The organism is Limosilactobacillus secaliphilus (genome assembly GCF_001437055.1).
Lineage (GTDB): Bacteria > Bacillota > Bacilli > Lactobacillales > Lactobacillaceae > Limosilactobacillus > Limosilactobacillus secaliphilus.
Map to the genome: position 1 here is coordinate 197,472 of NZ_JQBW01000010.1, position 57,671 is coordinate 255,142.

At 51.1% G+C, this 57,671-nt stretch carries 52 protein-coding genes, 4 tRNA genes, 1 pseudogene and 2 riboswitches (1 of these 59 only partly in view); of the genes and pseudogenes, 14 read left to right on the plus strand and 43 right to left on the minus strand.

What is annotated here, in order from left to right; all coding sequences use genetic code 11:
• Positions 1-12: 12 nt before the first annotated feature.
• From IV45_RS05820 to IV45_RS05845, 6 genes are all read right to left on the minus strand, one after another.
• Positions 13-84: transfer RNA gene (locus IV45_RS05820), tRNA-Gly, on the minus strand.
• Positions 85-165: 81 nt separating this feature from the next.
• Positions 166-247, minus strand: a tRNA-Leu gene (locus tag IV45_RS05825).
• Between the two features lie 10 nt (positions 248-257).
• Positions 258-330 (minus strand) — tRNA-Val (locus IV45_RS05830).
• A gap of 51 nt (positions 331-381) precedes the next feature.
• Positions 382-1,023 (minus strand): deoxynucleoside kinase, encoded by a 642-nt coding sequence (locus IV45_RS05835; protein ID WP_057741508.1) that lies wholly within the window; start codon positions 1,021-1,023, stop codon positions 382-384.
• A gap of 77 nt (positions 1,024-1,100) precedes the next feature.
• On the minus strand, positions 1,101-2,600 hold the full coding sequence (locus tag IV45_RS05840) for an amino acid permease (RefSeq protein WP_057741509.1): 1,500 nt from the start codon (positions 2,598-2,600) through the stop codon (positions 1,101-1,103).
• A 64-nt stretch (positions 2,601-2,664) separates the two neighbouring features.
• A riboswitch (Lysine riboswitch) is annotated at positions 2,665-2,839 on the minus strand.
• A gap of 54 nt (positions 2,840-2,893) precedes the next feature.
• Positions 2,894-3,334, minus strand: a complete 441-nt coding sequence (locus IV45_RS05845; protein WP_057741511.1) for a GNAT family N-acetyltransferase — start codon at positions 3,332-3,334, stop codon at positions 2,894-2,896.
• Between the two features lie 35 nt (positions 3,335-3,369).
• Here IV45_RS05845 and IV45_RS05850 point away from each other — a divergent pair, with 35 nt between their 5' ends.
• The gene (locus tag IV45_RS05850; RefSeq protein ID WP_057741512.1) at positions 3,370-4,176 is read left to right on the plus strand and encodes a lp_1002 family arylesterase; all 807 of its coding nucleotides are present in this window, start codon (positions 3,370-3,372) and stop codon (positions 4,174-4,176) included.
• A gap of 35 nt (positions 4,177-4,211) precedes the next feature.
• Here IV45_RS05850 and IV45_RS05855 read toward each other — a convergent pair whose 3' ends face one another.
• From IV45_RS05855 to IV45_RS05870, 4 genes are all read right to left on the minus strand, one after another.
• The gene (locus IV45_RS05855; RefSeq protein WP_057741514.1) at positions 4,212-4,883 is read right to left on the minus strand and encodes a phosphatase PAP2 family protein; all 672 of its coding nucleotides are present in this window, start codon (positions 4,881-4,883) and stop codon (positions 4,212-4,214) included.
• A 59-nt stretch (positions 4,884-4,942) separates the two neighbouring features.
• Positions 4,943-5,401 carry a threonine/serine exporter family protein gene (locus tag IV45_RS05860; protein ID WP_057741515.1) on the minus strand — a complete coding sequence of 153 codons (459 nt, stop codon included), beginning with the start codon at positions 5,399-5,401 and terminating at the stop codon, positions 4,943-4,945.
• A gap of 10 nt (positions 5,402-5,411) precedes the next feature.
• Positions 5,412-6,164 carry a threonine/serine exporter family protein gene (locus IV45_RS05865; protein ID WP_083487283.1) on the minus strand — a complete coding sequence of 251 codons (753 nt, stop codon included), beginning with the start codon at positions 6,162-6,164 and terminating at the stop codon, positions 5,412-5,414.
• Positions 6,165-6,312: 148 nt separating this feature from the next.
• Complete coding sequence (locus IV45_RS05870) at positions 6,313-6,966, minus strand: metal-dependent transcriptional regulator (protein WP_057741517.1); 654 nt, start codon at positions 6,964-6,966, stop codon at positions 6,313-6,315.
• Between the two features lie 125 nt (positions 6,967-7,091).
• Between IV45_RS05870 and IV45_RS05875 the strand changes: the two genes are divergently transcribed.
• Positions 7,092-7,997 carry a cation diffusion facilitator family transporter gene (locus IV45_RS05875; protein ID WP_057741518.1) on the plus strand — a complete coding sequence of 302 codons (906 nt, stop codon included), beginning with the start codon at positions 7,092-7,094 and terminating at the stop codon, positions 7,995-7,997.
• Positions 7,998-8,060: 63 nt separating this feature from the next.
• Here IV45_RS05875 and IV45_RS05880 read toward each other — a convergent pair whose 3' ends face one another.
• The 7 genes from IV45_RS05880 to IV45_RS05910 all read right to left on the minus strand — a co-directional run bounded on the left by IV45_RS05880 (position 8,061) and on the right by IV45_RS05910 (position 14,661).
• Positions 8,061-9,983 (minus strand): FtsX-like permease family protein, encoded by a 1,923-nt coding sequence (locus IV45_RS05880; RefSeq protein WP_057741520.1) that lies wholly within the window; start codon positions 9,981-9,983, stop codon positions 8,061-8,063.
• A gap of 2 nt (positions 9,984-9,985) precedes the next feature.
• Entirely contained in the window at positions 9,986-10,741 is a 756-nt protein-coding gene (locus IV45_RS05885; RefSeq protein WP_057741521.1) for an ABC transporter ATP-binding protein, read from the minus strand.
• 109 nt (positions 10,742-10,850) lie between these two features.
• Positions 10,851-11,825, minus strand: a complete 975-nt coding sequence (locus tag IV45_RS05890) for a sensor histidine kinase (protein WP_057741523.1) — start codon at positions 11,823-11,825, stop codon at positions 10,851-10,853.
• Complete coding sequence (locus IV45_RS05895; RefSeq protein WP_057741524.1) at positions 11,815-12,492, minus strand: response regulator transcription factor; 678 nt, start codon at positions 12,490-12,492, stop codon at positions 11,815-11,817. The genes IV45_RS05890 and IV45_RS05895 overlap by 11 nt, the downstream gene beginning before the upstream one ends.
• Before the next feature lie 120 nt (positions 12,493-12,612).
• Complete coding sequence (locus IV45_RS05900) at positions 12,613-13,305, minus strand: VIT1/CCC1 transporter family protein (RefSeq protein WP_057741526.1); 693 nt, start codon at positions 13,303-13,305, stop codon at positions 12,613-12,615.
• Positions 13,306-13,320: 15 nt separating this feature from the next.
• The gene (locus tag IV45_RS05905) at positions 13,321-14,004 is read right to left on the minus strand and encodes a VIT1/CCC1 transporter family protein (protein WP_057741528.1); all 684 of its coding nucleotides are present in this window, start codon (positions 14,002-14,004) and stop codon (positions 13,321-13,323) included.
• A 183-nt stretch (positions 14,005-14,187) separates the two neighbouring features.
• Entirely contained in the window at positions 14,188-14,661 is a 474-nt protein-coding gene (locus tag IV45_RS05910) for a universal stress protein (protein ID WP_057741529.1), read from the minus strand.
• A gap of 222 nt (positions 14,662-14,883) precedes the next feature.
• Between IV45_RS05910 and IV45_RS05915 the strand changes: the two genes are divergently transcribed.
• Positions 14,884-16,419 carry a multicopper oxidase family protein gene (locus tag IV45_RS05915; RefSeq protein ID WP_157051219.1) on the plus strand — a complete coding sequence of 512 codons (1,536 nt, stop codon included), beginning with the start codon at positions 14,884-14,886 and terminating at the stop codon, positions 16,417-16,419.
• Between the two features lie 22 nt (positions 16,420-16,441).
• The gene (locus tag IV45_RS05920) at positions 16,442-16,879 is read left to right on the plus strand and encodes a GNAT family N-acetyltransferase (protein ID WP_057741533.1); all 438 of its coding nucleotides are present in this window, start codon (positions 16,442-16,444) and stop codon (positions 16,877-16,879) included.
• Between the two features lie 61 nt (positions 16,880-16,940).
• On the opposite strand, the gene IV45_RS05925 is transcribed toward IV45_RS05920, so the two are convergent.
• A complete protein-coding gene (locus tag IV45_RS05925; RefSeq protein WP_057741534.1) occupies positions 16,941-18,167 on the minus strand; it encodes a CPBP family intramembrane glutamic endopeptidase in 1,227 nt (408 codons plus the stop codon).
• A 132-nt stretch (positions 18,168-18,299) separates the two neighbouring features.
• Between IV45_RS05925 and IV45_RS05930 the strand changes: the two genes are divergently transcribed.
• A complete protein-coding gene (locus IV45_RS05930; protein WP_057741536.1) occupies positions 18,300-19,049 on the plus strand; it encodes a sulfite exporter TauE/SafE family protein in 750 nt (249 codons plus the stop codon).
• A 72-nt stretch (positions 19,050-19,121) separates the two neighbouring features.
• Here IV45_RS05930 and rnjA read toward each other — a convergent pair whose 3' ends face one another.
• The 4 genes from rnjA to IV45_RS05950 all read right to left on the minus strand — a co-directional run bounded on the left by rnjA (position 19,122) and on the right by IV45_RS05950 (position 23,345).
• Complete coding sequence (gene rnjA, locus IV45_RS05935; protein ID WP_057741538.1) at positions 19,122-20,996, minus strand: ribonuclease J1; 1,875 nt, start codon at positions 20,994-20,996, stop codon at positions 19,122-19,124.
• A gap of 248 nt (positions 20,997-21,244) precedes the next feature.
• Positions 21,245-22,420: an MFS transporter gene (locus tag IV45_RS05940; protein WP_057741540.1), complete on the minus strand. Its 1,176-nt coding sequence runs from the start codon at positions 22,418-22,420 to the stop codon at positions 21,245-21,247.
• Between the two features lie 72 nt (positions 22,421-22,492).
• Positions 22,493-22,837 carry a hypothetical protein gene (locus IV45_RS05945; protein ID WP_057741541.1) on the minus strand — a complete coding sequence of 115 codons (345 nt, stop codon included), beginning with the start codon at positions 22,835-22,837 and terminating at the stop codon, positions 22,493-22,495.
• Between the two features lie 67 nt (positions 22,838-22,904).
• On the minus strand, positions 22,905-23,345 hold the full coding sequence (locus IV45_RS05950) for a MerR family transcriptional regulator (protein ID WP_057741544.1): 441 nt from the start codon (positions 23,343-23,345) through the stop codon (positions 22,905-22,907).
• A 174-nt stretch (positions 23,346-23,519) separates the two neighbouring features.
• Here IV45_RS05950 and IV45_RS05955 point away from each other — a divergent pair, with 174 nt between their 5' ends.
• The 3 genes from IV45_RS05955 (at position 23,520) to abc-f (ending at position 27,337) form a co-directional block, all read left to right on the plus strand.
• Positions 23,520-24,962 (plus strand): MDR family MFS transporter, encoded by a 1,443-nt coding sequence (locus IV45_RS05955; RefSeq protein ID WP_057742401.1) that lies wholly within the window; start codon positions 23,520-23,522, stop codon positions 24,960-24,962.
• Positions 24,959-25,603, plus strand: a complete 645-nt coding sequence (locus IV45_RS05960) for a DUF4811 domain-containing protein (RefSeq protein WP_057741545.1) — start codon at positions 24,959-24,961, stop codon at positions 25,601-25,603. Before IV45_RS05955 ends, IV45_RS05960 begins: the two co-directional genes overlap by 4 nt.
• Before the next feature lie 252 nt (positions 25,604-25,855).
• Entirely contained in the window at positions 25,856-27,337 is a 1,482-nt protein-coding gene (gene abc-f, locus IV45_RS05965) for a ribosomal protection-like ABC-F family protein (protein ID WP_057741547.1), read from the plus strand.
• 35 nt (positions 27,338-27,372) lie between these two features.
• Here the strand turns inward: abc-f and IV45_RS05970 are convergent, their stop codons facing one another.
• Together IV45_RS05970 and IV45_RS05975 are read right to left on the minus strand one after the other, a co-directional pair.
• Positions 27,373-28,257, minus strand: a complete 885-nt coding sequence (locus IV45_RS05970; RefSeq protein ID WP_057741549.1) for an RluA family pseudouridine synthase — start codon at positions 28,255-28,257, stop codon at positions 27,373-27,375.
• A 55-nt stretch (positions 28,258-28,312) separates the two neighbouring features.
• Positions 28,313-28,387: transfer RNA gene (locus IV45_RS05975), tRNA-Asp, on the minus strand.
• Between the two features lie 165 nt (positions 28,388-28,552).
• Here IV45_RS05975 and mprF point away from each other — a divergent pair.
• Positions 28,553-31,141 carry a bifunctional lysylphosphatidylglycerol flippase/synthetase MprF gene (mprF, locus tag IV45_RS05980; protein WP_057741551.1) on the plus strand — a complete coding sequence of 863 codons (2,589 nt, stop codon included), beginning with the start codon at positions 28,553-28,555 and terminating at the stop codon, positions 31,139-31,141.
• 62 nt (positions 31,142-31,203) lie between these two features.
• Here mprF and IV45_RS05985 read toward each other — a convergent pair whose 3' ends face one another.
• From IV45_RS05985 to IV45_RS06020, 8 genes are all read right to left on the minus strand, one after another.
• Entirely contained in the window at positions 31,204-31,776 is a 573-nt protein-coding gene (locus tag IV45_RS05985; protein WP_057741553.1) for a DJ-1 family glyoxalase III, read from the minus strand.
• A gap of 27 nt (positions 31,777-31,803) precedes the next feature.
• The gene (locus tag IV45_RS05990) at positions 31,804-32,787 is read right to left on the minus strand and encodes an alpha/beta hydrolase fold domain-containing protein (protein ID WP_057741554.1); all 984 of its coding nucleotides are present in this window, start codon (positions 32,785-32,787) and stop codon (positions 31,804-31,806) included.
• Between the two features lie 7 nt (positions 32,788-32,794).
• Positions 32,795-34,264, minus strand: coding sequence for an MFS transporter (locus IV45_RS05995; protein WP_057741556.1), 1,470 nt, complete (start codon positions 34,262-34,264; stop codon positions 32,795-32,797).
• 2 nt (positions 34,265-34,266) lie between these two features.
• Positions 34,267-34,926, minus strand: a complete 660-nt coding sequence (locus IV45_RS06000; protein ID WP_057741559.1) for a uracil-DNA glycosylase — start codon at positions 34,924-34,926, stop codon at positions 34,267-34,269.
• Positions 34,927-34,936: 10 nt separating this feature from the next.
• Positions 34,937-36,280, minus strand: coding sequence for a threonine/serine exporter family protein (locus IV45_RS06005; protein ID WP_057741561.1), 1,344 nt, complete (start codon positions 36,278-36,280; stop codon positions 34,937-34,939).
• A 149-nt stretch (positions 36,281-36,429) separates the two neighbouring features.
• Positions 36,430-37,020, minus strand: coding sequence for a peptidylprolyl isomerase (locus tag IV45_RS06010; RefSeq protein ID WP_057741563.1), 591 nt, complete (start codon positions 37,018-37,020; stop codon positions 36,430-36,432).
• A 124-nt stretch (positions 37,021-37,144) separates the two neighbouring features.
• Positions 37,145-39,091, minus strand: coding sequence for a sucrose-specific PTS transporter subunit IIBC (locus IV45_RS06015; RefSeq protein WP_057741565.1), 1,947 nt, complete (start codon positions 39,089-39,091; stop codon positions 37,145-37,147).
• Positions 39,092-39,217: 126 nt separating this feature from the next.
• Positions 39,218-40,252, minus strand: a complete 1,035-nt coding sequence (locus IV45_RS06020) for a zinc-dependent alcohol dehydrogenase family protein (RefSeq protein WP_057741567.1) — start codon at positions 40,250-40,252, stop codon at positions 39,218-39,220.
• 158 nt (positions 40,253-40,410) lie between these two features.
• Here IV45_RS06020 and IV45_RS06025 point away from each other — a divergent pair, with 158 nt between their 5' ends.
• On the plus strand, positions 40,411-41,886 hold the full coding sequence (locus IV45_RS06025; protein WP_057741569.1) for a sucrose-6-phosphate hydrolase: 1,476 nt from the start codon (positions 40,411-40,413) through the stop codon (positions 41,884-41,886).
• A gap of 23 nt (positions 41,887-41,909) precedes the next feature.
• On the plus strand, positions 41,910-42,524 hold the full coding sequence (locus tag IV45_RS06030; protein WP_057741571.1) for a hypothetical protein: 615 nt from the start codon (positions 41,910-41,912) through the stop codon (positions 42,522-42,524).
• 42 nt (positions 42,525-42,566) lie between these two features.
• Here IV45_RS06030 and IV45_RS07960 read toward each other — a convergent pair whose 3' ends face one another.
• The 6 genes and pseudogenes from IV45_RS07960 to IV45_RS06055 all read right to left on the minus strand — a co-directional run bounded on the left by IV45_RS07960 (position 42,567) and on the right by IV45_RS06055 (position 48,310).
• Positions 42,567-42,728, minus strand: a complete 162-nt coding sequence (locus tag IV45_RS07960) for a hypothetical protein (RefSeq protein WP_169790375.1) — start codon at positions 42,726-42,728, stop codon at positions 42,567-42,569.
• 25 nt (positions 42,729-42,753) lie between these two features.
• Positions 42,754-44,240: pseudogene (gene yjeM / locus IV45_RS06035) on the minus strand (glutamate/gamma-aminobutyrate family transporter YjeM).
• Between the two features lie 170 nt (positions 44,241-44,410).
• Complete coding sequence (locus IV45_RS06040; RefSeq protein ID WP_057741572.1) at positions 44,411-45,394, minus strand: D-alanyl-D-alanine carboxypeptidase family protein; 984 nt, start codon at positions 45,392-45,394, stop codon at positions 44,411-44,413.
• An 83-nt stretch (positions 45,395-45,477) separates the two neighbouring features.
• The gene (locus IV45_RS06045; protein WP_057741574.1) at positions 45,478-46,035 is read right to left on the minus strand and encodes a phosphatase PAP2 family protein; all 558 of its coding nucleotides are present in this window, start codon (positions 46,033-46,035) and stop codon (positions 45,478-45,480) included.
• Between the two features lie 69 nt (positions 46,036-46,104).
• Positions 46,105-47,274 carry an MFS transporter gene (locus tag IV45_RS06050; protein WP_057741576.1) on the minus strand — a complete coding sequence of 390 codons (1,170 nt, stop codon included), beginning with the start codon at positions 47,272-47,274 and terminating at the stop codon, positions 46,105-46,107.
• A 178-nt stretch (positions 47,275-47,452) separates the two neighbouring features.
• Positions 47,453-48,310, minus strand: a complete 858-nt coding sequence (locus IV45_RS06055) for an alpha/beta hydrolase (protein ID WP_057741578.1) — start codon at positions 48,308-48,310, stop codon at positions 47,453-47,455.
• A 123-nt stretch (positions 48,311-48,433) separates the two neighbouring features.
• Between IV45_RS06055 and IV45_RS06060 the strand changes: the two genes are divergently transcribed.
• The gene (locus tag IV45_RS06060) at positions 48,434-48,772 is read left to right on the plus strand and encodes a HesB/YadR/YfhF family protein (RefSeq protein ID WP_057741580.1); all 339 of its coding nucleotides are present in this window, start codon (positions 48,434-48,436) and stop codon (positions 48,770-48,772) included.
• Between the two features lie 339 nt (positions 48,773-49,111).
• Positions 49,112-50,452: a M20/M25/M40 family metallo-hydrolase gene (locus tag IV45_RS06065; protein WP_057741582.1), complete on the plus strand. Its 1,341-nt coding sequence runs from the start codon at positions 49,112-49,114 to the stop codon at positions 50,450-50,452.
• A 65-nt stretch (positions 50,453-50,517) separates the two neighbouring features.
• On the opposite strand, the gene IV45_RS06070 is transcribed toward IV45_RS06065, so the two are convergent.
• On the minus strand, positions 50,518-51,105 hold the full coding sequence (locus IV45_RS06070) for a DUF4767 domain-containing protein (protein ID WP_057741583.1): 588 nt from the start codon (positions 51,103-51,105) through the stop codon (positions 50,518-50,520).
• Positions 51,106-51,218: 113 nt separating this feature from the next.
• A riboswitch (THF riboswitch) is annotated at positions 51,219-51,312 on the plus strand.
• Between the two features lie 53 nt (positions 51,313-51,365).
• Here IV45_RS06070 and IV45_RS06075 point away from each other — a divergent pair.
• On the plus strand, positions 51,366-51,917 hold the full coding sequence (locus tag IV45_RS06075; protein ID WP_057741586.1) for a folate family ECF transporter S component: 552 nt from the start codon (positions 51,366-51,368) through the stop codon (positions 51,915-51,917).
• Positions 51,918-51,959: 42 nt separating this feature from the next.
• Here IV45_RS06075 and IV45_RS06080 read toward each other — a convergent pair whose 3' ends face one another.
• From IV45_RS06080 to IV45_RS06095, 4 genes are all read right to left on the minus strand, one after another.
• Entirely contained in the window at positions 51,960-53,336 is a 1,377-nt protein-coding gene (locus IV45_RS06080) for a DHA2 family efflux MFS transporter permease subunit (protein ID WP_057741588.1), read from the minus strand.
• Positions 53,337-53,750: 414 nt separating this feature from the next.
• Complete coding sequence (locus IV45_RS06085) at positions 53,751-55,997, minus strand: DEAD/DEAH box helicase (protein WP_057741590.1); 2,247 nt, start codon at positions 55,995-55,997, stop codon at positions 53,751-53,753.
• Between the two features lie 11 nt (positions 55,998-56,008).
• The gene (locus tag IV45_RS06090; protein WP_057741592.1) at positions 56,009-57,337 is read right to left on the minus strand and encodes an ATP-binding protein; all 1,329 of its coding nucleotides are present in this window, start codon (positions 57,335-57,337) and stop codon (positions 56,009-56,011) included.
• A protein-coding gene (locus IV45_RS06095; RefSeq protein WP_057741593.1) for a TerB N-terminal domain-containing protein crosses the window boundary here: on the minus strand, positions 57,324-57,671 show its end. 1,617 nt of this gene lie beyond the right edge of the window; the window shows 348 of its 1,965 coding nt (coding positions 1,618-1,965); its start codon lies beyond the right edge, outside the window; the stop codon is at positions 57,324-57,326. The genes IV45_RS06090 and IV45_RS06095 overlap by 14 nt, the downstream gene beginning before the upstream one ends.

A 57,671-nucleotide genomic window follows, 5' to 3' on the forward strand; every position in this document is an offset into this window, starting at 1 on the left:
GATAAATAAAAAAGCGGAAGACGGGATTCGAACCCGCGACCCCCACCATGGCAAGGTGATGTTCTACCACTGAACTACTTCCGCATGTGATATTGCTATCAACATTTATAAATGATACTAAATAACTTCTATTACGTCAATGTTTTTTTGAAAGAAATTTAGTAATGCGGATAAGAGGATTCGAACCTCCACGTCAAAAGACACAAGAACCTAAATCTTGCGCGTCTGCCAATTCCGCCATATCCGCATGCAATAAATGGAGAATACAGGGCTCGAACCTGTGACCCTCTGCTTGTAAGGCAGACGCTCTCCCAACTGAGCTAATTCTCCAGCAGCAACTTAACCTTTAAAATCATAAAGGAATTTGTAGTTGCTGTCAATCTATTTTAAACCAAGTGATTCGAGTTTCCGATCGATTTGGGCGAGAACTTCCCGACTCGCCTGCGGGTCCTCAACGAAGTCATATCGATCCCCATTGATTGACATCTTTGGACTCTCATCGTAGTCCTCATACCACTTTTGGTAGCGTTCATTTAATTGCTTGTAGTAGTCATACAGACTTGGATCGGCATCCAATTGTTCATACGGACGGCCCCGCTTCTTGATCCGCTTCAGCATCGTATCAAATGAGATCTGAATATGGATCATCAAGTTAGGAGCCTTTTGATGGCGCTGATCAGGCAGTTCTTCCATCATATTATGCAAGAGCGAATCGTAAATGTCGGATTCCGTTTCGGTTGCCCGCCCCATATCGGCGTTCAACTTGAAAAGCAAGGAATCTTCGAAGATCGACCGGTCCAACACATTCAGGTCGTTGCTGAATGAATCCTTAATTTCCTGAAGACGGCGATTAAGGAAATAGATCTGCAGCAAAAAGCCATACTTTTGCGGATCTTTATAAAAGAGCGGCAGAATTGGATTGTCGTCCACTGATTCATAAAAGGCTTTTGTGCCCAAATGATTGGCCAAGCGCTTAGTTAAGCTGGTCTTCCCAGCCCCGATCGTTCCTGCTAATACAATCATGATGTTTTCTCCCTACTTAAAAAAGTCACAAGTAGTATTGTAACATCTTAGACTGTTAAACGATACGCAAATTTAGATTAGTTCTGACTGTCGTCTTCTCCTTCTGGGTGGTACTGTTCACCACGAGAATTGTGTGAGAAGTCGACTTGGTCTAATGGAATCATCTTGCTGCCGTACTTGAACTTGTAGTACAGGTAGTAGATCAAGAAGATCGGTACTGACAGGTAAGTGATGGCAATGTTCTTCCAGTCGAGTTGGATGAAGGCATCCATGTTTTGGAAGACGATGATTACGATACAAAGAATGAATGAGAAGATTGGGCCGAATGGATACAGACCGGCATGGTACTTCAATTCACTCACATCGTGACCTTGAGCCAGGAAGGCCTTCCGGAAACGGTAGTGAGCAGCGGCAATTCCAACCCATGCAATAACACCACACAGGCCAGAAGCACCAATCAAGTAGTTGTAAGCGTCAGGACCGATGAATTGAGTTAACCAAACCAGGATCCCAATAACCGTCGTAACTAACAGACCGTAAATCGGAACACCACGCTTGTTAACGTAGCCTAACCAACGCCATGCGTAACCTTCACGAGCTTGTGAGAAGAGCATCCGCGTTGATGCGTACATCCAAGAGTTAGCTGATGACAAAACAGCGACCAGAATAACAGCGTTCATAACACTAGCAGCAGCGGCCAAACCAGCACGCTTGAAGATCAGCGTAAATGGACTCGTAACGATATCAGAAACGCTGGAACTCAACAGGTTCTTGTTGGTGTAAGGCAATACACATGCAATGATGAAAATCGTGAAGATGTAGAATAACAGGATCCGCCAGAAGGTTGACTTAATAGCTTCAGGAACGGACTTTTCTGGGTTTTCGGTTTCACCAGCGGCAATACCGATCATTTCAGTACCTTGGAATGAGAAGCCGGCAACCAAAAGCACGCTGATCACACCAGGCACACCATGAACAAATGGTGCTTGCTTGTAAGTGAAGTTGCTTAAACCAATTGGTCCTTGACCACCCATGATGCCTAAGATAACCAAGACACCAACGATCAGGAAGATAACAACCGTAACCACCTTGACTAAGGCCAGCCAGAATTCGGTTTCACCGTAAGACCGGACCGTCAAGTAGTTGATCAGGAAAATCAGGATAAAGGCAACACCACTGAACACCCACGCGGGAACATGTGGCAGCCAGAAGTTCATGATCAAACCAACCGTGGTAATTTCCACCGGCACGGTCAACGCACCGTTCAACCAATAATTCCAACCGAATGCGAAGCCCATTGCTGGACTCAGGTACTTATCAGCATAAGCTGCAAATGAACCGGTCAGCGGCAGGTAAGTCGCCATTTCCGCCAAACTGGTCATCAGGAAGTAAACCATAATCCCAATGATGATATAACCAACCAAAGCACCACCAGGACCGGCCGTCGTAATTGCGGAACCGGAAGCGATGAACAGCCCGGTACCAATAGATCCACCTAAAGCGATCATTGATAAGTGACGGCTCTTCAGCCCCCGCTTTACTGATCCTTGTTCGCCCTTGCTATTATTCTCTGCCATGAGAATCCCTCCTACTAAAAAAGCCTTCTGACGGGCGGCCATCAGAAGACTTATAGTTAATCGTCATTCTTGAAGCTCCCCGCGTAAAAACGCGACAGTCCGCACCCTTTCGGTATACGTCCCAATGTCGAAGATGGGCAAACATCCCCGCATTTCGGCATCACACCCTTTCACCATCGTTCCGGCTTTTGCCAGCCTCCAGACAGCTACTGATGAGCAATGCAACCTCTTCAATTTTTAATTACTTTTTAATTATACATAAAATAATACTGACGACAAGCTTTTTTTAATCATTAATTTTTAAGAAAGCGGAACCATCCTTGCTCTGTTGCTTCTAATTTAAATTCATTTTTTTGCAGAACACGCTTGGAAGCCGTATTTTCGACCCGCACTTTGGCAAAAATCGGCCGCACCGTCGTCTTTTTCAGCACCTGGCCAACCGCTTTCGTCATAATCCCCTGATGTTGATAGGCCGGACGCAATAGGTAGCCAATTTCAACGCCCTGCTCTTGGGGAAACAGGTTGATGGTGCCGATGAGTAATTGATGAGAAAAAATCCCCCATAAGAATTGATGGTCGACCCAGCTGGCAAAAACCATCCGTTTAAATTCCGGATTGGCATCGAGCACCAGTCCCGCCTGTTCCACTAACTGATCGTCTTGGTATAACCGCTCCAATGCGGGCAGGTCGCTACTTTGGAGCAGACGCACTTTGATCGTGTCGGCATTAACCACTATAATTACCTCCAAACAACTATTAGGAGTTTAGTATGCAAATCATTCATTTTCCGCTAAGCAGAGCTAACTACAAAACACATGCCAGCCTGACCGTCTACCTGCAGACGCCGACACCACGCAGCCCTATCCAGGAGTTCCCTGCGTTGATCATTCTGCCTGGCGGTTCCATGACCCACATCACCACAGAAGAAAGTGAGAAAACGGCCATCGCCTTCGCTAGCCGGGGCTTTCAGACAATGATCCTGCGCTATTCCTTTGTCGACGAGCACGAGCCGCTCTACCCTTACCCGCTCTTTGACCTGGCACTGGCCATGGCGGCGGTCAAAAATCACCAGAGCGCCTGGCATTTATCCGACCAGACCTTTTTACTGGGTCTGTCTGCGGGCGGTCATATCAGCGCCTTATTCAACGACTACTGGTCCAGTTCTTGGTTAAATGACCAGACCGGCGTTGCGTCAAAAATCTTACAGCCAACGGCGATCGTCTTGGGTTATCCGGTTATCGACTTAAACGCCGGCTTCCCCAAAGAGGCACAAACCTTAAAGCGCTGGACCGATGATCCAAAACGCTACAACGCCAGCCAGCACGTTAATGCAAACAACCGGCCCACCTTTATCTGGGCAACAATGGATGATCCCTTTGTGCCGGTTCAAAACAGCATCAACTACTCTTTGACATTGAAACAACATGACATCCAACAGGAGGTTCACCTGTTCGCCCACGGTCCGCATGGGATGGACATTGCCAATGCTTTGGTGGCCCACCATCCTGACGGCGATCAACCTCACGTCGCTCATTGGGTTGACCTGGCTTGCGAATGGCTGCAAACTATCGATTAACGAAAAAGCTCTCGGAATTTTCCGGGAGCTTTTTATTAATAATAAGTATGGTGTACCAATCGCCAATGGGTCATCTGCGGCGCAAAACTGCGGTAGAGGGCTTCGGCGATCTGCAGCCAGGCATAGCCCAGCAGCATTGCCCCGATCGTATCTGATGGGTAGTGGGCATTCAAGTAGACCCGAGATACTGCCAGCAGAATGATGAACAGAACTACCAGTAATTGGCAGATAACCCGCTTCGAGTTGCTCTTGATCAGCGGAATGACCACTAAGAAGAGTACTGCCGCCACGAGGAAGAAGCCTAACACGTGGCCACTTGGGTAACTAAAGCCGTGGTCCTTAGCCATGTGTTGGGCTGGCCGGCCACGCTTAACGATGTGCTTGACCAGGAAGCCCAGCACGTCGCCACCAAAGACCGTGCACAGTGCCCACAAAGCCGGGATCTTAAATTTGAAGCCCCAAAGGAAGAACGCGATCACTAATGTCCACAAAATATCCATCTTGGGACTGCCCAAAAAGCTGATCAACGTCATCAAGTGCTGGGTCATTGAGCCGCTATGGTTGGTTTCCCCGATTAACGCCTGCAAAACCGAGTCGATTGCCCCGATCAGCATGGAGTTCTTATAAACCATTGCGGTAACGACCATAAAAAGGACTACGCCCACGATCAGGCGCTTCCAACGTCCAGAATCTTTTTCAATTAGCATTGTCTATCTCCTGTGAATTAATCTTGTTGAGTATACCACAAAATCAATGCCCGCGTAGGCTAACGGTTCTGTCTGAACTTGCGATGGCGGTAGAAGAGGATACGGTTGACCACGTCGCCCAACCCGTAACCAATCGTGATGGCACCACAAATGACGACCACTTGGTAAAGGTATAGCAGGGTCAGATCGTAATTGCCCATCACAAAATAGCGGACCGCCTTATAAGCTTGACCCCCAGGCACCAAGGCTGCCAGCGCCGGGACGTTAAAGACAATCATCGGCAACCGGTAATGACGTGCCGCATAAAAGCTAGCCACCGAAATTCCTAAAGCGGCCAACAGGTTACACATGGCCAGACCAAGATGCAACTTGTAGTAGATCACCACGTAAAAAATCCAGTCGATCCCACCAATCAAGGCAATCGGAATCGCGGCTGACCATGGCGTGCTCCGCAGAGTGCCAAAGCAAATGGAGGCAATGCCGGCGAGTAGGAATTGACGTAAGAAATACCAGACCATGTTTTACCTCCTAGAAGTACCGCAAGACGATCACAATCGCACAACCGATCGCAATTGACGTAATCACTGCTTCAAGTGCCCGGGCTGGGCCACTGATAAGGTGCCCTGATACCAAGTCCCGGGCCGCGTTGGTTAAAGCAACCCCAGGAACTAGCGGCATCACCGCCCCAATGATGATGGCATTCACGTTTTGGGTCCAACCCAGCCGGTAAGAAGCCACTGACATCAAGGCAATCAAGAGGGACGACACAAATTCGCCCATGTACTTGACCCGGAATTTTTTCAAGAGCCACAGGTAGAACCAGTACGACACCCCACCGACGATGAAGCCGGCCCAGCTATCCTTGACGTCATTGGTAAAGACAATCATCAGGGTGAGGCTTAAGACGGCCGCCGCCATGCACTGGGAAAAGAGGGACAGCTGCATCTTACTGTGATCGACATCCTGCAGTTTATCGTACAGGTCATCCAGGCTCAGTTTGCCGGTCGCAAATTCACGTGACAGTTCGTTGACGGCCACGACCTTAGCCAAATTATCGGCCCGGCTACGAATGTCCGTCGCCTCTGCATTAGGCAGCCGTTCCGCCGATACCACGATACCGGTAACGGTGGTAAAGGCCTGGAAGTAGTGCAGCCCCGCGTTTTGCGCAATTCGGTACATCGTATCATTGACCCGCTCCATGTTTGAACCGTTTTCGATCAATAATTTACCTGCCAGCAAACTGCAATTTAAAGCTAAGACCAGTCGCTCATTGTCGATCACTTTGTCCACCCTCTTTCAATTCATCAAGCAACAGTTTAACAGAGTTCGTCCGGAAATCCACACATAATTGTCAAACTTTTTCACTAGATTGTCCAATTACGAAATTAACGCCCAAATACCGTCAGTAACAGTATTTGGACGCTTGATTCTACTTTTCGTTAATAAAAATATTATGAGCAGCCTTGTAGGAAATATTAATTGGATCGGCTTGCCCCTTCTTTGTCACCACGATCGGGCCCTCGAAAGGTTCATGCTTGACGATCGTGAGCTGGTCGTTTAATTCGATCCCCAAATCACTCAGGTAAGTCAGCAACTCGTGATTGTCCAAGAAGCGTTCCACAACAACCGTTTCACCATCCTGGCCAGCTGCCAAGAGGCGGTGGTTAACCTGGGAGAAGTGGCCCGAAGCATCCGGAATCACCCCGCCGTGCGGACAGGTCTTGGGGTGACCCAAGAAGTCGTCCAGGGCCGTTGCCAGCCGGTCACTGGTTTCATGCTCCAAAACTTCGGCTTCCGGGTGCACGTCGGCTACCTGATAGTGGAGTTTTTCCACCAAAAAGTCTTCCCACAGACGGTGTTTACGCACTAATTCGGCCGCGTAATTGCAGCCCTTCTTCGTCAACGAAATGCCAGCATATGGTTCGTGGGCCACCAGCCCCTCTTCGGTCAGCTTGGTAATCATTTCGGTCACTGAACCAGCGGCAATGCCTAGACCAAGGGAAATCTCTTTGTTGGAAACTTTCTTTTTGCCTCCACCCAATTCAAAGATAATCTTCAAATAATCTTCCTTCATTGGCGTCATTAGTCGCCACCAGCCTTCTTTCGTAAATAACCGTTGAATACAGAATGATTATAGCATACCATAATGTTAACAGTTTGGATTACCTAACTTAATTTTTATTACTACATATGATAGGGAGCGATTAGATGCACTCACACCGTTTACGCGGCCAGAATTTTCTGATTGTCACGGTGCTCAATCTGTTTATCACCATAGTCGAGATCATCGGGGGATTGTTGTCAGGTTCATTAGCCCTTTTATCCGACGCTTTTCATAACCTTGGCGATTCATTCTCCATTGTGCTTGGCTACGTGGCACAACTGATTGCTCACCGTCCCGAAAGTCAACACCGGACGTTCGGTTACCGGCGGGCAGAAATCCTGTCGGCACTGCTGAACGCCATCTTTTTGATTGTCATTTCCATCTTTCTGATCGTGGAAGCAGCCAAGCGGATTGCCCACCCAGAACCCGTAAATGGGGAAATCATGATGGTCGTCGCCATCGTCGGCTTAGTAGCCAACTTTGCCAGCGCCTTCCTGTTGCAAGGCGGCAGTCGCGACAGCTTAAACGTGAAGGCCACCTACCTGCACGTATTGAGCGATGCTTTGTCATCATTGGCGGTCATCATCGGCGGTTTCATCCTGATCTTCGTCGACTTGCCTTGGCTCGACCCCCTGTTGACCATTGCCGTTTCACTCTACATTGCCAGTGAAGCCTGGCCGATCATTAAGCAGACGGTCGGAATCCTGATGCAATCGGCACCTGAATTAGACTTCAAGAGTATCGATCACGATCTGATGCAAATCAAGGGCGTCAATGGTGTCCACCACGTCCATGCCTGGCAGATTGACGAACACCGCATCATCTTCTCCGCCCACATCAATTGCGACAACCTGCAGTTGAGTCAGATGGGTGTGATTTACGATCAGATCTCCAAAGTCCTGCAGGAAAAATATGGCATCGCCCACGTGACTATTCAAGCCGAATACAACCGTGGTGATGACGAAAAGCTGTTCAACACCAAAGAAGATCAGCAAAACATCTGCAACTAAAGTTAGACATTATAAACAATAATCTCCCCGTCACCGGTCATGCCGGTCCGGGGAGATTTTTTGTCATTGTTCAACAATGTGACGGTAAACACGGGTGGTTAAGCCATAGATGACCAGGTAAAGGATCAGCAGGCTGATCGAAACAATGACTCCGACTGTGATCATCAGCGGCAGGTTGTAAAGACTCAATTGGATCATGATCTGGCGAATGGCCGGGAAGGCAAAGCCCAGGTTGATCACGGCGCCGACCAATGGCAAGAGGAAGACCATCAACACTTGGCTGTGAATGCTCTTGACCGTCTCTTTCTCGCTCAAGCCCACCTGCTGCATCGTTGCAAAGCGTTCCGCATCCGCCATGCCTTCCGAAATCTGCTTGAAATAGATCACAATGGTTGTCGTAATGGCTAATACCAGGCTGATGAGGATACCAATGAAGACGAGGCCGCCGTAAAGACCATTGATCAACGAGCTGATCGTTTCTTTTGCGGTGAACTGGCCGTTCTTCATGTTCAGTTCCGCTTGCAGTTCGCCTTCAAACTTGATGCGCTGCTTCTGCGTCCCCTTCATCCGGTAGTCAAAGCTGGTGACTGTGGTCGTCGGCGTGCCCTTTGGCAGTTGGTTGATCACATAGAAACTCGGAGTGTAGATACTATGGTCTGGGTTGAAGTACAGCGAGTAGTGGTTCAGTCGCTTGGCCTGGTAGGTGTGACCATTAATCGTCACTTTGCCGTAGTGGCCCTTGTTGTTGGCATAGGCCAGGGCCTGGTTGTCGGCCAATTTAACGTGCTGTTTGGTGATCCGGTTATATTCCTTTGTCGTCAACAGGATCACTGAACTGCTCGTCTGCTTGTCCATGTGGAGAATGTCACCCTGGTTGATGAAGCGGTCGTCCTTCCAGTAGCCGTAACGCGGGGCGGCCATGGTATAGGTCAACTGGTGCGTCAATGTGGCGTGGTGGCGCTTGGCAGTATCGTTGACCAACGCCTTCTGCTGCGCAGTTAATGGACGCTGACTGTTAATGACCACGTTCTGGGGCGCATACGATTTGACCGTGCTGCCGATGCCGGCGTACAGCGTAACGGAGGTGAAGAGGATCACCAGAATCGAGCTGCACAGCAGGCAGATGGTCGCCAGGCTGGCACCGTTTTGTTCCATCCGCTGCCGCATGCCGGAAATGGCGATGAAGTGGCGTGGCTGGTAGTAGTAATGCTTCTGCTTTTGCAAGAATTGCAGGAAAACAATGCTGCCGATGATGAAGAGGAGGTAAGTCCCTACCGTCAATAACAGGACCGCCGAGAAGAAGTGTGCGATCGCCGAAATCCGCGGCTTGATCGTAACGGTGATGTAGTAGGCCCAAATCAACAGGCCCAAGCCAACCAATCCGGCGAAACTGTAAAGCTTGCCGTGCCGCTTGACTTTCACCGTCTGTGGCCGCCAGAGTTGACTCGGCGTCATCCGATGGAGCTTGACCAAGTCGATGACCATGATCAGGCAAAACAGGAGACTCATCAGGAGGACGGTCTCGCCGAGTGCTGACGGTACCAGCCATGACTGGGACACGTGGTCAATCTTTAACAGGTAACCCAATCCCAGAAAGGCCAGTTTTTCAAAGATGACTCCGATGATGAGGCCGCCCACTAAGCTGCAGACCAGCAAGTAGGCCTTTTCGATCACGGTTAGCCACTGCAGATTGCGGCTAGTCATGCCCAGCATTGAGTAGAGCCCCATCTCCTGCCGCCGTTCCTGCCATAGGAAGCGGTTGACATAAATGAGGAAGGCAATGGTGACCAAGAAGATGAAACGAAAGCCCAAGCTTAACAGGGCGCTTGTTGCCGCACCCGTGTTCAGTTTCTTCAGGCTTTCATTGGCGCGCACAGCCAAAAAGATGTAGTTGATGGCAACCAACATGGTAGTCGCCACCAGGTAGGGACCGTAAACACGCAGGTTCCGTTTAAAGCTGGAGTTGACAAGTTTTGTAAACAGCATGCTTATTCACCACCATTCGTCAGGGTCATCATCGTTTTGCTGATTTCTTCTTGGTACTGCTTCAAGGAATCGTCGCCGCGGAATAGTTCGTGGTAAATGCGTCCGTCCTTGATGAAAAGCGTCCGTTTGGCATAACTGGCCGCGGCGGCACTGTGGGTCACCATGATGATTGTCTGGCCGTTAGCGTTGACGCGGTCGAACAGGTCCAAGATTTCGTTACTGGTGTTGGAGTCCAAGGCGCCGGTGGGTTCGTCGGCTAGCAACAAGTCTGGCTGGGTGATCAGGGCCCGGGCAATCGCAATCCGTTGTTGCTGACCACCGGAGACTTCGGTTGGGTAACGGTCAATGATCTGTTCAATCCCTAACGAAGCGGCCAGTGGCTGGATCCGCTTCTCCATTTCGGCAACCGGGACTTTAGCCAGTACCAACGGCAGGTAAATGTTGTCACGGTTGGACAGGCTGTTCAACAGGTTGAAGTGCTGGAAAATGAATCCCAGGTGCTCCCGCCGGTACTTGGCCGCCTGATCGGCAGTCAAGCTGCTCAAGTCCTGCCCGTTCAACAGGATCTCACCGGCACTGGCCTTTTCCAAGGTGGCAATGATGTTCAAGAGGGTACTCTTGCCGGCACCCGATTCGCCCATGATGGCAATGTATTCGCCGGGATTGACGTCGAAACTGATTTCCTTCAAAGCTTTCACCGGGTGGGTGGAATTAGCGTTGTAAGTCTTTTGTAAGTGGCTGATGTGTAAGAGGTTCATAATTTTCCTCCCCTTCCTGATTTCTTAATTCCATTATAAAAAGGCTCCCCGTTGATTCCTACTTACAGTAGCGCGGAGAACCTTACAGTTCTGTAATGTTTGTTTAGTTTCAACTCTGCCGAACATTAGTGGGCAAGAAATTCAAGCTGGCCGTTGTCCCCTGGCCGATGGTTGACGCAACCGACACTGAGAAATTCAGTTGCTGGGTAACCTTTTTGACCAGGTAGAGGCCCATTCCGGTGGACTTAGTCGTTTGGTGACCGTTGTGGCCGGAAAAGCCGTTGTCGTAGATTCGGGGCAAGTCGCTGGCGGTAATCCCGCAGCCATGGTCGATGATCTGCAGCTGATGACCTGACCACTTGAGTTCAATGGTTGATCCAGGAGCTGAGTATTTGATCGCATTGGATAACAATTGAACCAAGCAAAAGCGCAGCCACTTGCGATCGGTCAAGACGTGCACCCCATCTAAACTTGTCAATTGGGGCTGGAGCTGCAGGTTGATGAAAATTGCGGAATTATCCTTGAGAATGCCGGTCACCAGTGCCGACAAATCCACCCACTCAAAGTCAAAGTCGTTGTCATCCATGGATAAGCGCTCATCACCTAGCATCATATTCAGGTGGTAGTTAGCCGAATGGACTGCAGATAGCACCGCCTGGCTGGCTACATGCGGGTGATTTTCGGCCGCCGCCTGCAGACTGGTCAACGAATTCTTGATTTCGTGCGAGTAGAGCTCCATTTGGTCCAGTTGGCTCTGTTGGCGGATGCGCAGTTGTTTGATCAAAGCTTGACTGTCCTTATTCTGGCGGCGTTGCCGTGTGATTAGGGCAACTTGTACCGGATCGGCTGCCAAGATATCCTGATCGTGACTGACCTTTCGAACCTTGTGCCATGAACGCAAAACGTCCACCAGCGCCCAGATGATCATCAGTGGCAAGCTAAAGCGGACGACATCGAAGAAGAAAGCTTGCGGCACCCGGTAAAAGGTGACCAGCAATTCAATCAAGCCGAGCAGTAAAAAATACGCAAAGGTCCCTGGTAGCCAGTGTTTCAGCTGGTAGGCCACAAAACTTTTAGCTTTCATGATCGTTCACCAGCCGATAACCAACGCCGCGTTCTGTCCGCAAATGGTCATCAAGGTTGACCGTTGATAATTTGGTCCGCAGACGGCTAATGTTGACGTTGAGCGTGTTTTCATTGAGGAACTTGCCACCCTGCCAGAGCCATTCGAGCAAAGACTGCTTTTCAACGGTGTGGTTGAGGTGGTTGATTAAGATCGCAAGCAGGGCGCCCTCTGTTGGTGACAGGGCCACGGTACCAGCCGAATTTGTGAGCTGGTTAGTCAGCGCATTGAAATGGTTGTCGTCCCACTTCAATTCCCGCTCATCGCTTTCTTGGCGGCGCAACAAGGCCTGGATTTTAGCCAGGAGGACGGTCGTGGAGAATGGCTTCATGATGTAGTCGTCGGCACCCAACGCGATGGCCCGCATAATGTTGTTGTCAATGTCCGCTGCCGAAATGACGATAATCGGTGCCTGGCAGTGCTTTCGAACCGCATGGATCCAGTAGAAACCGTCAAATGTCGGCAGGGTGATGTCAAACAGGATCAGGTCGGGATCGGCGGCCACGACCTCATCATCAACATGATCCCAGTCGTGAACCGTGACGACCTCGTATTTCCACTTGGTCAGCGCGTCTTGAACCATTTGAATGATCGCAAGGTTGTCTTCAACGACGAAAATTTTGGTCACGACCAGCCCTCCTTTCAGTAATTAACCAAATCATACATTAAGTGTTGGGCTAAAACAAATTCACAAAAAAAGCGTGGCCGCATTCATCGCTAACCACGCTTGCTTTTTGTAATCAATGATTTAGAACAGTTTCCCGACACCGTAGTGGATGGTGATCGTGATCAAACCAATGATAATGTTCCGGATAACGGCGATCTTGACCAGTCCGTTGCCCAGCTTGGAACTGATGTAACCAGTCAAGGCACTGGTTGCGGCAACGGCCAGGATGGTTGCCGACCACTTGTAATGGCCAGGAACAAAGGTCATCGCCATCAATGGCAACAGACCACCGGCTGCGGCAGCAAACAAGGAAGCAAACGCCGCATCCCATGGGTTCAAGTAGTGGCCCAGTTCAATATCATACTTAACCCGGACAACGGTTTGTAGCGGCTTCTTGCTCAGCAAATCGTCGGCAATGGCCATGGAGGTCTTTTTCGAAACCCCTTTGTTGATGTAATAATCACGAACCGCCTTTCGTTCGCTTTCAAAATCCTCTTTCAACAGCTTGTGTTCCTTGGCAACGGCTGACTTTTCGGTATCCTTTTGGGTGCTGACAGAGGCATATTCACCACAGGCCATCGAAAAGGCACAGGCCAACAAGTCGGACAAACCGGCGATAAAGATCGTGAACTGATCCGTCGTCGCAGCGGCCACGGAAACCAGAACCCCAACAACGGTTAAAATCCCGTCGTTCGAGCCCAACACACCGGCACGCAGCGTGTTCAGCTTTTCTTCCATGGTCTGCTTTTGTTTATTTTCTTTATTTAAGATCATGCAAGTTCACCGTCCTTAACGCTTCAGTAATTGACCAATCAGGAAGGTCACGGCCATCGTAAGTAAGCCAGAGATGGTATTCCGGATAACCGACTTCAGCTTGTCTGGGTTGTTGCCTAAGACGGCGGCAATGTAGCCGGTGATGACCAAGGCAATCAACACGGCAATGACCGTTGCTGCAATCCGGATGGCTGGTGGAAAGGCCGTCACCGCCACCATTGGCAAAATCGATCCCAGCGGGAAGGAAATAAAGGAAGCAATTGCGGCCGCGTACGGACTCGTGAACTCGTTTGGATTAAAACCATAACGTTCCTGAACCGCCGTGCCCATGGCGTCCTTGTCCATCAGTTCCTTCGTCGCTTGCTGGGCCAAGTCTTCGGAAATATCTTGATCCATGTATTTCTGCTTCACATAGTTGAATTCGCCCTGCGGATCTTCAGCTAGACGCTCCTTTTCTTCAATCAGCGCCATCTGCTGTGAATCCTTCTGGGTGCTGACGGAGACATATTCACCCATGCACATCGAAATGGTACCGGCAAGGCTGCCGGATAAACCAGAAATCAAAATTGAATAACTATTGCTGGTAGCAGCGGCAACCCCAATAACGATCCCAGCAACCGAAATGATGCCGTCGTTTGCACCCATGACGATTGCCCGTAGCACGTTGATCCGTTGTGCCAATGACATTTTCTTGGCCATTTTCTTACTCCCCTTAGTACAGTGAATTAGAATCATTATAAACTAGTAATAAGCAAAAGTAAAATTATTTTACAACAGATCAGTTATTGTTTAGAAACGTTATAAATGATTCTAATATCAAAAAACGTTGGCATGCTGCCAACGTTTCTTGATAATTTGTTCATCAGAATTCAGATTTAGTTGTTATGCTTGGCGATTTTCTTCAGTCCGAATGACAAAGACAGAAGTGCCAGAGTGCTTAACCATGTAAGAAGCTTGTGAACCAACTTCCTTGCGGTTGCCTGGCTTACCAATTGAACCCACAATCAAAAGGTCGGGCTGGAATTCTGGAATGACGTGATTGCAGATCCGTTCAGAAGGACGATCGCCTTCGTCAATGATTGCAGTGATCTTCTTTGGATCAACACCGTAATCGATAGCGGCTTGAACATATTCATTGATCCGCTTCTTCAATTCTTCACGACTGGAGTGAACGTAATCCTTGTTCAAGACTTGGTAAACATTCACCTTGTTCGTCTCATAAACGGAAACAATCCCCAATTCAGAATTGTCGCGTTTTGCCTTGTCAACAGCATATGAGAAAGCTGCTCGGGCGTCAGGAGCATCGTCAACCCCCACCAAAATCTTGTGATAATGTGCTGGTTTAATGTCGAACATATTTTTCCCCTCTCCATAGTTGTGGACAACGCACCAAATCCGGCAATGCGGTTGGTGGTCAATTCCATGTCCTATGGTACTACTAAATTATGTTTTGTAAACATTATTTTTTAGCTTCACCTAAACAATTTCTGCTAACTTACTAATAATCCTGTCCTGACATTGGCAGCCGGCAACGGAAGGGTTATCATGAAGACGTACCAAATTAACGGAGGTTTGATTATGGTGGAAAAACTGATTGATCATTATTTTTATGATGAAGCCGCCTACGATTATCATGATGGCGGTTATGTCCCACTGGAAATTCCGGACGTTCCCCAACAAAAACTGAACGTTCCTTCACTTCTGAAGCCCGACAAGGAAACGGACACCGACATGTACTACACGATCACCGCACAAACCGGTGAAGTCCAGCTCATGCCGGGTGAGAAGACCAAGACCTGGGGCTACAATGCTCCCCTCTTAGGTCAGACGGTAGTGTTCAAGAAGGGCAAAACCATTCATGTGCACCTGGTAAACCACCTGCCGGAAGTCACAACCTTCCACTGGCATGGCTTGGTTATTCCTGGTCCGATTGAAGATGGTGGCTGTCATGCACCGGTTTATCCAGGTGAAGAAAAAGACATCAGCTTCAAGATTAACCAGCCAGCCGCATTCGTTTGGCTCCACGCCCACCCGTGTCCGTCAACTGCTGAACAAGTTTGGCACGGTTTGGCTTGCGGCGCCATCATTCAAGACGAGCATGAAGCCCAGATGCCGCTGCCACGCAACTATGGGGTCGACGATATTCCAATCATTTTACAAGACCGGCGTTTCCACGAACATAATCAATGGGACTACCGCGCTGACTATGATCCGGACGGCGTGATGGGCCCTACTCCGATGATCAACGGAACGATTAATCCTTACTTCGACGTTACCACCCAGAAAGTTCGGCTGCGTTTCTTGGATGGTGCCAACCGACGTGAATGGCGGCTGCATTTCTCCGATGACCTGCCATTTACCCAGATTGCGGGCGACCTGAGCCTCTTACCACATCCAGTCAAGATGACCAAGCTGATGATCACTTGTGCTGAACGGCAGGAAATCGTGGTTGACTTTGGCCAGTACAAGCCAGGCGATGTCGTTACCTTGTACAGTGACGACACCCCACTGGTCCACTTCCGGATTCATGAATTTGCACCGGACCACACGACGATTCCGACGACCTTGTACAACACGCCAGATCCAAAGGTTGACGCTGACCTGCCTGTCCACCACGTCACCCTGGATGGCATGGATGAATCAGTCGCCATGAACGGCAAGAAGTTCCAGATGCAACGGATCGACTATCAGATGGAGATTGGTCAGGTTCAGCTTTGGGACATTCTCAACACCAACGATAAGCCTGGAATGATCCACCCTTACCACATGCACGGCTGCCACTTCACTGTGGTTTCACGTAACGGCCATCAACCAAATCCAAACGAATTGGGTCTGAAGGATACCATCGTTGTTAACCCACAAGAACACGTCGTCATCAAGGTTTGGTTCCCTGTACCCGGCGTCTTCATGTACCACTGCCACATCATCGAACACGAAGATGGTGGCATGATGGCCCAGATCAAAGTCGTTGACCCGAGCGATCCTAACAAGCAGTACAAGCTGATGGACCACCACACGCTGATGAAGGCCTTCGCCGAAGAACGTGGAGTTTCCATGGACGATCTCTGGTTAGGTGGCATGGACTCCTACAAGAAGATGGGAATGGAAATGTAGTAGCTGCTAAGGGGGCATGCTAATGGAATGGTATGACAAGACTTTTGACGAGTTGACCGTCGACGAGTTGTTCAACATCAACCTCTTACGGGCCAACGTCTTCAACGGTGAGCAGAAATGTATCACTCCCGATCCTGACTTGATGGATAAACACGCTCACCACGTCTTTGCAATGGACAATGGCCAGCTAGTGGCATACGGACGTTACTTTCAAGACGGAGCCAACGCCACCCTTGGCCGGGTCGTCGTCCACCCGCTCTTCCGTGGGCATGGCTTAGGCGCCGCACTGATTCAACATCTCTTAGACGGCATCCAGCAGAACCTACCAGGCAAGGAAATTGTGATCCACGCACAACTGTACGTCAAAGACCTGTACGAACACTTTGGCTTTCAAGCCCATGGTGATATATTCTTCGAGGCGGAACGCGAACACGTCACAATGACCCACCCAGCTCTGTAAATATTAGGCATAATAAATAACGAGGCATGGAGCACTTAAGTTGCCCTATGCCTCGTTTTTTTTAGTTAAAATTCAAGCGGAAACCAAAATGCTGGTCTTGACCAATCAGTTTGTTGGCGTGCCGTTCCATCACGTGTCGGCGGTTGCCAAACATCATCCAAGCGGTGATCCCACCCAGAACGATGAATTCGATCAAGAGAGTCAACCAGTCCAGGTAATTGGTGTGGCCGGCCATTGTTGCCGTGCCTGAAACCGTGAAGGCGGTCCAATCAAAGAGGAAGTGGATCAGCATGGTCAACCATAATTGGCCGGTGTAAAGGTACACGACGGACAGGAACAGGCCAAACAAGAAAGCGTTGATTGCTTGCACCGTGGTCATATCGAATTGCTGGTCAAACATGTTGAAGTAGTGGATCAGGCCAAAGATCAATGAACTCACGATGGTTGCCCAGCAGACCCGGTCCTTCCAATCGCGCATCGCGTAAAGGCAGACACCCAAGAAACCGAAGCGGGCCAAGCTTTCCTCACCAACGGCCGCTTCAAACGCCTGTGCCGTGAGCATCCTGCTTGGCGTCTTCCAAGTGAAGTGGTAGGAGAACAGGACGTTGTACCACTTATCACCGGTCCCATAGGCATTCCAGATGATCAAGGCAGTGGCCACAACAATCAAAGCCAGAATCACCCACCAGCTGACGTCCCAGCTAAAACGCGGCTTCAAACCGGGCCAGGACAGCTTCCAGGCCCGCATCACCGTGGTGACTAACAGGAAGAAGGCAATGGCACCAGCGGCCCCGCTACTAATCAGTACCACAAAGGCATGCGGCCCCATGAATTTCTGTGGCAAAGCAATGTCCATGCCAAACGCCACCACGTTGAACCACCAAAACAGGTAGAAGACTCTGGCAGTGACCCATTCTAATTGGCCACCGATTTCACTAGCAAATGGCGTAAACATGATCAGGTAGTAGAGCATCGTCAGTGCCACCACGCCGCGAGCCGGCAGCTGCAGGCGCACGATGATTGCCCGGGTCACGAATCCCCAGACGACACTCAAGATGACCGGTTGCAGCAATGCCTGCAGCCAGCAGTTGCCTTTCTTGAGCCAGGCCGGTGACTTTTCCCAAGCCGCGACTCCTAGGCCCAGCAACGTGATCAAGGTGACCGGAATCATCCGGTAGACCAAGACAATGCCATGGTAGGCTTCCCAGCCGCAAATCAGCAGGAGCAAAAAGCTGACGACTGCCAATTGGGCTAAATACCAAATGTGGAGGTAATCTCTTCCAGACACGTTTTTCCCTCCTAATCAATTAATCTTAGTCTTGATCATAACAAAGCAAAGGCAATATAAAAAGTCTGTTAGCTTCAAAAAACAAATTTTTCGTTTATAATGACTTTATTATTGTCTGAAGAAGGTTAAATTATGACGGTCCTATTATTTATCACGCTGATCTTCGTCGGTATGGCTGGCGGCTTACTCGGTAGCGCTGTGGGAATTGCCTCCCTGGCTTCCTACCCAGCACTGTTGGCACTAGGCATGCCGCCCGTCACTGCCAACGTTACCACCACTTTTGCCAACATCTTTTCGGGTATAAGCTCCGTGTTTGCTTCAAGCAAAGAGTTGCATGGCCGCTGGAGCTTCATTTTCAAAGTGTGGCCCCTGCTTCTAAGCGGTTGTATTACGGGATCGCTGCTCCTGTTTGCCTTTCCGCAATCCGTTTTCAAGAAGATCGTGCCCTTCTTCATCCTCTTGGCCGCTTTCCTGATGTTGCTGCCAAAGGGTGAAAAGACGCAGCAGGAACATTCTTTCTTCGTCATTTTCCTGTCGTGGGCGTCCATCTTCTTCACCGGTATCTATTCCGGCTACTTCGGTGCAGCCTGCGGGGTCATCATGCTGGCACTCTTCAACATCATCACCGGCGAACCCTACAAGATCTACAATGCCGAAAAGAACGTTGCCATGCCACTGGCTAACCTTACTTCCTTGGTTGTTTATATGACCCAGACCAAGATCGTCTGGTCATGGATCATCCCAATGGCCATCGGATCGATCATCGGCGGCTATATCGGCCCAGGAATTGTCCGGCACCTGCCTGACCGCCTCGTCAAAACAGTGGTAGCCATTTTCGCCGTCATTCTAGCCGGCACGCTTGCCTACCAGGCCTACTTCTAAAACTTATGTCAGATAAAAATAAAGGGATCAGTTAAATTACACTGATCCCTTTATTTAGTTGTCGTCAGCGAATTATTCGGTGACGGCTTCTTTTTTGTTTTGATGAGCGGCACTTTCTTGGCGATGCTTCTTTGCTTGCCCTTTGTGCTCATTGTTGCGACGATTGTGGTTGTGGCCATTGTGATTGCCATGCTGGTTGTTGTTGCGGTGGGTCCGGTGATGACTTTCACCGACTTCCTTGCGGCCTGGCTTATCGGCATTCAGGATGGTGACCATTGGAATGATCACTGGACGCCGGCCGGTCCGTTCATACAACAAGCGCTGCAGGCGGCTGACAATCGTCCGGTTGATGGCCCGCCGATCGACCTTCTTGTGGTTCTTGAACGTGTTCAGGATGGCCCAGAAGACTTCGTGGTTGGCTTCCTTGATCAATTCCTGGGATTCGTGCATGTAAACAAAGCCCCGGGAAACGATGTCTGGTCCGGCCACAATCTGGTAGTCCTTCAAGTCAACCACGGCAATGGCGGTGACTACCCCTTCTTCGGACAGCATCCGCCGTTCACGAATTTCAGGGTTACCAACTGAGTCACTGACATCGCGGCCGTCGATGTATACATCACCCATCGATTCGATATGGTCAGCCACACGGCAAGAATCCTTGGTTAAGGCCAGCACATCACCATTTTGCAAGATGAAGCAGTGATCCTTCGGTACGCCAGTCAACTGGGCCAACTTAGCGTGAATCTTCTGCATCCGGTATTCACCGTGGACCGGTGCAAAGAACTTCGGTTTCATCAGGCGCAGCATTAACTCTTCATCGATCTGACCACCGTGGCCGGAAGTGTGGATGTTGTTGACGTAACCATGAATAACGGTGGCACCATCCTCTTCCAGCTTGTTGATTAAGGCATTCACGCTCGTCGTGTTACCCGGAATTGGGTTACTGGAGAAGACAACGGTGTCACCCGGCTGGATACTGATCTGCCGGTGGGTACCATTGGCAATCCGGCTCAAGGCCGCCATTGGTTCACCCTGCGACCCGGTACACATGATCAGTACCTTTTCTGGTGGCAGTTGATTGATATCATTGCCGTCGATCAGTGCGTCATCGGGAATATGCAGGTAACCCAGCTTCTGACCGGCTTCGATGGCGTTCTCCATGCTCCGACCAAAGACGGCAATCTTCCGGCCTTGATGCAAGGCGGCGTCACAGGCTTCCCGCAGACGGTAGACGTTGGAAGCGAAGGAAGCGAAGATAATCCGCCCCTTGATCCGTTCAAAGATCCGGCGAATGTGAACGTCAACCCAGCGTTCGGACTTGGTGAACTGTGGCCGTTCCGCGTTGGTGGAGTCGGAGGTCAAAAGCAGGACCCCATCGTCACCCAGCTTAGCCATTTGCTGGAAGTTCGGTGCTGGCAGGTGGCCAACCGGGGTCAAGTCGAACTTGAAGTCACCGGTTTGGACAATCGTTCCTTGTGGCGTGTGCACAGCAACCCCTAACGTGTCAGGGATGGAGTGGGTCGTCCGGAAAAAGCTGACCCATAATTTCTTGAAGTGGACCGTATCGAATTCGTTAACTTCGTGCAGTTCCGCATTCCGCAGCAGGTGCTTTTCTTCCAGCTTGCCCCGAATCAATGACATGGCAAATGGACCAGCGTAAATTGGCACATTGACCTTCTGCAGGAAGAACGGCAAACCGCCGATGTGGTCTTCGTGGCCGTGGGTGATGAAGATACCCTTGATCTTTTCCCGATTTTCAACCAGGTAGTCGTAGTTTTGAATGACATAGTCGACCCCTAACAGCTCGTCTTCAGGGAACAGGACCCCACAGTCGATGATGACAATCTCGTCCTGAAATTCGACACAGTACATATTTTTACCAATTTCGCCTAATCCGCCGACAGCAAAAAAGGCGACTTCGTTATTCTTAATTTTTAACTTGCGCATAATACCTTCCTTTGATGTTCATCGCTATATAACTCGGATGGTTCACAAAAAGAGCTTAGGCCCGGTACAGGTTTAAGTCGTTTATTCTATTGGGTTAAAAGGTCACTGGGGATTTCCAGGACACATTTCGTCAAAGCAGCATGATCTTTGACACGTTTTTATGAAACCAAGAAGTTATTTTATCCGTCCAAATAAACTAAAAATATTCTAGCACATGAAACGAGCTTTGGATAGGAGAAAGGATTTGACTAGTGGTTGTGAACCGCTGCATTGAGCTTGCGCCGGTTGCAGAAATAGATAATGAGGATTGGCGGCACGATCAGCAAGAAAACGGGATAGAAGTAGACTGGCGAGAAGAGGCTATCGATCAACCCACCTAACATCGGGCCGACCGACATCCCAATATCCAGACCAAGGTAGAAGGTGGAACTGGCCAATCCAGACTCGCTGATGGGTGCCAATAACAAGGCCGTTGATTGCATCACTGAATAGATGATCCCGTAACCAACCGCCATGCCGGCAGCTGCTAGGGCCATCTCCCAATTGTTGTCCATAACGGTCAATAGAATCAGGTAGATGACGGTAGCTGCAGTGCTGAGGTATAACCATGGCCCAAAAGAAACGGTGTCGAAGAGGTTCCGCAAGAGCAGCCGCAATACCAGCAGAACGACGGCATAGATCAAAAAGTAGGCACCCACGGCCACGTGCATGTGCCGCTGTTCGACATAGGTAACGATGTCCGCTTGGGTCACAAAGTAAGGCAAGGCAAACAAGGTCGTTAAGGCAGCAATGGGCAGGGAATCCTTTTGAATGATCTTGAAGTGGTGGGCCTGCTTTTTAGAATTGGCCACGCCCTCTGGCTTACCCTTGTCGCCAACGAACTGAATGACAACGACCATCAAAATCGCTGAGCTCGCCGACAAAATGATCGACTGCCGGTAGCCAAAGGTCTTGTAAATGTTAATGGAAACGGCCGGGGCAACCGACATCGCCAATGCGTTCATCAAGCCGTAAAAGCCCATCGCTTCCCCAACGTGTTCCCGGGGAACCAATTCAGCCAGCCAGGTCGTCATGCAGACAGTGCATAAAACATAACCTGTCCCGTTCATCAGCCGGAACAACAGCAGCATGCCGCTGTTCGGCGTAATGATGTATCCGACGATCCCTAACACAATCAGCACACCGCCGATAAATGACAGCTTGTATTTGGTCATCTGGTCCGTCAAGTTGCCGGCAACCGGCCGCAAAAACATGGCCGCCACACTCATAATACCAACGATAAAGCCGGCAAAAGTGGCGCTGGCGCCCAGTGATTTAGCAAATCCGTTGATGAGCGGGTTGACAAACATCGTACTGAACATGAAGAAAAACGATGCGGCCATGACCAAAATGACATCCTTGCTGTAGACAGATTTACTGGCCATTCAAACACTCCTCTCAAAATAAAAAAGGCGGGCAGGCACCATTGCTGGTCCTTCCCGTCTTAACTAACTGAATTAATCTTCAACTGGCAGGCCTTGGTGAATCTTCTGCATCCATTCATTCCAGCTCTCAGCAGTCGTACCATCGGTGTGGTATTGCATGTCTAAGCTGCTTTCAACGGCATCAAAAAGATTTGGCACCATCCGTTCAGCCAATTCGACCAGTTTATCAATCGTCAAATACTGGTTTTCTTCCAACAGGTGGTTGATGTTGGCCATATCCTCATCACTAGCATTAGCAGAGACGACTTCCAGATTGTCCAACCGCAACTGACGAATATAAAAGTTCATGAAATCCAACCGCGCCTGCTTCTTGGCATCCGCCGACAAATCTTTGTAAGCCACTAATTTATCACTCACAATGATTCCTTCCCTTCAAAATTGTTAATCAACTGAATTTTAGCATTTTGAAAGCGCTTTTGTGAAACTAATTCTCATCTTTCAAGGTTAATTGGACTTGGTAATCTGGACTAATTTGGGCAACGACGTGTTTGGCCGGTTGATCAGCCAACCGACCCAAGTCAACCAGAACCTCCCCGTCGTCTTTTCTTTCCACTTTTTCCACCCGGGAATACAAGGAGCGCAGGGCCCGATAAACGCCCCGCTGTGCGTGCTGCTTCTCATAGGCGGCCGACAGTGTGTAACCCTGTTTCAAAAAGTGATTGATACCTAAAACGATCATCAACGTGTGGATGGTATAGGCATGACTCTGATTTTTCTGCTGCTGAATGGACTTGATGTAGCCTTTCTTCTCCCAGTAGCGGATCTGACTGGGCGACACACCAGTGGTTGCGCTCAGTTCCTTCAAGGAGATTTTGATATCCATTTTGGCAAAGGCTTCGCGTCCCTCTTTTGCAAGTTCTTCCATTCAAACTCCTCCATTTCGTCCATCATTCTCAAACAATTTATTCTTTTTGTCAAATTATTTGACAAAGATATTAAATAAGCTTAGATTAGTTAATGTCGATTTTTGTAGAAAGAAGGGTCAATATTGGAAAATACGTCAGTGGACATCAATGGCCGTCCTTATAAGCGGTCACTGATGGTTGCCATTTTATTAGTTGGTACCTTTTGTACCTTTCTTAACCAGACCATTTTAGCCACGGCCTTCCCTGCCTTGATGAACGCCTTCAACGTCAACACGTCGACCGTTCAGTGGCTGACAACTGGTTTCTTGATGGTCAACGGGATTATGATTCCAATCAGCGCCTACCTAAGCAACCGGTTCAACACCCGTTGGCTCTATACTACCGCCATGGTGATCTTCGAAGTCGGTACAATCACTGCCTGGTTGGCACCCAACTTCGGCACTTTGTTTGTGGCCCGGTTGATCCAAGCGGTCGGTGTCGGCATCACCATGCCCCTAATGCAAACGATCATGCTGACCATCTACCCACCAGAAAAGCGTGGTGCCGCCATGGGGATCAACGGTTTGGTTGTCAGCCTGGCCCCAGCGATCGGCCCGTCATTATCTGGTTGGGTTATTGACCACTATTCCTGGCGGATCCTCTTTGCCATGATCATTCCGATTGTCGCCATCGTCATCCTGCTGGCACCCTTCCTGGTCAAGAACGTGATCGAGAACCGGCACCCGCACTTGGACCTGCCATCCATCGTTTTGTCAACTCTGGGCTTCGGCAGCATGCTGTATGGTTTCTCGTCGGTCGGTGACAAGGGCTGGTTGAACAGTACCGTCCTGATCACCATCGTGGTTGGCTTCGTACTCGTCGCCTTCCTGGTACAACGGCAGAATCACCTGGACGAACCGTTTTTGGAATTCAAGGTTTTTGAAACCCCTGCTTTTACGCTCTCTACCATCCTTTCATCCATCACGATGATGGCCATGGTCAGCGTCGAACTGATCATCCCAATGTACCTGCAGATTGTGCATGGCATGTCGGCATTCCACGCTGGCCTGACCCTGCTGCTGGGTGCCTTGGTAATGGGCTGGATGAGTCCGGTGACGGGGAACCTCTTCGACCGCTTTGGTGCCCGGCGTTTGGCCACCACAGGTCTGTTTATTTTGGTTGTCGCCACCTTCCCATTTGCCTTCGTCAACCGTGACACGCCAACCCTGTACATTGTGATCTTGTACGCCGTGCGGATGTTTGGGATGTCAATGGTTATGATGCCCGTAACGACTTCCGGAATGAACGCCCTGCCATTCAAGCTGATTGCCCACGGGACTGCTGTTAACAACACCATGCGGCAAGTGGCCACCTCCGTTGGGACTGCCATTTTGATGTCTGTCTTAACCAACGTGACCAAGAACGCCACCCCAAGCCATCATTTGCTGACGACTGCCCCATTGCAGTACAAGTCGGCAATGATTGACGCCACATTGAAGGGCTATCACGCTTCCTTCTGGTTTGCCGTGGCCTTCTCGTTGATCGGCTTCGTGGCCGCCTTCCTATTGAATGACAGTACCAACGCCCACTCCCGGACGATTACCCCAACTGAGGAAAAGGAGGCCGCTGAATTATGATGATTGTTCTTGTTTTTGCCAGTGCGATTGCCGTCTTCCTGGCTTCCATGTTTAGTCATCGCTGGCGCAGTGTTTGGCTGACCCTGGCCGGCATTGTTTTTGTGCTCAGTGTCGGCATCGTGACCCTCAACTATTCCCACCACTTTGGGATGAAGAAGGTCACCACGACTTCCAGCAAAGTCATCTATTCTGCCACCAGCAAGCAGGCGCTGCCAGTCATCCTCTACCAGCCGGTTGGTACTTCAGGCAAAGATGACGTCTACCTCTACAATCAACAGCCTAACCAAAAGCAGCCAAGCCACACTCAAGCTAGCGAGCAAACGCAGAACCAACTGCGTAGAGTTAACGGCGACCAGGTCCGTTTGGTGACTAAAGAGACTCGTTGGCAATACGCTAACGGCTGGTCACGACTGCTGTTTGCCGGGTCCGGGATGGACAACAAACTGGTCAAACGCGTCAACACCTTCTACTACCCAAGTTACTATGTCAAAGTTTCCACTAAACAGATGAAGCAGCTGGCTCAACGCATGCCAAAGCAGAAGACCGGGGCTAATAAGGCCGCTGCTGATTCTAGCTTGAATGGCAAGCAAAGCCAGTTGATGAAGGTTAAAGCGCAAATGTTAAAGCAGGCGCTCAAATAATCATTGACAATGATCGTTCAAGCCTGCTATCCTATTTCTATCAAATACACGGAGGGATCAACGATTGAAATTCTAATTCACCACAATGTATCGCTGCTGATTCGTTTTTACGCGCGAATTGGCTGCCTGGGGTAGAATTATGATTTCAATTGACTGATACCGTAAATAACCGGCACACTGTCGGCTTTTTCAGGTCTGTCCTACTCGGGGCAGGCCTTTTTGCGTCCTTTACGAAAGGAACGTGATTATTTAATGGAATCGATTAGTATTCAAAATCTCAGCTTCGCCTACCCTGGGCAACCTGAATTGTTCAAGAACTGCAACTTAAACATTGACGACAGTTGGCAACTAGGACTATTGGGCCGCAATGGGCGGGGCAAAACCACCCTGATGAAAATTCTGCTTGGTGAGCTCGACTACACTGGGAAGATCAACAGCCGCCTGGCATTTTGCTACTTTCCCTTAGCGATTGGCGACGTGAATCAGTTGACTGCCGAAGCCCTGGTTGACGCCGTGCCTGGTCAACTGGAACTGTGGCAAATCGAACGGGAATTGAACCTCATGAAGGTCGATCCCGCCTTGCTCTGGCAACCATACGGCACGTTGAGCGGTGGCGAACAGACTAAGGTTCAGCTGGCGACACTCTTTGCTCAAACGGATTTCTTCATGTTGCTCGATGAACCAACCAATCATCTCGACCAGCAGGGACGCCAGCAGGTCGCTGACTACCTGAACAACAAACAACAGGGCCTGATCGTCACCAGCCACGACCGTGATTTCTTGGACCAAGTGGTTGACCATACTCTGGTGATCGAACGCCACGACCTCGTTTTGTCACACGGCAACTACTCAGCTTATTTCGCGCAGAAGCAGCGCCGCGACCAGGAGGCAATCGCCAGCAACCACCATTTGAAAGCAGAAATCAAGGACTTGGCCCGTAGTCGTCAGCAGCGCTTGCAATGGGCGCAGCGAGCCGAGGGTGAGAAGAAACATAACTCACATGCCGATAAGGGCTTCATCGGGGCCAAAGCAGCCAAAATGATGAAGAAAACCATCACGACGAGCAACCGTCTCAGCAAGGCCATCGATGAGCGCCAGGGCTTGCTCAAAGAAGTCGAAACGATTGAGTCCCTGCCCATCAACATGGTTGCCAGCCATCATTCGACCCTCGTCAACCTGGATCGCGTATCACTAACGATCAATGAGCGTCGGTTGTTTGACCCGATCAGCCTCACTGTCGGCCCGCATGAGCAAGTTGCAGTAATTGGTCCCAACGGTGCCGGTAAATCTAGCCTCTTCCGCGCAATTGCCGGCCATTTTAACGGTCAAGTAAACGGTCAAATCGACATTGCCCATGGGATCAAGATCAGCTACGTTCACCAACAGTTTCAGCATCACGGCAGCCTAGCCAGCTTTGCCAAAGATAACCAGCTTTCCTATGAAACACTGCTCACCATCCTGCGTAAACTGGGAATGGAACGGCGCACTTTCACCGTCCCCATTGAAGAGATGAGCATGGGCCAACAGAAGAAAGTCGAAATTGCCCGTTCATTGGCCACCCCATCACAACTGTACATTTGGGACGAGCCGCTGAATTACCTGGACACCTATAATCAGGATCAACTAATTCAACTGATCAAAGAAATGCGGCCGCCACTGCTGTTCACCGAACACGATCAGCATTTCATTCAGGCAGTCGCTAGTCAGAAGGTTCAACTATTTCCTGGGAAATAAAAAAAGAGACGAGAAAATCTCGTCTCTTTTTTTATTTAATTCATTTGCCCAGCAATTTTGCGCATTGGATCCGGCAGATCAATGGTGAATTCACGCTGCTTTAAGGTGAATGGATCCGTGAAGGCCAGCTTCGTTGCGGCTAAGAGCTGGTGTTGAAACTTTGTCGTATCACCGTCATACAGGTGGTCACCCACAATTGGGCAATGCAATGATGCCAAGTGAACACGAATCTGATGGGTACGGCCGGTATGCAGCCGCAGACGGACCAGTGAGTGGGCGTCATCCGTCTTTTCAACCCAGTATTCGGTAAGGGCATGCTGACCATCCGCGGCAATAATCCGCTTGGGCGAATCAGGCACCCGTTTAATGGCCTTGTCAATTTGACCATGCTGCTTAGGCAAGTGGCCACTGACGATTGCCTCGTATTCCTTGACCATCTGGTGCTGTTCAACCTGGGTGCTGATCATACTGGACGCCACCCGATGTTTGGCAATCAGTATCAGACCGGCCGTGTATTGGTCCAAGCGGGTAATCAGGTGCGGCCGCAAGTTGTCATCACCCTCGGCTTTCAAATGGCCAACCACCCGGTTTAAGACCGTGTCGTTATCCTCATGCGGCCCCGGAATGGACACGACCCCCGCCGGCTTATTGACGACCAGCCAATTATCATCCTCAAAGACGATGTTCAACGGCTGCTGGGATTCCTTCACACTCGGATCCGGGGCTTCCGGGTTCACTTCGATGGTTAAGGGCTGATGGGGCAGGATCATTGTCGTTGGCCGCACTTGCCGGTGGTCAACCAAGAAGCGGCCCTCGCCACGCTTGATGTCGTTGAACAAGCGATGACCCATGCCTAAGCTCTGCAGGTAGCGTTTGATTTTGATGGGATCTTTTCCCTGATACACCCAGGTGTTTTCCATAATTCCTCCTGAAAAATAAAAAAAGCTGGGTCAAAACCCAACTTCTAACAATTAGCGGTCCATACGCGACTCGAACGCGTGATCTCATCCGTGACAGGGATGCGTCCTAAACCAACTAGACCAATGGACCATTTCTTAACAATTCATAGTATACCTTCCACCGTACCAAATCGTCAATAGTAAATATAAAATTTGTACTATTCAGTCGTTGTAAACTATGTCCTCAAGCTAGCAATCACTTGCCTTTCATCGTATTATTAGCTATAGAACTTTTTTATTGGGAGAGTCGACAACTATGGCAAAAGTAATCAGCAGCTTGCGAAACTGGTGGAATAAATATTCCCGGGTTTTGAAGATGCTCTTTGTGGCTTCAGTCGTTATTTTCGTGATTATCGCCCTCAGCAACTTTTTAAAGGAAGTTGATTGGGTTAAAGTCGGTGATGGTTTACGGGGCCAGAGCCTAGTTAACATCATCATCATGACGGTTGGGGGCATTGTCGCCGTCGTTCCCATGCTGGGCTACGATATTGCCATCACCCACCTGCTACCGGGGAATTTCAAGCCTAGCTACCTCATCCGCAGCGGCTGGATCACCAACACACTGACCAACGTTGCCGGTTTCGGCGGCCTGCTCGGGGCAACCATGCGGGCCTACTTCTATGGTAAAAAGGCCAGCCGGAACGAAATTCTCTTAGCCATTGCTAAAATTGCCGTCTTCCTGCTTTCTGGCCTGTCAATCTTATGCTGGCTGGCCCTAATCACCATCTTCTCCATCAAGAATCCTGGCCACGTTGCCCGCGATTCCGTCTGGCTGATTGGTGGCGGCCTCTACTTCCCGTTGGTCTTTTACCTGACCCGGCGAAATGATTCCCGTCTCTTCAAGGGGTTGACCTTAAAGCTGGAGGCCTTCATCACATTGAGCTCGACCCTTGAGTGGCTGTTTGTGGCGCTCTTCTTCGTCCTCATCGGCTATTTGATGGGCGTGCGGGCCAACCTGGTCATCGTCTTCCCATTATATGTGGTTGCCCAGATTCTCGGGGTCATCTCCATGCTGCCAGGGGCAATTGGTTCCTTCGACGTCATGATGATGGTTGAATTGACCCTGTTGGGCGTGCCTAAAGCCACCACGGTCGTCTGGCTCCTCCTCTTCCGGGTCTTCTACTACATCATCCCGTTGGCATTGGGCCTGATCTTCTTCGTTCACCACATCTTCATCCAGATCGACGACTTCTTCGATCACATCCCGCGGACCGCTTGCCGGCAGCTGGCACACTGGCTGGTCACCTGCTTCATGTACATCTCCGGCATTTTAATGCTCCTTGCGGCCTCCGTACCGGATTTGACCTATAACAACCGTATTCTGCAACGTTTCTTCCCCTTTACTTTCTTCTTCCTGCACCAGTTGACGACCATCCTCTTTGCCATCGCGATGCTCGCCTGTGCCCGGGGAATGCAGTCCAAAGTCAAGAAAGCTTACTGGCCCACGTTGATTATCCTGGTGATCGGCATGACCAACACGGTGATCAACTTAGGCACCTTCTACCTCACCGCCTACCTCCTGATCCTGTTAGGCCTGGTGATCTTGATGCGGCACGTGCCTTATCGGAAGAAGCTGCAGTATTCCATGGGTAAGTTCTTTGGTGACAGTTTCATCTTCATCGGCAGTTTAGCGCTCTACGTGATCGTGGGGGTCATCAACACGCCCCACTACGCCGCCAACCACCACATTCCCGACTTTCTCCTCTTCCCTGGAGAACGGATTTGGCTGTCCGGATTCATTGGCCTGGTGCTCGGCTTTGCCATCATGGCCCTGATCTTGGGTTACTTCACCAGCACACCGGATCCATTTAGCGCAATCCAATCCGTTGATCATGACCGGGTCCAAGCCGTCATCGATAAGTGGGGCGGCAACGAAACCTGCCACCTGGCCTTCTTGAACGACAAGAACATCTATTACTACCGCTTAGACAACCAGGACCAGCTCTTCTTCATGTACCGGCGCAAGTACGACAAGCTGATCATCATGGGTGACCCCGTCGGCAACCAAGAAGTCGTCCGGCCAGCTATCCGGCAATTCATCCACGAAGCCGATGAGTATGGTTACCAGCTGGTCTTCTACGAAATCAGCAGCCGGATCACGATGATTCTGCACGAATTTGGCTTCGACTTCATCAAGACCGGTGAAGACGGCGTGGTCAAACTCGCTGACTTCACCCTCGCCGGCAAGCGGCAGCGGTCACAGCGGGCCCTGATGCACAAGTTTAACCGTGAAGGATATGAATTCAGCATCGTCGACCCGCCATTTGATGACGCCTTGTTCAAGGAAATGAAGGCCGTCTCCGATGATTGGTTGGGCAACGAAATCGAGAAGGGCTTCTCACTCGGTTTCTTCTCCCGTGACTACATCAACACGGCACCGGTGGCACTGGTCCGGGATAAGGACGGTAAGCTGGTTGCCTTTGCGACCTTGATGCCGACCGGAACCAACAAAATTTTGACGATCGACCTCATGCGCCACAGTCACGAAGCACCATCAGGGATCATGGACAAGATCTTCGTCTCCCTCTTCCTGTGGGGGCAAGAACAGGGCTACACCTACTTCGATTTAGGGATGGCCCCTTTATCCAATGTTGGTGAATCACCGTTCAGCTTCACCGAGGAAAAGGTGGCCCACTTCATCTATGAGTATGGCTTCCACCTCTACGGCTTCCAAGGGCTCCGGCGTTACAAAGATAAGTACGCTAGCAAGTGGGTTTCGCGCTACATTGTCTACCGCAAGAAGGTCTCCTTGATTGCCACAATGATTGCCGTTGTGAGCGTTGTTAATCAACGGGTTGACCAGTTGCGGCCGCGTCACCTGTGGTTAGCTTGGTGGAAATCCTAATATTGAAGACAGAAAAAAGCGTTCAGGAAATTCCTGAGCGCTTTTTTCTTAGTTGCTTGAATTTAGATGTTCTTAGCGAGGAAGTCGTAGAGCATCTGGTGACGAATCTCTTTCGTATCGTAACCGAGTGTCTCGGCAATCCGGAAGGCAAAGGCCAATGCGGTAGCCGGTCCCCGACTGGTAATGATGTGGCCCGCTTCGTCAACTACGGTAATGTCTTCCTTGAAGTGGCCGGTTGGGGCAACTTCCTTCGTTTCTTTATCGATGCCTGGGAAGCAGGTGTAGTCATGGCCGTCCAACAAGCCGTAACGAGCAAAGGCGATTGGAGCCGCACACATGGCCGCATTCCACTTGCCGGCCTGTTGCCGCTGCACCATCAAGTCCTTCAGCTGGTCGTTGTCACGTAAGGCGTGCGCACCGCCCATACCGCCAGGAAAGACGACACAATCGTAATCCAGTAGGCTTTGGTCAACAACCTTGTCACACGTTAACGGGATGTTATGTGCACCCATGATGTTCTTGCTACCAAGGCCGACCATGTCAACTGGGATCTGCATCCGCCGCAGGACATCGATCTGGGTCAAGCCTTCAACTTCTTCGCAACCATTGGCAAATACTACTGCCACTTTTGTCATAATTGATCACCTCATGACCATTATAGCTTATTCAGCAAAACAACGGCTGATAATCAGTTTGAGTGCCTCATCGCTCTCCGGGGTTGGGTACAAGGGATAGGTGTGGTACATGCCCCGACCGATCTTGCATTCGGCCTGAACACCACTGTTGCGCAGCTTTTCGGTAAAGGCCATCGCATCCGGGTTCATAATCTCGGCGGTCCCGACAAAGATCAGCACGTTGCGCAAGGCATCCACGTCACCATATAGCGGGCTCACCCGGAAGTCGTGATGGTCAACGTGGCCCGCCCACAGCTTGCCGATTGTCCGTAAGCCGTTGGCATCCAGGGTCACATCCTGTTGCTCATACTTCTTAATCAATGGGTTAGCCAAGTCGATGTCCAGCCATGGTGACAGCAAGACCAAACTACCAGGCTGCGGCAGACGATACTTGCCTAGCGATTCGCAGAAGGCGGTCGCCAAGCCGGCTCCGGAAGAGTCACCCATCAAGATCACGTTGGAGGTCGGGTGCTGTGAGTACAGCCGCTCATAATAGGTCGTCAACGCCTCTTGCGCGTCAATGACGTTGTGCTCCGGTGCCAGCGGCAGAATCGGGGCGATCACCTTAGCATGGGTGGCAGTCGCCAGTCGTTCTAGGAATTGCCAATGACGCTTCTGTGGGCGCTGAAAGTAGGCCCCGCCGCACAGGTAGACAATGACTCGCTTGCCTGCCTTTTCCGGCGTCAACGTGACCAGGGTCAAGCCATCGATCTCGTCAATTTCGTGGTGGATGTGCCAACGCATCCCCTTCGGAAAGGCAAAGGGCTGTTCATTATCGAAACGTGCCTGTTCGAGGGCAGCGGCAAGTTTCTGCGGATCGGCCAAAGTCTGGCGAAAACCGGACAGTTCGATCCCCATCTCCGCAAACGTGGCCTTCTGTGAGCGCGAATGACCGCACTGAAACTGATTCTTGAGGGCGCGCTTGAAGTTGGTCGCCATTTCTTTTGCTGCTGTCTGCGTCATTTTTTCCATTAATTATCTAACCTCGTTTTACTGTGCGCTGACGAATCATCATCGTAATGACCAGCACTAACGATAACGTAATCAAAATTAGTCCTGCTACCATGATATCACGATAACCGAGGTAGAGGATCCGCCGCATGGTCGGCAAGAGGTCCGCAGGCAGGCGGTTAGCCGTTTTGGCGTTGCTTAATTCGTTGAGCATGTACAGCGTAATGTGCGGATGACGGTGTACTCCAGCCAACAGCTGCTGGTTCAAGATGACCCCGTAAACGGCCGACATCATCGTTTGACTCAGGATCCGCAGCAGGTAGGCCAGCGAGGTGGCAATCGGGACGTCCTGCAATTCCGCATCGGTCTGGACATGGATCTGCAAAACGTTGAAGACCAGGCCCACGCCGAAGCCTTCAAAACAGCCTAAGAAGAGCAAGTACCAGAATGGCGCACCCTGGCCGGCCCAGAGAATGCCAACAAAGGCGATGAAGATCGTCCCGGCACCAATCGTGACCAAGACATACTTGTTCATTCTTTCCTGCAGGTAAGGCACCAATTCCGAACCAATGAAGTTCGTGATCGATCCTGGGATCTGAGTGGCCCCACCTAAGAGCGCGCTCAAGCCCAAGATGCCTTGCGCCCACATAGGAATGTAAGTAATGAAGGCGATGAAGGAGCTCCAGATGACCACAAACAGCGTGAAATCCACCACCAGTTCATGGTTTTTGAACAGGCGACCAGGCACAATGGGGTCTTCTGCCTTGGCGTCGACCTTGAACAGGCCCCAAATCAAGACCGCACCCAACACAAAGAGCAGGATGACCAACCACATTGCTGCTTGGCCAATCAACTGAATGCCCAGCAGAATGCAGACCAAGCCGCTCACCAACAGAGAGGCACCGGCAAAATCGACCTGCTTGCCGGCCGCCTGCAGCTTGTTTTCGCGGTAGAAGATACCAACAATCGTGATCGCCACCGCCGCAATGGGCAGGTTGACATAGAAGATCCAGTGCCAGCTCAGCGCGTCAACAATCCAGCCACCCAGTAGTGGGCCGATGATTGATGCCGTCCCGAAACAGGCACTCGAAATGCCCACAACGATCGACCGCTGCTTCAAATCCGAGTAGATCTGGGCAAAAACGATAAAAGGAATCGTGTTCATCCCACCGGCACCAATCCCCATAGCCGTCCGGGCGATGATGAACCAGATGATGTTGGGTGCCATCGCTTGAAACAGTGCCCCAACGGCAAAGAGACCGGTGGCACAGACGTAGGCCCGCCGGTTGCCCCGGTGTTCACCAAATTTGCTCCATAACGGGGTTGCGACCGCCATCCCAAAGAGGAAGGTGGCCACGATCCAGCCCATATACTGCAAAGCATGCAGGTCACTGGTAATAGCAGGCAAAGCCGTGTTGACAATCGTCCCGTCCATGCCGGCCATAATATTTGAAAGTAACAATGCTGACGTAATCAGACGACGATGTCTTACGACCATATTTACCTCCTGTTAGTGTTTTCCTGTTCCTGCAGCCACTGCCCCAGCTGTCGCCAATCATGTTTAACGGTATCCTCTAGCCGCCGGGCATAAAGATAGGCAGCCGGGTGATACATCGGGATGATCCAATAGGTCGGGCCAGCCAGCTCATATTGGTCCTGTGCGTTCAGGTGCAAGATCTGCTGGTGCAAAACTTGGGCGTGCAGGTCACCGATCTTGGCCTGGCCGCCGATCAAGCGTTGCAGGCTGGTATTTCCTAGCGGCACCAGGACCGTCGCATCCAGCTGACTGATCTCCCAGTCAAACAGGTGGCCAAACGCTTTGACTTCCCGCTTCGTCGGCGTGCGGTTAGGATGCTTTTCCACCACCTCGCCACGCGCGTTCTTCACGTGTTTAATGCTGTAAGGACGGCTGCGCACGACGCTGGTGATGTAAAGCTCATCGCGGGTCAGGCCGGCCAACTCAACCATCTTGGTCAATTCTTTGCCCGAGCTCCCCACAAACGGCCGCCCCTGCTTGATCTCTTCGCGCCCCGGTGCTTCACCGATCAGAACAAGGCGTGGATGACGAGAACCCATGCCGGGCACAAAGCCGGTTAAACGGTTGTCCTTCGTAGCCCGTTTGACCTGCGTCAGTAACTTTTCTGGATACTCAATTATCATTTATTGATCCTCATTGATTGTTTCGGCGCCAAGTTGGGTCCGTCAAAATACGGGCCGCAATCAGCCCCAGTGGCAGAAAGGCAACGATCAACGCTGCCCGCGTCAGCCATAATGCGCCGACGCTAATCGATGTTAAACCAATATTATACACTGCCCGGTACATATACAAGCCTGGCACCATAATCACGATGGATGGAATGGTAATAGAAATCCGCGGATAACCAACTTTCCGGCGAACGATTGAAGCCAACAAACCGGCCACTAAAGCACCGATGAAGGCCGCCGCTCCGGCAGGCATGATTTTGAAGTCAACCAGTTCAAGGCGCAAGGTGTTGGCCACAGCACCGATCATTCCGGCAGTGGCCGCCATCTTGAGCTTGCTGTTGAACATAATTGAGAAGCCGAAGACCCCGCAAAAACTTGCCAGCAAACGCAGGATTACATAGGTCACCGGCGGAATCGGTAACGGAATGAAGTTTTCTGGCCGCAGGTGCACCAGCATGGCCACCAGCCAGCCCATCAAGGTCGCCACCGTGATGATGATCATTGCATAGGCAGCCCGCTCCAGGCCAGAACGCATATCCAGTTTGGACAAGTCCAGGCCGCTGGTGATGAATGGGAAACCAGGAATGATGAAGAGCATGGCCCCAATATAGCCGGCCTCGTGGCGGAAGTTAACGTTGAACAACAAGCGCATCAAATCAAGGGACAGCAAGTATGATATGCAGGCCACCGAGATCGCCACCGCAATGCAAGCATACAAAGTCAGGCGGTTGTCGATCATCTTGCGGCGGACAAAGTTACCCAAGCTGGCCCCCACAAAGCAGCAGAGCATTTCCACCAGGCCACCGCCCAGCAGGAAAACAAAGGCGCTGCAGGCCAAGCCAGCGGCCAGGCCCACCATCCACGGCTTGTAATTGCCCCGGGTGCGTTCAATCTGGTTCAGCTGTTCATGAATTTCGCCGACTGTCCAGCTGTCGCCTTCGATGGCCATGTCATTCATGAACTTTTCTAAGGCGCTCAGCTTAGACGTGTTGACCCCAGTGCTGGGCAAGGATAATGTCTGCGAAAAGCTTTCATTCTCGTCCATGCAGGTGTATTCGATTGAAACCAGGCCAATGTCGGCGGAACAGGTCATTCCTAGGGTTTGGGCGGCGATGTTCATCGACCGCCGCACCCGCCAAGAACCGGTCCCGCAGGCCAGCATCAGAATGCCGATCCGACCGACAATGACTGCCCGTTCCACCAGATTGGCTTCCGTTGCCGGGGTAATGTTGTCGCTGGTCACAAAGTCCAGCCAGTTGATTTTCATGTGCTGATGGTAGACCGTGGTGGGCTGCTCATCTTGCTGCATCTTTTTCACTCCTAATCATTAATTCAAGCTTTTTGGTCAAGAAAAAAGACCCCTGAAAACTTCAGGAATCTTTTTTAACTAACCCACACATTATAAGGGGCTTTTCACTATTTGTGTAGTCTCATCTGCCGTGCAAACGCCACCAACTATTAATGAATGTCAATTGCTTCGATCACAACGTCCTTCTTGGGCCGGTCAGCGATGTTACGCGGTACCCGGCTGATGTCGACCGCCGTCTGCATCCCATCAATCACCTGGCCAAAAACGGTGTGGTGGTGATCCAGCCATGGTGTACCACCTTGTTGATAATGATCAATGATTTCTTGCGGGTAGTTTGCGGCCTTCATCTGGCTGGTCAGGTTGGTCGTCAAATTCCGGTTAGTAACGATGAAGAACTGACTTCCGTTTGTATTCGGACCGGCATTGGCCATCGATAATGCGCCGCGGAAGTTGAAGAGGCGGTTACTGAATTCATCCTCAAACGGGCCGCCGTAAATGCTTTCGCCACCGGCACCGCTTCCGGTCGGGTCGCCACCTTGAATCATAAAGTCAGGGATTACCCGGTGGAAGGTCACACCGTTGTAGTAGCCCTTCTTTGCTAATTCCACAAAATTCTTAACTGCTTTAGGGGCGATATCGTCAAACAATTGAATCTCAATGTCCCCCATATTAGTTTTGATTGTTGCCTTGGTACCAGACTGATGCTCAAGGTCGAGCTGCGGATAATTTGTTTCAGCCATACGTTTTCCTCCTTAATTCACATCATGAATATTGTACCTTAATTTTGCGCACTTACCGGCATAAAAAAGAAGGTCGCCTAATTGAATCCCTCAAGACTCAACTTGCGACCCTCTTTAATTATTATTACTTGCTCGTCAAGGCAATCAGTGAATCACCATGGTTGACTTGGCCATCCGCTACCCGCTTAACGGCAGCGTACTTGTTCGTGTTGGTGATTACGACCATTACCGTGGTATCGTAACCAGCCTTTTTTACGGCATCCAGGTCAATCGTACCCAGCTTGTCGCCACGCTTGACTTTCTGTCCTTGTTCAACAAAGCTTTCAAAGTGCTGGCCCTTCAAGTTGACCGTATCCAGACCAATGTGAATCAGCACTTCAGCGCCATCTTTGGAGGTTAAGCCGTATGCGTGCTTGGTTGCATAGGCAACGGTGATTTCACCATCAACCGGTGCGTAAATCGTACCGTCGCTTGGCACAACCGCGGCACCGTCCCCCATCATCTTCTGGGAGAACACTTCATCTTTAACCTGTGACAGGTCTTCAGCTTGACCAGCAACTGGGCTGACAACCGTTTCACTGGCCGTCGTCTTTTCCGGCTTGCTTGCCTGATCTAAGGACTTTGCGGATTCGCTAGCCTGGGCAACGGCATCCGCAGCGCCAGCGGATTCAGCAACCGGGTTGACTAAATCATTGTGTGACTTGCCATAGAAGTAGGTAACCAGGAAGGCCACCACGAATGAAACCAGTTCACAAAGCAGGTAGAACGGAATGCACTTGGCATAAATAGAAATGAATCCGATGAAACCGGCAGATCCCATTGAGGCCGCAACCACGTGCAGCAGTCCGGCCAATGTTGAGGCCACACAGGAACCAACTAACGCACAGAAGAATGGGAACTTCAGCTTCAGGTTAACCCCGAAGATGGCTGGTTCAGTGATTCCTAACAGTGCGGAGATGGCTGATGAGCTGGACAAAGCCTTCATCTTCTTGTTCTTCGTCAGGAAGTAAACGGCCGTCGTTGCGGCACCTTGCGCCACGTTAGCCATGGAAGCAACAACGAAGATAAAGTCACCAGCACCCTTGCCGGCTTTGAAGGCAGTTACCAGTTGGGTTTCGATAGCTGGGAAGCTTTGGTGCAGACCGGTCAAAACGATTGGTGAGTAAACCGCACCGAAGATCCCAGTACCAATGAAGCCTAACGTATCGTACAACCAAACAATCCCGTTCGTCAGCAGGTCAGACAGTTCCTTCATCACCGGGCCCACAATGACGAAGGTCAGGAAACCGGTAATCAGGACTGACAGCAGTGGCGTAAAGGTGAAGTCAACTGCTTGTGGCAAGTGCTTGTGGAACCATTTTTCAAAGATGGACAAGATCCAAACCGCGGCCAAAGCAGGAATAACTTGGTTGACGTAGGACTGGATGTGAATCTGTAAACCGAAAATGTTCCAGAAGCCACCCTTTGCCAGGGCTGGTGCAGTCATCATCATCCCAACAACGGCACCCAGGAATTGGTTGGCACCAAACCGCTTAGCAGCCGAAATGCCGACCAGAATTGGCAGGAACACATATGGGGCCGCGGACATTACGTTAACCATGCCCTCGATACCCTTCAAAGCCGGCATCATCTGAATGACTGACTTTGGGCCGAACAGGTTTTGGGCCGTTAAGACGTTGTCCAAAGCCATTAAAAGACCACCAGCGACCAGGGCTGGAATCAACGGAACGAAGATGTCGGACAGCAGCTTGATGAAGGCCATCACTGGGTTGGTCTTCTGGTTCTTAGCTGCAATCTGCTTCAAGTCTTGCGTTGAGACCTGCTTCAACCCGGTTTGGGCAATCATCTCATCATAAACATTGTTAACATCGCCGGGGCCGATGATGATTTGGTATTGGCCATTTGTCTTAAACGTCCCCTTTATATCGTCATCTTGGTCCAAAAGTTTTTGGTTAACTGCCTTCTCGTCTTTCAATACCAGCCGCAAACGCGTGGCACAGTGAGCGGCAGCCACAATATTATTTTTGCCAACTGCTTTGATAACAGTGGTGGCAACCCTCTTGTGATCCATTGTGATTCCTCCTCAATTGATAAACGATGTAAGCGCTTTTTACGTTGTATATCATACCTCTCCGGAAATTATTGTCAAGCGTTTATCAATTATTTTTAAACTTTTATTGTCTGAGGATGGAAGGCTTTAATCCTGGGCGATTCTCAATACGCAGGCGCCATCCAAATCACCCTGCTTAACCCGCTTCAAGGCCTCATCCGCCTTAGCAAATGGGTATTCGGTGATGGTCGGCTGGATGTTCAACCGGTCAGCCAGCGTCAAGAACTCTTCACCGTCACGCCGGGTATTGGATTCCACACTGGTCAAGTTCTTTTCGTGGAAGAGGTGGTCGGAATAGGACATGCTCGGGACGTCACTCAAGTGGATGCCGGCCAATGCCAAAGTGCCTCCAGGAGCCAGGTTGGTCAACGCGTTGGGTACCATCTGACCAGCTGGAGCAAACATGATGCCTGAATCCAGCGGTACGGGTGACTTGTCGTAGGCGCCTTGGGCAGAGGCACAGCCCAGTTTGAGCGCAAACTTCTGTGCATCCTTGCCCCGGGTGAAGACGTGGACTTCGATCCCTTCTTTAATGGCCAACATAGCCGTCAGGTGCGCTGAGCCACCGAAGCCGTACAGGCCTAGACGACCACCAGCTGGCACGTTGGCCCGTAAGAATGAACGGTAGCCAATGATTCCGGCACACAATAACGGAGCGGCAACCAACGAATCGAAGCGGTCTGGGATCACATAGGCAAAGCCCTCCGGAACCGTGACGTATTCGGCATAGCCGCCGTCGTGATCCCAACCGGTGTACTTGGAATATGGACACAAGTTTTCACGACCGGACCGGCAGAAGCGGCAGACCCCGCATGCGTGACGGAACCACGGAATCCCAATCCGTTGGCCATCCTTAAAGCGCCGGGTGTTGGGCCCTTGCTTAACGACTTCACCGATAATTTCGTGGCCGGGAGTGACGTGCTCCTTGTGGACGGGCAGGTCGCCTTCAGTCACGTGCAGGTCGGTGTGACAGACCCCACAAGCTAAAATCCGCACCAGGACTTCACCTGCTTGTGGTTCTGGCACCGGCTTCTCAACCAGTTGCAAAGGACAGGGGTCACTGTCAATCGGAGCTGGCTTGGTGACTTCCCAGGCCTTCATTGTTGATGGAATTGCCGTCATATGATCGTCTCCTTAAAAATTGTTGTCTCCTTTATTGTAGTCATTTTTGGGGGCTTGTGAAATGATAATCAATCTCAGGCAGAAAGTTTTGACAGCCATGAAAATGCCCAATAGAATGATGGTAACTTGAGTATTCAAAACAAAAGGAGACGTCAATCATGGATTGGACTCGTGAAATGCGCTATCGTCCCTATAAGGATTACAGTGCCCTAGATCTGCTGAAACTACAAAGACAGGCTGGCAGTTCGCCGGCACAGCTGCATTATCATATCCACCCTGCTTCGGGTCTGCTGAACGATCCCAATGGTTTTTCTTACTTTAATCACGAATGGCATGTGAGTTACCAAAACTTCCCGTTCGGGGCTGCCCATGGTTTAAAGTCCTGGATGCACATGTCCTCCAATGATCTGGTCCACTGGCAGGAACGGGGAATGGTCTTAACGCCGGACAACCAGTATGACAGCCACGGCGCCTATTCCGGTTCGGCACTGGCCCAAGGCGACCGGCTCTTCCTGATGTACACCGGTAACCACCGCGACAAAGATTGGGTGCGGACCCCCTACCAACTTGGTGCCTGGATGGACAAGGACGGTCATGTTGAAAAGTTAGCCAAGCCGCTGATTGAAAAGCCGGCCAAGTTTTCCGAGCACTTCCGCGATCCGCAAATCATGGAAAAAGACGGCCACTATTACGCCATCTTGGGTGCCCAGACGGCCGAAGGTGAAGCTGGGCACATCGACCTATGGACAAGCGACCAACTGGAGAGCGGTTGGCATGAAGTCGGTCTGGTCCAGATGAGTCAATACCAGATGGGCTACATGATTGAATGCCCTAACCTGGTCTTTGTGGACGGTTACGCCGTAATGATCTTCTGCCCGCAAGGCTTGAACAAGCAGGTCAGTTCATACCAAAACGTGTACCCGAACATGTACCTGATTGGTGACGGCTTCAACTTCGATCACGCGGAACTGGTTAACAGCAGTGACAAGCCGCTCAACCTGGACTGCGGCTTCGATGTCTACGCCAGCCAAGCCTTCAACGCTCCTGATGGGCACGCATATGCGATCAGCTGGGTCGGCCTGCCTGACACTACCTACCCTACCGATGATGAAAACTGGGCCAACTGCCTGAGCCAGGTCAAGGAGCTCCACGTTAAGGACGGCAAGCTCTACCAGCAGCCAGTCAGTGCAATGAGAACCTTGAGAGTGGACGCCAAGCGCTACGACTTTGCCGGCACCCTGCCGATGATTCCGGAACCCGACACTCAGCAATATGAGTTATCCATCACGATCGCAAAGGATCAAGAAGGCAGCCTCAATCTCTTGGGCAGCCAGGATAATCATCACGCACTGAAATTGAACTTCGATACCAAGAAGGGCCAGTTGACGATCGACCGTGGTCAAGTCGGCCAGCCAGTTGCTACCGATCATGGCACGACGCGGACTATTGATCTAACCGCCAGCCACGATCTGGAGCTGCAAATCTTCATCGATCATTCCTTAGCCGAGATCTTCATCAACGGTGGTGCCCAGGTTGCCACCCTGCGTTACTTCGCCGATCAAAACAACAATCGAATCTACTTCAACCAGCCAACCAAGGCCCAAGGTAGCTTGTGGCCATTAAGCAACATGTAATTACGCTTTAAGGAGGGTTTGCCGTGTCAGAACCAGTCGCCAGTCAAAACTGGCATGACGCTATTCGTTTCGTAATCGACCGTTCTTTACCCGATCCTGATTTTGCTGTTGTTAATTTTCACCAGTCCCGTTCCAGTGAGAGTCTGTACGTCAACCTGCTGGCTTGCGGACGCCTCTATCAGTTACGCTATGCCTTCCATGATCACGACGACCACAATCCCACGTTGCAGTCGTTCAACCTGCGTGCGTATCCGCATGACCGCTTGCTCATCCGCGATACCAAGCGCTTCTTGAAGAACAACCATGGTGGCAGTGAATTAACCTACTTCCACTTTGCGGCCTTGACCCTCGTCGAAAAGCTGACCCAAGAAAACCCGAGTCCCTTGTTGAACAAGGACGACTGCTTCTTCTTGGACGGCCAGGTTGCTGCCGACCACCTGCAGGCCGAATTGGACTTCCTCCTGCAACACCAGCTGTTGCTGTGTCGCTTCAAGACCGGTGAAGTGTTCTTGTCGCAAAGTGGACAGAAACTATTGGATTTTTACTGGGACGTTGCCGATTCGCACCTCGACGAACAGGTGTGGGATGAAAACCCACGGATCGCCAGTCCGGCCCGGCTGCTCGAACTTCTTGCTTAAGACAAACAAATCCCCTCAGCATCAACTGAGGGGATTTGTTTTTTACTTGTTCTTTTCTTTTTGCTGGGGCGCATGCACATGCATATGAATCTGATTGTGGCGGCTATGAATAAACTTGTCTTCTTGAGCAAAGATGTTTAGCGCATCAAAGAAGTTGACGTACAATCCACGTTTAAACCGTTGCCACTTAGTCTTTTTCTTCATTCCATCACCCCGCTAGTTGTTGAACCTAGTCTAACACATGCCGCTTTTCGGAAACGGTGTAGTAGATCCAGGCAACGACACCGAAGAGAACTGGGCCTAAAGCCGTCCAGAAGGCAGTTGAGTATTGTCCTTCCAGCATTGGTTCAACACAGGTGAAGACGATACCAATTGCGATCACCAGCCAAACGACGATGGAGACAATCCAGGTCCAGGTCATGCTCTTGTAGAAGACGAATGGCCGATCCAGGTCCTTCTTCATCTTGAAGTAAGGAAAGGCACCGACTAGGAACAGGTATGGTGCGGATGACGAAACATTCATCATATCAGTCAGGATGGTGTAGAACTGGTTAGCGGCGTCACCACCAAAGGAAATGAAGAAGATAATGATGCTGACAATGGCGGCTTGAATCCACATAGCGAAGGCCGGCATATTGTGCTTGTTCATCTTCGTCAGCTTCTTTGGTAAGAGCCGTGGGTCACAGCCCTCGATGAAGGACTTGATTGGTGAGTAGACCATAACGAAGGCGGCACCCAGACCACCAAAGACGTCACTCAGCGCCGTAATCTGGGAGAAGACCTTACCAAGCATGACTGCGCCGGCGTGGCTCATGCCGAACTTGGTACCAACCGTCAACCCCATGTTGTTGATCAATACATATTCAACGTTGGCCAGGTTAACATTCTTCTTGCCCAGGATGCTGGACCAGTTAGCACTGACCCCACACAGGAAGATGGACAAAACGTAGAGCAAAGTCATGATGATCATGGCCCAGATCAAAGCCTTCGGGAAGGTCTTTTCCGGCTTGTCAACTGAGTCAATGACCCCGGCCATCGTTTCTAGACCACCGTAAGCAAACAATGCATACACAATGAACGAAATAATCGCAATCGGCGTCTGGAAGTCATGGTTTGGTGACTTGATCAGGTTCATCGCCGTAACGGGTTCGGCCAAGGCCCCATGGTTCATTACCCACAGGACTAAGCTGGCCAGGATGAACAAGGCCGCAATCCCCAGGGTGAACACACCACAAACGGAGGAAATTTCCGCGATCTTGTTGATCCCCTTGGAGGCAATGGCGGTAACCACGATCAGGAAGACAATTTCCAGGATCCCCAAAGTCTGGTTAGCCGATAAGGAGAACAGGTGCCAGGTTTGGGTCTTGTCTTCACCGGAAATCATCGTGGAAACGGAAACCAGGAAGAACTGCGTGGATGAAACCAGCCACACAACCCAGGCAGCCAGATAAAGGTACCAATGAAGGCCGGCTTTTCACCGATCGACCCCCGCAGCCAGGAGAAGATGCCCCCTTTTGCGGCTTTAAATGATGCACCATATTCGGCGAACATCAATGCAGACGGCAGGAAGAACAATACCGCCGTGACAATGTACCAAATGATACTGGCATAGCCCATTTGGTAGAAGGCAGTCAGTGAATTACTGAATCCAAAAATTGATGAGAAAATCATCAAGACTAGGCTGCCTAACCCAATCTTCTTTACTGTTTCACTCATAATGTGACCTCTTTTGAAATAAATTAGTTATAATTATACACCTTATATGCGTTTTGGGTGGATATAATTTCAATTTCTGAGCAAGAACCTAACCTAAAGGGACATAATAGACAAAATCGCCGGCTTGCACGCATGCAAGTCGACGATTTTAATAATGCTTATCTGATTACTTATTTGGGTTGGTTGGGCTGACCCGGCTTTTTCGGTGCTGGCGTCTGCATGTCCTTGCCCAAGACGATGCTCAACATGTCATTCGTCTGCCGGAATTGCTCAGAGAAGTTGCCTGGCACATTTAGGACAACAGTGATCAAGCGGCGTTTATTGAAGACCCCGGTCCCCACGAAGCAGTTACCGGCTTTATCGGTTGTCCCGGTCTTCAAACCATCGATTTCGCCCTCTTTTGGTGCATTGCCGCTGCCTGGCAGCATGTAGTTCAGGTTATGCATCAGGAAGGAATGGCTGTCATCGATCTTGAACTCAACCGTCTTCTGCTTGGTGATGTTCAGTGTCTCTGGGTAATGGTTAACCGTGTAACGGGCAATCTTAGCCATGTCGATCGCGGAGAATTGACTTTCCGCCGACTTGGAGACACCCTTCAGACGGTGGCTGCGCATCTCGCCGTTGGAGATCCCAATCATGTTGTAGATCTTGGCATCGTGAACACCGGCCTTCTTGGCGACCGCATACATCTTCTTGTTGAAAGCCTTGGTGCTGCCTGCCGAAGCAAAGGCCAGCGCCTCGGCACTCCCATCCGCGGAAACGATCATCATCGAATTGACCAGGTCACGGACAGTGTACTTGTGGCCCGCCTTCAGCTCAACGTTGCTGAAGTGCCAGTCGGTCGACGTTTTAGCGACGGCCTTGCTGATCTTGATCTTCTGGTCCCAATGCATCTTACCCTTGGCAATATCTTGTTCAATCACTGCCAAAGTCAAGATTTTCACGCAGGAAGCGACTGGGTAACGTTTCTTGGCGTTTTGCTGATATAGAATTTTTCCTGTCTTGGCGTCCATGGTAACGGCCGCCCTTGCCTTAACGTGTTTCGCCTGATCGGCTGCGACTTGATTCCCAATGGCCGACCAGCTGCCAAAGGCCATCCCGACTGCCAATAGGACTAAGCCGACATGCAGGCATAATCTCATAATTTTTTTCATTTTTAACTTTCTCCCTTAGCGGATTAACTAACATCACTCATGATACAGCAAATCACTGTTCAATAGTTGATTGCAAAGAGAATTTAAACTGACATTAGGTAAATGACGGCCTGCGACAGGGAGAAGACACAGGTTGCCAAGCAGATCGCCGCCAAAAGATCTGACAGGTAGTGGACGTTTAAGACCAAACGACTCAGCGCAATCAACAGCCCAAGAAGGATGATCAACAGTCTTAGCCAAGGGTTGGCGAAAATGGTCAGCAACATTAACGCCATCACGGTTGCCCCCAAAACATGGCCGCTGGGAAAGCTGTAATGAGCCCTACCCGCGGATGGTCGTGATCGTCTTACCAGATGTTTGAGGAGGATCCCCAGGCTGTCGGCCACCGCCAGAGTTAACACGACCCAAACGGCTTGTGCAAACCGCCCTTGCCAGCACAGGCCAACTGCCAGTAAGACGTCATAGCCCGCCATCAGGAGTGGATCGGTCACGCGTGCCAGTAGCCGCCAACCGGCTTGCCAGCGTTGATTGGGCTGAATATCGATGCGGTCCCAGTTAGCCAGCGGTCGGCTCGTCACGTAACGACACAGGACGCCCAGCAAGACTGCCGTAACAATTGCAAGTAAGCACCACCAAACCATCAGGGATCCCCTCCTTTCCTTCACGAATACAAAAAAGCAGCGCCGGTCCGCGTTGCTTCAAAAATCAAATTAATGCCGCATGCCTTCAAAGTTCTTGGAAACCACGACGATCAAGACGGTCGCAATGATCCCAAAGACGGCCCCGACGTTACCAACGTTGTTCAGGCTGGAGAAACGAACTGTCTCCGCTGCCGCCAGCGAACCCAAGGAAATCCCAATGTTGGCGAAGATCGAGTTGATCGAGGACGCCAAATCCAGCGACTGCGGGTATTCCTTCTCCGCAATCTCCAAAAACATCAGCTGGGTGGAAGCACCGTAACTGGCAAAGGTCACACACAGAATGGCAACGACGCTGATGGCCACCCACTTGTAGGAGAACGACGGCCGCATCAAGAACATCAAGACCGTCATCAGGATGTAGATATATGGCAGACGGTGGACACCGCCATTGTCCGCCAAGAAGCCCCCGAACTTGTTACCAATCAGGAAGAAGACCCCCATCATCAACAGGAGCCAGTTCAGCCAGGTATCATTGAAGCCCATCAAATCGGAAATCAGCGGCCGAATGTAGGTGTACATGGTGTAGTCGGCCGCACACACGGTCACCACAAACATAGCCCCAGCCAGGACCCGCTTGTCTTTGAACAGGGAGAATTGCGAGCTCAGCCGGCCCTGCACTTGTGGCGTGTCTTTGGGTACCAGCCATAGGAGCGCAGCAAAGACGGCGATTGTAAGGACCGTGATGATCCAGAAACTGTCATGCCAAGTCAGCTTTTGACTGATCATGGTTCCTAGTGGCACACCGACAACGGAAGCCAGACTGAAGCCGGCGAAAACCCATGATACCAGGCTGGCCCGTTTCTCCGGCGGCGCAATGAAGTTGGCCAGGACCAAGACGATGGAGATGATTGCCCCAGCAACCGTCGCCGTCAGCATCCGCGATAGCAGTAATGACGTGTAGTTCGTCGCCATTGCCGTCCAGGTGTTGCCGATGAAGAAAACCACCATCAGCGTCAAGAGGACCTTGTGCCGCTTCCACCGGTTCCCCAAGGAGGTAACAACCGGGGTGAAGAAGGCATAGATCAACGCAAACATCGTGACCAGATAACCCAAAGAGGCTAAGGAGCTGTGGTATTCACTCGCAATATCGGGCAGGACCCCGACAATCATGTACTCGTTGCAGCCCAACATGAAGGCCACGAAGACAAATAAGATTGATTGCAAACGATATCTTGTCATTTTCGTCACTCTCACCGGCCGGTCCCCTGTTCCGACCCTGGTGTCCTTTCTTCTAAAATTTTACAGCCATACCAGTGTAAAAGATATGCTCAACAATTGCCAGTGAAAAAACAAAAATCGCCAGCATTCGGCTATCCAAACGCTGACGAATTGTCGTTATCAAGTTAATTTAAGGTGATTACTGGTTATCCTTACCCCACAAGAAGTCAATCAGGAGCTTGTCCACCTGCTTGTTGCTGTGCAGCTTGCTGTGTTGTGCACGCCGTCCGTGAATGACCACTTGGCGGTATGACTTGGCCCGGTTGTTGATCAGGTATTTCAGTGAAAAGGCTGAATCAACCGGAATCTCGCTATCCGAGTGGCTGCCATCGTCCAAGTCACCGGCGATGTTCAGGACCCGAGCGCTTTGCGGATAACTGTCCCGCAACGGCAATAACTTCTTGTAGTTCTTTTCCATAATGAACGGCTTCCCGTCTTGCGCCAACTTGGTCTTCTTGTTCCAACCGAAGCCGAGACCACCATCAAAGTGGCCCGCAATGGCAACGTGGTGTTCCAAAGTTGGCAGTGAATGGTTGTCCGCGTTTTGCAGCAGGTAGAAGACGATCGCCAGGTTACCCATGGAGTGGCCAACCAGGTTCATCTTCTTGATGCCAAACTTCTTGCTGACCGTCTGAATGGCTGACTTGGCGTAACGGCCGTCCTGCTCATAATCGCCGTTCTTGTTGTCGGCAAAGTTGACCTCGACGATCGGGTTCTTGGACTTCTTCGTGATCTTACCTGAAATGGTCGTCTTACCGTGCTTATCAACATTGGCCTTGATGATCGTATCGGTTGCACCAGCGCGCTTGGCAGCGTTGGCCATGTGTTCTTCGGCATGCGAGCTGCTGCCCCAGCCATGGAAGAAGAAGGTCGTTGTCTGATTGTTAACATATTTTGCGGCGGCTGCTTTCTCTTGATGAACGTGCCAAATACCACCGCCTAATGCCAAACCAACGGCGACCAATGCAACACCAGTCCATAAATGTTTGTGTTTCATAAAGCATCCTCCCTGTGTTTACGTTTGTAATTATGCTAGCATTGTAGCAGGAAAATTAATTAATGAGAAATATTTATTTCACATCACTAATCATGCTCAAAAGGCATAGAAGGGCGATTCACAATGCACTTAGTCGTAACCAAAGCTGCCAGTCAGTGGCTGATCAAAGAATTGGATCTCAAGGACGGCGATGGGGTTAAGTTCTTCCCCAAGGATGAAACAGTTCCGGTCAAGCATGGTCCTAAGCAAGGCTATGCCAAAGATAACGAACCCGACCGGCCCATTTTAGAGATCAAGCAGGACGGCATCAATTACCACATCAACTTTGCCGACGACTGGTTCTTCTCCAGCCGCACCACAACCGTTGACTACCAGCCGGATAAGGGTCTCTTCTTCACCTTTACCGCCGACCCGGACACCGTTGCCGGCGCCTCGGTCAACTATGAACGTTACCTCATGTAGATAATTAATTAAAATTCAATTTGACTTTCTCATCGTTTTATAATATATTGTTAGCAATGAAGCAAAACTTGACGAGAGAGTAAGCCGATGATTTCAGGCACAGAGAACCGCGGTTGATGAGAAGCGGCCCGTAAGCGTCGGCTGAAGATGGCTCGTCATGATGGAACTGGCGATATTCAGCCAGTTACGGTCGTGCCCGTTACCGCACAGCACTATTCATTTTGAGCAGTGACTGAGGGTTTGGCTGCGAAACCAGACCGAAAACGGGTGGTAACACGAATTAACGTCCCGGGGATCCTAGCGATCCTCGGGATTTTTTTATTGATCGGAGGTAATCACATGACTGAAGAAGCAAACGCATTAAAGAAGTATGCAGATGAACACTGGCAAGACTTTAGCGACCTCTGGCGTTTTAAGACCATTGCCGCTCAGCATTTGGGCATCAAGGAAACCAGTGACTGGCTGCTACAAACATTCAAACAGCTGGGCGCCAAAAAGGTCGAACTCTGGACCGACCAAGGCGGCAACCCGGTGGTCTTCGCTGAATTCACCGGCAACAGCGACCAAACTGTCCTCTTCTATAACCACTATGACACCCAACCGGCCGACCCTGTTGACCAGTGGGACAGCGATCCCTTCGAACCGACTGTGCGTGACGGCAAAATCTTCGTTCGCGGGGCTGAAGACGACAAGGGCGAATTGCTTTTCCGCCTCGTCTTATTGAAATACTATCAAGAACACGGCGGCCTCCCCGTCAACGCCAAGTTCTACGTGGAAGGCGAAGAAGAAATCGGCAGCAGCCACGTGGTTAAATACACCCAGGCCCACCGCGATCAATTGGCCGCCGACGCCGTGATCTGGGAAGGTGGCGCCAAAAATGCGGCCGGTCAGTTAAGCATCACCGGCGGCCTGCGGGGTATTGCCTGCCTGAAGCTTTCCGTGGCCACCGCCAACGCCGACCTCCACTCATCCCTGGCCTCCTACGCCGAATCCGCACCATGGCGGCTGGTCAAAGCATTGAACAGCCTGCGTTCAGATAGTAATAACCACATCCGCGTCGAGGGAATCTATGATGACGTGACCCCGTTGACCGATGAAGAGCAGAAATTAGTCGCTAAGCTCTCCTTTGATCCCCAGCTGATCAGCAAAAACGCTGGCCTGACCCGACCCCTCTTGAGCCAGCAGCCCCTGGTTGACCTCGCCAACGAACCGACCATCAACATTGAAGGCATCACCGCCGGCTACCAAGAGGAAGGTGTCAAGACGGTCACACCACGTTATGCATCCGCCAAACTCGACTTCCGTCTGGCCCCTAGCCAGGACCCTACCCGCGTCCGTGGCTTAGTTCAAAAACAGTTGGCTGCCAACGGTTTTCCCGACATCAAAGTTGAATACTTAGTTGGTCAACCCGGCTTCCGCAGCGACGTCAACCATCCCTTCGTCAAGCTGGTTTGCGACACGGCACAGGAAGTCTACGTAAAAGATGGCTACGAATACGTGCTGAATTCCTATGGTGCCGGCCCGGCGTATGCGTTTGGCCGCCTTCTGAAACTGCCCGTCCTGAGCATTGGCCTGGGTTATGCCGGCGCCCACGTCCATGGGGCCAACGAAAACATCCGCTTGGCCGATGCCTACCAGGCGCTTGAACACCTGGACCTGGTCCTGCACCGCTTCGCCTAAAGAACGGCTAGATACAAAAGGAGCGCACCAAAGTCATCAATGACTTCGGCCACGCTCCTTTTTTATTAATGTTGGTCGGCGATCCGGGTGAAGTTGCTCGAAACGTCTTTATTAGCGGTTGGATGGCAATGCGGTTCACCGTCGCGGCTCTGATCCACCAAGGCCACCGGATGACCATTGTGGAAGGCAAAGAAGTAGGTGATCCGGTTCGGTAGCGGCGGTTTGGTCCCGTCATAGTTGTAGATGGCAACGACATTGTAGTCATAATCACCCTTACCGGATGGTGCCCAGCCAATCGTGCCGCCGCCCTCAACGACTTCACGGCTCAAATCAGCCGGGTAGTTCAAACCAACGGACGAGTGCAGTGGCGTGTGGCCATCGTACTTCTTGTAGCTTTGGCCCATGGTTGGCGCCCAGCTTCGCATGAAATCGGCCAGTTTTTCGTCCTTCCTGTCGTTCCATAAGGCAGTATCCTTCTGCATTTCACCCTGCTTGTTGGCGGATGAATCCTTGCCCTGGTCCTCAGATACCGTTTTGGCGTTCTTCGCCGAATACTGGCTGTTCTTGGCCGAAGAGGATGACTGCTTCTGTCCGCAGGCACCCAAAGTTAATAACAAGGCCAAGGATGCAACCACCGTTATCAATTTTTTCATTTACCTAATCCTCCCTTACTGACACCCGTCGATTATATCATCTAATCCACAGTTGTTTAGTCCAGTCAGATAGCTTGCAGTAAACAGCGCCTTGTTTTATATTACTCATGACAGTCGGGGCAGGAATGACAGAGTTATTGTCCAACGGAACGGAATGTGAACGTTGGAAGGAGGCGATGGCCGCTTTGTCATCCCGCATTCACCGCAGCAGACTCAGCATGCAGCTCCCGACAAGTTTATCTTATTAGGAGGCAAGGACTATGTCTGTACTCACGTTTTCAGGGCCCCGCTTGACCACCAGGCGGCTTACCCTGGCCGCAATGCTCTGCGGTCTGCAAGTAATTCTCGGTAAAATGGCGATTGGTGACCCTTCGTTGTTAAAGGTCGGCCTGGGCTTCATCGCGACCGCCCTCATCGGCTACTGTTTAGGCCCGTGGATCGGTGGCGGCGTGATGATCGTCAACGATATCATCAGCAACACCATCCTCAATACCGGGAACATGTTTTTCCCTGGTTTTACTCTTTCCGCCTTCATTTCGGGCGTCTTAGCCGGGATGTTTCTTTATGGTCAAACCGTCAGCTGGCAACGGATCTTCTGTTACGAATTTGTGCAGATCCTGGTCAGCAACGTCCTGCTCACGACCTTATGGATCTACATCATGTCATTGAGCGCCGGCAGCAATAGTCGGACCTTCAATGCACTGTTGATGTTGCGGCTGCCCAAGGAGGTCATTTCCTGGCCCATCCAGTCGTTGATCATTCTGCTGGTCTTAAGGGCCTTCAGTAAAACCAATCTGACACAACGCTTATAAACAACAATGGGGTGCGCCTTTCAAGAGCCGCACCCCATTTTATTATTCGTGTTTGAACTCTTCGCGGTTGGTCCGGAAGAATTGACTGATGATCAATGCCACTGACAGGATGGCGAAACAAGTGAGGAAACCGGACTGAATCCCAATTTCCGACGTGCCCAGATGATGCTCGTGGTCAATCAGGTTGACGACCGCCACGACAAAGGCCATCCCGAAGCTGGCGGCCACCTGCCGGGTAGTGGAGAAGGTGGCCACGCCATCAGGCAGCTCTTCTTTCGGCAGGATTGCCAGTGCTTCGGTCTGTAACGGGATCAACATGGAAACAATGCCAACTTGGCGCACCCATTGCCAGGTTGCCGCAAAAACGGCCCCGCTGTGGACACCGACAAACGCCTGCATTGCCGTCCCAAACATGTCAACCAACAGACCGAAAGTGACCATCGCCCGGATTGGAATCTTATCAAACAGACGTCCGCTCCATGGCGACAGGATCCCGGTCGAGATGGCCCCCGGCAAGATGACCAAGCCGGAAATGAAGGGGCTCTCGCCCATGACGTTTTGAATCAAGAGCGGCAGCAAGATCGTGTTTCCATACATGGTTGAGACCAGCAAGCAGTTGACAACGATGGCGATCGTAAACTGCTTGTAGGTGAAGATCCGCAAGTTGATGAAAGGATGGTCGCTGTGCCACTGGGTAACACCGAAAATGACCAGGAAGAAGAGACCCACCAGCATGGATCCGGCAACGGCCCAGGACAAGAACTTGGCCGTCCCTAAGTTAGAGAAGCTGTTCAACAGGAACCACATCCCCAAAGACGAAGTGATCAAACCGGTCGTGTTGAACTGCGGGTAATCACCGACTTTCAGCCCCGGCATGAAGAAGAAGGACAACAGCAAGGTGATCAAGATAAACGGCAAGACCAAGAGGAAGAGGTAGCGCCAGCTGAAGAAGTCCAGAATCAAACCGGCAACGGACGGGCCAATGATGGGCGAAAAGTTGAAAGCCAGGCCGACAATCCCCATGACCTGCCCTTGGTGACCAACGCTGGCATACTTCATCGCCATGACGTTGACCAGCGGCATCATGATTCCGGAGCCGATCGCCTGTACCATCCGTCCAGCAACGATCAGGTGAAAGGTCGGGGCCAGTGCACCCATGATGGTTCCTAAACCGAAAATGGCCGTAAACGAAATGAAGAGCCAACGGTAGGAGTAGCGCTTGATCAGGTAGGCCGAGACTGGGATCATCAGCGCGTTGACCAGCATGTAACCGTTGCTGACCCACTGCACCTGTGATGACGAAATGTGGAATGCCTGCATAAAGGTCGGCAGAGCAATGTTCATCATGGTGGAACACATGATCCCAAAGAAGGTCCCCAAGATCATGATGCCTAAGACTAGTTTTTGTTTCCGTGTCATTTCTTCCCTATTTCCTCCACTCAATAATGTGCTTATTATAGACCTCAATTGAGCAATTAAAAGCGGTCCTGGCCTATTTTCAACTTAATAAAATGAGGAAGATGTGCGCAATTATGAGAGTCGGCACCCTCTGAAGGCTATGAAAATAAGTATTACCATCTTTTTTATGAAATTAATAGATTTTTTGCTTATTTTCTGAGATTTTTTCTAATAATGGTGCTACAATACGAAACCAAAGCCAGATAGCGAGCTACTCACAAGAAGCTACCTGTCTTTACCTCAACGAAACTCAACCTTTAGTCATGTCCGGATGAGTTTCCATATCTCATTTCTAACTAGGGACTTGCCAGCTGGCGGGTCCTTTTTTGATGCCAAAACACCCATCGCACAACGCTGTGCAATGGGTGTTTCATTTTATTGATGCAAACCAAGTTCAACCAGCTTGTGAACACATTGCCGCATGGTCTGAATGTCCAAAACGCCGGTAGCAAAGCCCTTCTGAACCAACTCGTCCGGCAGGTACTTGTCGTATTTGTCGAAATCTGGCACTTCGCCATCAAAGACCAAGTCAAGCGGATCGAAGTCCTTATCCGCCTCTTCGGCCAGGATCTGATAAAACTCTTTTTCGCCAACGTCCATGGAGAACTCCATGAAGTATGGGCGCACCGAATTGAAGCCGCGCAGGCCCAGTCGTTTGGCGCACTTCAGCCGTAACAGGCGTTCCAGAGCCAGGAAGGCATAAGTCCCGGTCCATGGGAAGAGGCACCACATCTTGCCGCCCAAGTTGATCAGCGGCTTCTCCAACATGCCGCTGGCTTGAGCCGTTGCGCGGGCATCCCGCAGGCGGGCGGTCGCGTTCTTCATCAAGTATGGGTAGTCTTGGCTTTCAACTAAGACCTTACGCATCCGCTCCAGGATCCGCGGGTGAATATCGCCGGGCACATCACCAAAGTAGGCTGGCACCCGCCCCTTAACTTGGTGGGCGTAAACCTGGTGGTGCTTGCGGTCAACATCTTCGACGACCCAGACCCGGCCGGCAATGGCGATCTTGTCCCCAACCGGCGGCGGTTTAACGATGGTCCCTAGTTCTTCGGATCCGGAATGGACACTGTATTCTTCGTTTTCGGCAAAGACCGCATAGAACTTAAAGTTGTTGGTAACCCGTTCACCGGCCAATCCTACGATCAGGCCGCCATTCTCGGTCCGTTCCAGTTGGTCAGTCTTCAAAAGGTGGCGGAGCAAAACCTTGTAGTCATCCGCGGTGATGTTGTGGAAGTAGGACAAGGTCAGAACCTTAGAGGCCAGTTCAGCAGGAGTCATTTCACCACCCGCGGCCAACGTGCTCATGGTCTGGTGGTAGAGCAGGCTGTAGGGACGCCGGCCAGTCCGCGGCGGTTCCACAAATCGGTCTTCCAGATACAGCTGAATGATGGCAATCCCCTGAATCAGCGGCCAGGGGATCAATTCCGGCAGCATGGCCCGTGATTCGGGGTGCTCTTCCCGCATGACCAGCCACATTTCCGGCGGGTTGCCCCGACGACCGGTCCGCCCCAGCCGTTGCAAGAAGCCGGTGACGGTAAACGGCGCGTCGATCTGAAAGGCCCGTTCCAAGCGGCCAATGTCGATCCCTAATTCCAGGGTGGCCGTGGCACAGGTCGTCATCATCGAATCCTCGTCCTTCATGGCTTCCTCGGCGGTCTGACGAAAGGCCGTCGACAGGTTGCCGTGGTGGATCATGAAGCGGTCGGGTTCGTGATTAGCCTCGCAGTAGGAACGCAGGGCCTGACAGACGGCCTCGCACTCCTCCCGGCTATTGGTAAAGACCAAACACTTCTTGCCGCGCGTGTGTTCAAAAATGTAGGCCAAGCCGGGATCCGCCATCTGGGGCGCTTTGTCCGTCTTGGGCCCCAACATCGGCTGCACGGTCTTCGTGATGTTGGCGTTGTCACCCGCTTGCACCGGGTCCTTGTAGAAGTGCTCCATCGACAGGCGCCAGACCTCATGGGTGTCCTTGACCTTGGGCACCAGCGTTTTACGACCGCTACCGGCTGACAGGAATTTACCAGCCGCCGTGGGATCGCCAATCGTAGCAGACAAGCCGATTCGCCGGGGACGACAACCGGCCACCCGGGCCAAACGCTGGATCAGGCAGAAGGTTTGCCCGCCCCGGTCGCTCCGTAAGAACGAGTGCACTTCGTCAATCACAATGAAGCGGAGGTCGCCAAAGAGGCTGGGAATGTCCATGTGCTTGTTGATCATCAAGGACTCCAGTGATTCCGGCGTGATCTGCAGGACACCACGCGGTTTACGCAGCAGCTTGCGTTTTTGCGACTGGGCCACGTCACCATGCCAGCGGGTCACCGGAATGTGGGGCTCCCGACACAGTTCACAGAGCCGACCGTATTGATCGTTAATCAACGCCTTCAAAGGTGCGATGTACAAGCAGCCGACCGAATCCGCGGGGTGCTCGTCCAACAAGGTGAGGATCGGGAAAAAGGCAGCTTCCGTCTTGCCAGAGGCAGTGGGTGCCGAAAGCAGGACGTTGTCATCACTATTGAAAATGGCTTCACCAGCGGCCTGCTGGATGCCCCGCAGCGATTGCCAGCCTTGTGAGTAGATGTAGTCTTGGATAAACGGCGCATACCGTGAGAAGACATCCATGTGCTCCCCTCCTAAATCTCAAATTCAGCGAATTGATCGTCACTCTTGTTCGATACCGCGTCGGACTGCGAGTAGTTGAATTGGTCCGACTTCAACAGTTTTTCAACCTTGGTGTCTGGGTGTTGCCACAGGATATCCAGCAATTCGATGAAGTCCCGGATAACCTCCCGTGGTGTGATGTTGGAACTGGCTCCGATCCGGCCATACTCAATCTTGATGAAGGTGGCCAAGTCGTCCTCGGTAATCTTGCGCTGGTAGCCGTAGAGTTGGGCATGCATGTTGGCCAGCTTTTCGGTCAGGACCAACATTTCCTCGGCCGTGAGTGGTTCCAGCTTGATCACCGGCGCATACATGTCCTGGGCGCCTTCCTGGGCAAACTTTCCTTGGGCCAACCGTGAACGCAGAGCCTCGTATGAATAGACGCCACGCCGCCGGTCCTCAATGGCTTGCGGCGTGCCGCACATGATGATTCCCAAGTACTTGGCCTTGCCTTGCAGCGTGTCGTTGTACATGGTCAGAATCTTTTCGTAGTTGTACTGGCGGCTGATGCTGTTCGGAATCTTGGAAATGTTGACCAATTCATCGATCATAATCATCATGCCTTGGTAGCCCGCCTGTCTGAAGAAGGCCGCGAAGAGCTTCAAGTACTCGTACCAGTCGTCATCGTTAATGATGATGTTCACGCCAAGTTCCTTCTTGGCATCCGTCTTACGGTCGTACTCACCCCGGAACCACTTGATGACTTTGGCCTTGGTCTCGTCATCACCGGTCACGTAGGCGTGGTAGTACATGTTGAGCAGCTTGGCAAAGTCGAAACCATGGACCAGTTCGTTTAAGGACGTGATTACCTTGTAGATCTCCTTGTCGACTGCCCCTTCAAAGGCCGGGTCGTCTGGAGAGAGGTTTTGCTTGGTGGCTACCTGGCTTTGGACGGAACTAATCCAGCGGTCCAAGACCAATGGCAAAGCCCCGCCTTCCGGACGCGTCTTGGTCGACAGATTCTGGACCAGTTCCCGGTAGGTGGCCAGGCCCTTGCCGTCGCCACCATGCAGCCGGCGTTCTGGCGACAGGTCCCCGTCAACAACAACAAAGCCCCGGTCCATCACGTAGTTGCGGATGGTCTGCAGAAGGAAACTCTTCCCGGATCCGTAGCGGCCCATGATGAAGCGGAAGGACGCCCCACCTTGGCTGATAATGTCGACATCGTGAAGCAGGGCCGCGATCTCGTCCTTACGACCAACCGTGATGTAAGGGAGGCCGATCCGCGGCACCACGCCACCTTTTAGGGAATTCAGCACGGTTTGTGCAATTCGTTTCGGTACCCGTTTAGCTTTGGGCATTTGATTCACCTGCTTTCAAGATTTCTTCTAAGTCTGGGCGATAATCGTCAACGATCGCTGGTTGACCCTGATCATTGAATTCAATGACCGTATCGCCGATTTCATCCATCATCTTATCATTAATTGAGTCGGCTAAAATGCTGGCCATCAAGTGGTGGCTGCGCACATAGTCCTGCCAGGGCTGGCCCTTCAACAAGTGCGTCAAGAAGTACTGCTCATCCGCCGACAAGTTCAATTGACTGTCCTCATCGTCATCCGCCAGCGATGGTGTCAGATCAACTGACGGCTGTTCGACCGACTCTTCATTAACTGGCTCTTCGTCTAGCGGTTCTTG

Excerpts from the sequence above, each read along its gene's own strand:
- IV45_RS05835 (WP_057741508.1), bottom strand. The coding sequence starts at position 1,023 with ATGATTGTATTAGCAGGAACGATCGGGGCTGGGAAGACCAGCTTAACT.
- IV45_RS05840 (WP_057741509.1), bottom strand. The coding sequence starts at position 2,600 with ATGGCAGAGAATAATAGCAAGGGCGAACAAGGATCAGTAAAGCGGGGG.
- IV45_RS05850 (WP_057741512.1), top strand. The coding sequence starts at position 3,370 with ATGCAAATCATTCATTTTCCGCTAAGCAGAGCTAACTACAAAACACAT.
- IV45_RS05855 (WP_057741514.1), bottom strand. The coding sequence starts at position 4,883 with ATGCTAATTGAAAAAGATTCTGGACGTTGGAAGCGCCTGATCGTGGGC.
- IV45_RS05860 (WP_057741515.1), bottom strand. The coding sequence starts at position 5,401 with ATGGTCTGGTATTTCTTACGTCAATTCCTACTCGCCGGCATTGCCTCC.
- IV45_RS05870 (WP_057741517.1), bottom strand. The coding sequence starts at position 6,966 with ATGACGCCAATGAAGGAAGATTATTTGAAGATTATCTTTGAATTGGGT.
- IV45_RS05875 (WP_057741518.1), top strand. The coding sequence starts at position 7,092 with ATGCACTCACACCGTTTACGCGGCCAGAATTTTCTGATTGTCACGGTG.
- IV45_RS05880 (WP_057741520.1), bottom strand. The coding sequence starts at position 9,983 with ATGCTGTTTACAAAACTTGTCAACTCCAGCTTTAAACGGAACCTGCGT.
- IV45_RS05885 (WP_057741521.1), bottom strand. The coding sequence starts at position 10,741 with ATGAACCTCTTACACATCAGCCACTTACAAAAGACTTACAACGCTAAT.
- IV45_RS05890 (WP_057741523.1), bottom strand. The coding sequence starts at position 11,825 with ATGAAAGCTAAAAGTTTTGTGGCCTACCAGCTGAAACACTGGCTACCA.
- IV45_RS05900 (WP_057741526.1), bottom strand. The coding sequence starts at position 13,305 with ATGATCTTAAATAAAGAAAATAAACAAAAGCAGACCATGGAAGAAAAG.
- IV45_RS05905 (WP_057741528.1), bottom strand. The coding sequence starts at position 14,004 with ATGGCCAAGAAAATGTCATTGGCACAACGGATCAACGTGCTACGGGCA.
- IV45_RS05910 (WP_057741529.1), bottom strand. The coding sequence starts at position 14,661 with ATGTTCGACATTAAACCAGCACATTATCACAAGATTTTGGTGGGGGTT.
- IV45_RS05915 (WP_157051219.1), top strand. The coding sequence starts at position 14,884 with ATGGTGGAAAAACTGATTGATCATTATTTTTATGATGAAGCCGCCTAC.
- IV45_RS05920 (WP_057741533.1), top strand. The coding sequence starts at position 16,442 with ATGGAATGGTATGACAAGACTTTTGACGAGTTGACCGTCGACGAGTTG.
- IV45_RS05930 (WP_057741536.1), top strand. The coding sequence starts at position 18,300 with ATGACGGTCCTATTATTTATCACGCTGATCTTCGTCGGTATGGCTGGC.
- rnjA (WP_057741538.1), bottom strand. The coding sequence starts at position 20,996 with ATGCGCAAGTTAAAAATTAAGAATAACGAAGTCGCCTTTTTTGCTGTC.
- IV45_RS05940 (WP_057741540.1), bottom strand. The coding sequence starts at position 22,420 with ATGGCCAGTAAATCTGTCTACAGCAAGGATGTCATTTTGGTCATGGCC.
- IV45_RS05950 (WP_057741544.1), bottom strand. The coding sequence starts at position 23,345 with ATGGAAGAACTTGCAAAAGAGGGACGCGAAGCCTTTGCCAAAATGGAT.
- IV45_RS05955 (WP_057742401.1), top strand. The coding sequence starts at position 23,520 with ATGGTTGCCATTTTATTAGTTGGTACCTTTTGTACCTTTCTTAACCAG.
- IV45_RS05960 (WP_057741545.1), top strand. The coding sequence starts at position 24,959 with ATGATGATTGTTCTTGTTTTTGCCAGTGCGATTGCCGTCTTCCTGGCT.
- abc-f (WP_057741547.1), top strand. The coding sequence starts at position 25,856 with ATGGAATCGATTAGTATTCAAAATCTCAGCTTCGCCTACCCTGGGCAA.
- IV45_RS05970 (WP_057741549.1), bottom strand. The coding sequence starts at position 28,257 with ATGGAAAACACCTGGGTGTATCAGGGAAAAGATCCCATCAAAATCAAA.
- mprF (WP_057741551.1), top strand. The coding sequence starts at position 28,553 with ATGGCAAAAGTAATCAGCAGCTTGCGAAACTGGTGGAATAAATATTCC.
- IV45_RS05985 (WP_057741553.1), bottom strand. The coding sequence starts at position 31,776 with ATGACAAAAGTGGCAGTAGTATTTGCCAATGGTTGCGAAGAAGTTGAA.
- IV45_RS05990 (WP_057741554.1), bottom strand. The coding sequence starts at position 32,787 with ATGGAAAAAATGACGCAGACAGCAGCAAAAGAAATGGCGACCAACTTC.
- IV45_RS05995 (WP_057741556.1), bottom strand. The coding sequence starts at position 34,264 with ATGGTCGTAAGACATCGTCGTCTGATTACGTCAGCATTGTTACTTTCA.
- IV45_RS06000 (WP_057741559.1), bottom strand. The coding sequence starts at position 34,926 with ATGATAATTGAGTATCCAGAAAAGTTACTGACGCAGGTCAAACGGGCT.
- IV45_RS06005 (WP_057741561.1), bottom strand. The coding sequence starts at position 36,280 with ATGCAGCAAGATGAGCAGCCCACCACGGTCTACCATCAGCACATGAAA.
- IV45_RS06010 (WP_057741563.1), bottom strand. The coding sequence starts at position 37,020 with ATGGCTGAAACAAATTATCCGCAGCTCGACCTTGAGCATCAGTCTGGT.
- IV45_RS06015 (WP_057741565.1), bottom strand. The coding sequence starts at position 39,091 with ATGGATCACAAGAGGGTTGCCACCACTGTTATCAAAGCAGTTGGCAAA.
- IV45_RS06020 (WP_057741567.1), bottom strand. The coding sequence starts at position 40,252 with ATGACGGCAATTCCATCAACAATGAAGGCCTGGGAAGTCACCAAGCCA.
- IV45_RS06025 (WP_057741569.1), top strand. The coding sequence starts at position 40,411 with ATGGATTGGACTCGTGAAATGCGCTATCGTCCCTATAAGGATTACAGT.
- IV45_RS07960 (WP_169790375.1), bottom strand. The coding sequence starts at position 42,728 with ATGAAGAAAAAGACTAAGTGGCAACGGTTTAAACGTGGATTGTACGTC.
- IV45_RS06040 (WP_057741572.1), bottom strand. The coding sequence starts at position 45,394 with ATGAAAAAAATTATGAGATTATGCCTGCATGTCGGCTTAGTCCTATTG.
- IV45_RS06045 (WP_057741574.1), bottom strand. The coding sequence starts at position 46,035 with ATGGTTTGGTGGTGCTTACTTGCAATTGTTACGGCAGTCTTGCTGGGC.
- IV45_RS06050 (WP_057741576.1), bottom strand. The coding sequence starts at position 47,274 with ATGACAAGATATCGTTTGCAATCAATCTTATTTGTCTTCGTGGCCTTC.
- IV45_RS06055 (WP_057741578.1), bottom strand. The coding sequence starts at position 48,310 with ATGAAACACAAACATTTATGGACTGGTGTTGCATTGGTCGCCGTTGGT.
- IV45_RS06060 (WP_057741580.1), top strand. The coding sequence starts at position 48,434 with ATGCACTTAGTCGTAACCAAAGCTGCCAGTCAGTGGCTGATCAAAGAA.
- IV45_RS06065 (WP_057741582.1), top strand. The coding sequence starts at position 49,112 with ATGACTGAAGAAGCAAACGCATTAAAGAAGTATGCAGATGAACACTGG.
- IV45_RS06070 (WP_057741583.1), bottom strand. The coding sequence starts at position 51,105 with ATGAAAAAATTGATAACGGTGGTTGCATCCTTGGCCTTGTTATTAACT.
- IV45_RS06075 (WP_057741586.1), top strand. The coding sequence starts at position 51,366 with ATGTCTGTACTCACGTTTTCAGGGCCCCGCTTGACCACCAGGCGGCTT.
- IV45_RS06080 (WP_057741588.1), bottom strand. The coding sequence starts at position 53,336 with ATGACACGGAAACAAAAACTAGTCTTAGGCATCATGATCTTGGGGACC.
- IV45_RS06085 (WP_057741590.1), bottom strand. The coding sequence starts at position 55,997 with ATGGATGTCTTCTCACGGTATGCGCCGTTTATCCAAGACTACATCTAC.
- IV45_RS06090 (WP_057741592.1), bottom strand. The coding sequence starts at position 57,337 with ATGCCCAAAGCTAAACGGGTACCGAAACGAATTGCACAAACCGTGCTG.